51 protein-coding genes and 1 tRNA gene (2 of these 52 cut by a window edge) are annotated in these 57,671 nt (G+C 35.4%); 16 read left to right on the forward strand and 36 right to left on the reverse strand.

Annotated elements, in window-relative coordinates:
• Both H6W53_RS16295 and H6W53_RS16300 read right to left on the reverse strand, forming a co-directional pair.
• A protein-coding gene (locus tag H6W53_RS16295; protein WP_185208327.1) for an LIC_10190 family membrane protein crosses the window boundary here: on the reverse strand, positions 1–599 show its 5' portion. The gene continues 1,036 nt to the left of window position 1, outside the view; only the first 599 of its 1,635 coding nucleotides appear in the window; the start codon lies at positions 597–599; its stop codon lies beyond the left edge, outside the window.
• A gap of 56 nt (positions 600–655) precedes the next feature.
• The gene (locus H6W53_RS16300) at positions 656–1,195 is read right to left on the reverse strand and encodes a YMGG-like glycine zipper-containing protein (RefSeq protein ID WP_185208329.1); all 540 of its coding nucleotides are present in this window, start codon (positions 1,193–1,195) and stop codon (positions 656–658) included.
• A gap of 229 nt (positions 1,196–1,424) precedes the next feature.
• Here H6W53_RS16300 and H6W53_RS16305 point away from each other — a divergent pair, with 229 nt between their 5' ends.
• Positions 1,425–1,859: a hypothetical protein gene (locus tag H6W53_RS16305; RefSeq protein ID WP_185208331.1), complete on the forward strand. Its 435-nt coding sequence runs from the start codon at positions 1,425–1,427 to the stop codon at positions 1,857–1,859.
• A gap of 432 nt (positions 1,860–2,291) precedes the next feature.
• Positions 2,292–6,755, forward strand: a complete 4,464-nt coding sequence (locus H6W53_RS16310) for a fibronectin type III domain-containing protein (RefSeq protein WP_185208333.1) — start codon at positions 2,292–2,294, stop codon at positions 6,753–6,755.
• A 404-nt stretch (positions 6,756–7,159) separates the two neighbouring features.
• Here the strand turns inward: H6W53_RS16310 and H6W53_RS16315 are convergent, their stop codons facing one another.
• The 8 genes from H6W53_RS16315 to thrA form a co-directional block, all read right to left on the reverse strand.
• Positions 7,160–7,387, reverse strand: a complete 228-nt coding sequence (locus tag H6W53_RS16315; RefSeq protein WP_076390870.1) for a hypothetical protein — start codon at positions 7,385–7,387, stop codon at positions 7,160–7,162.
• A 488-nt stretch (positions 7,388–7,875) separates the two neighbouring features.
• Positions 7,876–7,946 (reverse strand) — tRNA-Cys (locus tag H6W53_RS16320).
• A gap of 56 nt (positions 7,947–8,002) precedes the next feature.
• The gene (locus H6W53_RS16325; RefSeq protein WP_076390873.1) at positions 8,003–8,512 is read right to left on the reverse strand and encodes an RDD family protein; all 510 of its coding nucleotides are present in this window, start codon (positions 8,510–8,512) and stop codon (positions 8,003–8,005) included.
• Between the two features lie 23 nt (positions 8,513–8,535).
• Positions 8,536–9,900 (reverse strand): DUF4403 family protein, encoded by a 1,365-nt coding sequence (locus tag H6W53_RS16330; protein ID WP_185208336.1) that lies wholly within the window; start codon positions 9,898–9,900, stop codon positions 8,536–8,538.
• 32 nt (positions 9,901–9,932) lie between these two features.
• Positions 9,933–10,295: a dihydroneopterin aldolase gene (gene folB / locus H6W53_RS16335; protein WP_076390875.1), complete on the reverse strand. Its 363-nt coding sequence runs from the start codon at positions 10,293–10,295 to the stop codon at positions 9,933–9,935.
• A gap of 5 nt (positions 10,296–10,300) precedes the next feature.
• Positions 10,301–11,602 carry a threonine synthase gene (gene thrC / locus H6W53_RS16340; protein WP_185208338.1) on the reverse strand — a complete coding sequence of 434 codons (1,302 nt, stop codon included), beginning with the start codon at positions 11,600–11,602 and terminating at the stop codon, positions 10,301–10,303.
• 12 nt (positions 11,603–11,614) lie between these two features.
• Complete coding sequence (locus H6W53_RS16345) at positions 11,615–12,538, reverse strand: homoserine kinase (RefSeq protein WP_185208340.1); 924 nt, start codon at positions 12,536–12,538, stop codon at positions 11,615–11,617.
• Positions 12,539–12,548: 10 nt separating this feature from the next.
• A complete protein-coding gene (gene thrA, locus H6W53_RS16350) occupies positions 12,549–14,993 on the reverse strand; it encodes a bifunctional aspartate kinase/homoserine dehydrogenase I (protein ID WP_185208342.1) in 2,445 nt (814 codons plus the stop codon).
• Positions 14,994–15,442: 449 nt separating this feature from the next.
• On the opposite strand from thrA, the gene H6W53_RS16355 reads away from it, so the two are divergent.
• Both H6W53_RS16355 and H6W53_RS16360 read left to right on the forward strand, forming a co-directional pair.
• Positions 15,443–15,640: a bacteriocin-like protein gene (locus tag H6W53_RS16355; protein WP_185208345.1), complete on the forward strand. Its 198-nt coding sequence runs from the start codon at positions 15,443–15,445 to the stop codon at positions 15,638–15,640.
• A gap of 19 nt (positions 15,641–15,659) precedes the next feature.
• A complete protein-coding gene (locus H6W53_RS16360) occupies positions 15,660–15,848 on the forward strand; it encodes a hypothetical protein (RefSeq protein ID WP_185208347.1) in 189 nt (62 codons plus the stop codon).
• 35 nt (positions 15,849–15,883) lie between these two features.
• Here the strand turns inward: H6W53_RS16360 and nadA are convergent, their stop codons facing one another.
• From nadA to H6W53_RS16375, 3 genes are all read right to left on the reverse strand, one after another.
• On the reverse strand, positions 15,884–16,903 hold the full coding sequence (nadA, locus tag H6W53_RS16365) for a quinolinate synthase NadA (protein WP_185208349.1): 1,020 nt from the start codon (positions 16,901–16,903) through the stop codon (positions 15,884–15,886).
• Positions 16,904–17,009: 106 nt separating this feature from the next.
• Positions 17,010–17,573 carry a guanylate kinase gene (gene gmk, locus H6W53_RS16370; RefSeq protein WP_185208351.1) on the reverse strand — a complete coding sequence of 188 codons (564 nt, stop codon included), beginning with the start codon at positions 17,571–17,573 and terminating at the stop codon, positions 17,010–17,012.
• 76 nt (positions 17,574–17,649) lie between these two features.
• On the reverse strand, positions 17,650–18,507 hold the full coding sequence (locus H6W53_RS16375; RefSeq protein WP_076390880.1) for a YicC family protein: 858 nt from the start codon (positions 18,505–18,507) through the stop codon (positions 17,650–17,652).
• 213 nt (positions 18,508–18,720) lie between these two features.
• On the opposite strand from H6W53_RS16375, the gene miaA reads away from it, so the two are divergent.
• Positions 18,721–19,641 (forward strand): tRNA (adenosine(37)-N6)-dimethylallyltransferase MiaA, encoded by a 921-nt coding sequence (gene miaA / locus H6W53_RS16380; RefSeq protein WP_185208353.1) that lies wholly within the window; start codon positions 18,721–18,723, stop codon positions 19,639–19,641.
• Between the two features lie 315 nt (positions 19,642–19,956).
• Here miaA and H6W53_RS16385 read toward each other — a convergent pair whose 3' ends face one another.
• From H6W53_RS16385 to H6W53_RS16400, 4 genes are all read right to left on the reverse strand, one after another.
• Positions 19,957–21,369, reverse strand: coding sequence for an efflux transporter outer membrane subunit (locus tag H6W53_RS16385; protein ID WP_185208355.1), 1,413 nt, complete (start codon positions 21,367–21,369; stop codon positions 19,957–19,959).
• A gap of 719 nt (positions 21,370–22,088) precedes the next feature.
• Positions 22,089–25,271, reverse strand: coding sequence for an efflux RND transporter permease subunit (locus H6W53_RS16390; protein WP_185208358.1), 3,183 nt, complete (start codon positions 25,269–25,271; stop codon positions 22,089–22,091).
• Between the two features lie 213 nt (positions 25,272–25,484).
• Complete coding sequence (locus tag H6W53_RS16395) at positions 25,485–26,645, reverse strand: efflux RND transporter periplasmic adaptor subunit (protein ID WP_185208360.1); 1,161 nt, start codon at positions 26,643–26,645, stop codon at positions 25,485–25,487.
• A gap of 359 nt (positions 26,646–27,004) precedes the next feature.
• Entirely contained in the window at positions 27,005–27,601 is a 597-nt protein-coding gene (locus tag H6W53_RS16400; protein ID WP_076390885.1) for a TetR/AcrR family transcriptional regulator, read from the reverse strand.
• 299 nt (positions 27,602–27,900) lie between these two features.
• Between H6W53_RS16400 and H6W53_RS16405 the strand changes: the two genes are divergently transcribed.
• Positions 27,901–28,455 carry a thioredoxin family protein gene (locus tag H6W53_RS16405; RefSeq protein WP_185208362.1) on the forward strand — a complete coding sequence of 185 codons (555 nt, stop codon included), beginning with the start codon at positions 27,901–27,903 and terminating at the stop codon, positions 28,453–28,455.
• A 175-nt stretch (positions 28,456–28,630) separates the two neighbouring features.
• On the opposite strand, the gene H6W53_RS16410 is transcribed toward H6W53_RS16405, so the two are convergent.
• Positions 28,631–29,536, reverse strand: a complete 906-nt coding sequence (locus tag H6W53_RS16410) for an AraC family transcriptional regulator (protein WP_185208364.1) — start codon at positions 29,534–29,536, stop codon at positions 28,631–28,633.
• A gap of 123 nt (positions 29,537–29,659) precedes the next feature.
• Here H6W53_RS16410 and H6W53_RS16415 point away from each other — a divergent pair, with 123 nt between their 5' ends.
• From H6W53_RS16415 to H6W53_RS16425, 3 genes are read left to right on the forward strand one after another with little or no spacing between them, the layout of a single operon-like run.
• Entirely contained in the window at positions 29,660–30,889 is a 1,230-nt protein-coding gene (locus H6W53_RS16415) for an MFS transporter (RefSeq protein ID WP_185208366.1), read from the forward strand.
• A gap of 1 nt (position 30,890) precedes the next feature.
• Complete coding sequence (locus H6W53_RS16420; RefSeq protein ID WP_185208368.1) at positions 30,891–32,369, forward strand: trehalase family glycosidase; 1,479 nt, start codon at positions 30,891–30,893, stop codon at positions 32,367–32,369.
• 28 nt (positions 32,370–32,397) lie between these two features.
• Complete coding sequence (locus tag H6W53_RS16425; protein ID WP_185208370.1) at positions 32,398–34,836, forward strand: TonB-dependent receptor; 2,439 nt, start codon at positions 32,398–32,400, stop codon at positions 34,834–34,836.
• A gap of 73 nt (positions 34,837–34,909) precedes the next feature.
• Here H6W53_RS16425 and H6W53_RS16430 read toward each other — a convergent pair whose 3' ends face one another.
• The 6 genes from H6W53_RS16430 to H6W53_RS16450 all read right to left on the reverse strand — a co-directional run bounded on the left by H6W53_RS16430 (position 34,910) and on the right by H6W53_RS16450 (position 38,689).
• Positions 34,910–35,473, reverse strand: coding sequence for a hypothetical protein (locus tag H6W53_RS16430; RefSeq protein ID WP_185208372.1), 564 nt, complete (start codon positions 35,471–35,473; stop codon positions 34,910–34,912).
• 17 nt (positions 35,474–35,490) lie between these two features.
• Complete coding sequence (locus H6W53_RS16435) at positions 35,491–36,078, reverse strand: leucine-rich repeat domain-containing protein (RefSeq protein WP_185208374.1); 588 nt, start codon at positions 36,076–36,078, stop codon at positions 35,491–35,493.
• A 24-nt stretch (positions 36,079–36,102) separates the two neighbouring features.
• On the reverse strand, positions 36,103–36,852 hold the full coding sequence (locus H6W53_RS16440) for a hypothetical protein (protein WP_185208376.1): 750 nt from the start codon (positions 36,850–36,852) through the stop codon (positions 36,103–36,105).
• Between the two features lie 60 nt (positions 36,853–36,912).
• The gene (locus tag H6W53_RS16445; protein ID WP_228457818.1) at positions 36,913–37,608 is read right to left on the reverse strand and encodes a phosphotransferase; all 696 of its coding nucleotides are present in this window, start codon (positions 37,606–37,608) and stop codon (positions 36,913–36,915) included.
• Positions 37,529–37,906: a hypothetical protein gene (locus H6W53_RS21560; RefSeq protein ID WP_228457819.1), complete on the reverse strand. Its 378-nt coding sequence runs from the start codon at positions 37,904–37,906 to the stop codon at positions 37,529–37,531. Before H6W53_RS21560 ends, H6W53_RS16445 begins: the two co-directional genes overlap by 80 nt.
• 144 nt (positions 37,907–38,050) lie before the next feature.
• On the reverse strand, positions 38,051–38,689 hold the full coding sequence (locus tag H6W53_RS16450; RefSeq protein ID WP_185208378.1) for an MBL fold metallo-hydrolase: 639 nt from the start codon (positions 38,687–38,689) through the stop codon (positions 38,051–38,053).
• Positions 38,690–38,819: 130 nt separating this feature from the next.
• Between H6W53_RS16450 and H6W53_RS16455 the strand changes: the two genes are divergently transcribed.
• Together H6W53_RS16455 and H6W53_RS16460 are read left to right on the forward strand one after the other, a co-directional pair.
• Complete coding sequence (locus H6W53_RS16455) at positions 38,820–40,031, forward strand: type IX secretion system plug protein domain-containing protein (protein WP_185208380.1); 1,212 nt, start codon at positions 38,820–38,822, stop codon at positions 40,029–40,031.
• Positions 40,032–40,039: 8 nt separating this feature from the next.
• Positions 40,040–41,083, forward strand: coding sequence for a hypothetical protein (locus H6W53_RS16460; protein WP_185208382.1), 1,044 nt, complete (start codon positions 40,040–40,042; stop codon positions 41,081–41,083).
• 72 nt (positions 41,084–41,155) lie between these two features.
• Here H6W53_RS16460 and H6W53_RS16465 read toward each other — a convergent pair whose 3' ends face one another.
• Both H6W53_RS16465 and H6W53_RS16470 read right to left on the reverse strand, forming a co-directional pair.
• A complete protein-coding gene (locus H6W53_RS16465; protein ID WP_185208384.1) occupies positions 41,156–41,407 on the reverse strand; it encodes a hypothetical protein in 252 nt (83 codons plus the stop codon).
• Position 41,408: 1 nt separating this feature from the next.
• Positions 41,409–41,639, reverse strand: coding sequence for a hypothetical protein (locus tag H6W53_RS16470; RefSeq protein ID WP_185208386.1), 231 nt, complete (start codon positions 41,637–41,639; stop codon positions 41,409–41,411).
• A 459-nt stretch (positions 41,640–42,098) separates the two neighbouring features.
• Between H6W53_RS16470 and H6W53_RS16475 the strand changes: the two genes are divergently transcribed.
• A complete protein-coding gene (locus H6W53_RS16475; RefSeq protein ID WP_185208388.1) occupies positions 42,099–44,045 on the forward strand; it encodes a M4 family metallopeptidase in 1,947 nt (648 codons plus the stop codon).
• 82 nt (positions 44,046–44,127) lie between these two features.
• On the opposite strand, the gene hemH is transcribed toward H6W53_RS16475, so the two are convergent.
• Entirely contained in the window at positions 44,128–45,150 is a 1,023-nt protein-coding gene (gene hemH, locus H6W53_RS16480) for a ferrochelatase (protein ID WP_185208391.1), read from the reverse strand.
• Between the two features lie 62 nt (positions 45,151–45,212).
• Positions 45,213–46,091: a NifU family protein gene (locus tag H6W53_RS16485; protein ID WP_185208393.1), complete on the reverse strand. Its 879-nt coding sequence runs from the start codon at positions 46,089–46,091 to the stop codon at positions 45,213–45,215.
• Positions 46,092–46,244: 153 nt separating this feature from the next.
• Here H6W53_RS16485 and H6W53_RS16490 point away from each other — a divergent pair, with 153 nt between their 5' ends.
• Entirely contained in the window at positions 46,245–46,781 is a 537-nt protein-coding gene (locus H6W53_RS16490) for a gamma carbonic anhydrase family protein (RefSeq protein ID WP_185208395.1), read from the forward strand.
• 150 nt (positions 46,782–46,931) lie between these two features.
• Here the strand turns inward: H6W53_RS16490 and H6W53_RS16495 are convergent, their stop codons facing one another.
• The gene (locus H6W53_RS16495) at positions 46,932–47,372 is read right to left on the reverse strand and encodes a hypothetical protein (RefSeq protein WP_185208398.1); all 441 of its coding nucleotides are present in this window, start codon (positions 47,370–47,372) and stop codon (positions 46,932–46,934) included.
• An 82-nt stretch (positions 47,373–47,454) separates the two neighbouring features.
• Between H6W53_RS16495 and H6W53_RS16500 the strand changes: the two genes are divergently transcribed.
• Positions 47,455–49,581 carry a helix-turn-helix domain-containing protein gene (locus H6W53_RS16500; protein ID WP_185208400.1) on the forward strand — a complete coding sequence of 709 codons (2,127 nt, stop codon included), beginning with the start codon at positions 47,455–47,457 and terminating at the stop codon, positions 49,579–49,581.
• Between the two features lie 131 nt (positions 49,582–49,712).
• On the forward strand, positions 49,713–50,081 hold the full coding sequence (locus tag H6W53_RS16505; RefSeq protein WP_185208402.1) for a hypothetical protein: 369 nt from the start codon (positions 49,713–49,715) through the stop codon (positions 50,079–50,081).
• A 2-nt stretch (positions 50,082–50,083) separates the two neighbouring features.
• Here the strand turns inward: H6W53_RS16505 and H6W53_RS16510 are convergent, their stop codons facing one another.
• The 7 genes from H6W53_RS16510 to H6W53_RS16540 all read right to left on the reverse strand — a co-directional run bounded on the left by H6W53_RS16510 (position 50,084) and on the right by H6W53_RS16540 (position 56,484).
• Complete coding sequence (locus tag H6W53_RS16510; protein WP_185208404.1) at positions 50,084–50,773, reverse strand: endonuclease/exonuclease/phosphatase family protein; 690 nt, start codon at positions 50,771–50,773, stop codon at positions 50,084–50,086.
• Positions 50,770–51,030 carry a hypothetical protein gene (locus tag H6W53_RS16515; protein ID WP_185208406.1) on the reverse strand — a complete coding sequence of 87 codons (261 nt, stop codon included), beginning with the start codon at positions 51,028–51,030 and terminating at the stop codon, positions 50,770–50,772. The genes H6W53_RS16510 and H6W53_RS16515 overlap by 4 nt, the downstream gene beginning before the upstream one ends.
• 135 nt (positions 51,031–51,165) lie before the next feature.
• Positions 51,166–53,808, reverse strand: coding sequence for a hypothetical protein (locus H6W53_RS16520; RefSeq protein ID WP_228457820.1), 2,643 nt, complete (start codon positions 53,806–53,808; stop codon positions 51,166–51,168).
• A complete protein-coding gene (locus tag H6W53_RS16525) occupies positions 53,795–54,571 on the reverse strand; it encodes a GLPGLI family protein (protein ID WP_185208410.1) in 777 nt (258 codons plus the stop codon). Before H6W53_RS16525 ends, H6W53_RS16520 begins: the two co-directional genes overlap by 14 nt.
• 53 nt (positions 54,572–54,624) lie before the next feature.
• The gene (locus tag H6W53_RS16530; protein ID WP_185208412.1) at positions 54,625–54,906 is read right to left on the reverse strand and encodes a hypothetical protein; all 282 of its coding nucleotides are present in this window, start codon (positions 54,904–54,906) and stop codon (positions 54,625–54,627) included.
• A 79-nt stretch (positions 54,907–54,985) separates the two neighbouring features.
• Positions 54,986–55,249, reverse strand: a complete 264-nt coding sequence (locus H6W53_RS16535; protein ID WP_185208414.1) for a hypothetical protein — start codon at positions 55,247–55,249, stop codon at positions 54,986–54,988.
• Between the two features lie 758 nt (positions 55,250–56,007).
• The gene (locus tag H6W53_RS16540) at positions 56,008–56,484 is read right to left on the reverse strand and encodes a hypothetical protein (protein ID WP_087712353.1); all 477 of its coding nucleotides are present in this window, start codon (positions 56,482–56,484) and stop codon (positions 56,008–56,010) included.
• A gap of 403 nt (positions 56,485–56,887) precedes the next feature.
• Here H6W53_RS16540 and H6W53_RS16545 point away from each other — a divergent pair, with 403 nt between their 5' ends.
• On the forward strand, positions 56,888–57,671 hold the 5' portion of the coding sequence (locus H6W53_RS16545) for an LLM class flavin-dependent oxidoreductase (RefSeq protein ID WP_185208416.1). 221 nt of this gene lie beyond the right edge of the window; 784 of the gene's 1,005 nt are visible here — the first part of the coding sequence; its start codon is at positions 56,888–56,890; its stop codon lies beyond the right edge, outside the window.

Genomic DNA, 57,671 nt, shown 5'->3' on the forward strand with positions numbered 1-57,671 from the left:
TCCGGACTTGGTGACTGGCAGAACAATAGTAAAACCGGAATAAAACAAAGCTGAATCCAGCTTTTCTTTTCTATTATATATAAGGTATAAATAATCAGTACAACTGAATTAATTCTTAAAAACGGATCAGAAAAATTGGAAAATCCGGCCTGAAAAATATGCCAAACCGACATTTGTCCCAATGTGAGATCGAGGTTGGATATTCCTTTTACCAAACCCAATTCTGTCAGCCATTTTATAGTGGGAACATAATATCCGAAATGGTCTAAAATATAGGGATAAAAAGATCCACTGAATAAAATAATTAATGAAACTAAGCAGACCAGCGAAAAATCTTTTTTTGAAAAGGCTGTAAAATCTTTATAAAGTTTATCCTTAAAAAAATAAATTAGTCCTATGGCAATTGTAGAAAATTCTACATAGCTGTTTAAAGGAATAAAAAATGTAAGAATTGTCCACGATAAGCTTATTCCAAGAATTCCTAAAAGAATTTTTCCTGATATTCCTTCAATTAATTTTCCTGAAAAATTTTCTACAATTTTCCCTGTTCCCATTAAAACAGGAATGAGTAAAAGTGTGGAAAGCAAAAGTAGAATCATAAAAAAAGATTGCCTAAAAATAAGCAATCTTTCTCTTTTATGATGAAAATATAATTTTATCTTGGCTGTACTCTACCGCTTTTTCTATCCTGCGCTCTACCCAAAGTATATCCTGTAGCACCACCGATTACCCCACCAATGGCTGCACCGGCTCCCGGACTTTTCTTGTTAACAATTGCACCTAAAGCCGCTCCACCTACAGCACCGATGATGGTACCTTTAGCCGCTTCACTCATCCCTTTTTTCTTAGCAGTAGTCTGGGAACTTCCGTTATTGGCATAGCTTCCGTTACTCGAACCTGAACTCTGGCTAGGTCTGTCTCTGTAAACAGTACGGGTTTCTCTTATCACCTGTGGTTTTGCATTGGCAGCAGCAGTTCTTGCTTTTTGTACTTCTAAAACACTGTCTGCTTTTTTCTGTGCTTCATAAGCCATTTTTTCTTTCTCAATGGCTAATTTTTGTTTTTCAATTTCCAACTGTCTCATCTGGAACTCCATTTTCTGCTGTTCCAAAGATTGCTGGGCTATCTGGTCGTCTTTTTTACAGGCAGTCAGTAAAAATATCGACATCAATCCTGTTAATACTATACTTTTCATAACTCAAATTTTTATAAGGATTTTAAGTCAATCCAACTTCGATGTTATACTGTTTTCAATTTTGAAGCCAAAATTCAGTTAAGCAATGTTAAAGTTTTTTAACAAATCTTAAATTTTTAATGTAAATCCTTTATCCATAATGGATTTTATGCTGTTAAAAATTGTTGATTTTTGCTTAAAATTTAATTAATATGAATTCTTTATCTTTGAAATACCAAATTACAGTATTATGAAAAAATCAATTGTAAAAATTATGCTTTTTGCAGGCGTAATTGCTGTCGTAAGTTCTTTTTCGGCATCTAATGGTGGTTCTGAAAAAAAATATTCACCATCTAAAAACATTTCTCAGACAGAAACGTATCAAATCCGTTTTGGATTACAGGGTCAGAATGGTTCTAAAACACTTTCGGGAAGCTATGATCTTGGAAATTTTGTAGCAACCAATACGGTAACCGGAGAAACTTTTGAAACGTATGGCGGAAGCGGAATGCAGTCTTTGCCACAGTATTTTGATGGTCTTCCTGCGGGAACGTATACCTTCAGTGCGACACAAGGACAGGGAGGATGGGTAGGTTATGGTTCTGTAACAGCAGAGGTTTCTGAAGCGCAAGTGGATGCGGATGGTTATGTTACCATTTATGTTCCTATTGCCTGGGAAGAGTAGTGCAGACTTATTTACAAATTAGCAAGTATTTTAAGCCTCCTGAGTAAGGGGGCTTTTTTTATTTATGACAATAAAGCATTGTTTTATATGTATTGAGTTTATGGTATTCAATCTGAATTTACAAATTAATAAACCACTTATACTAAAACAGAAAAGATAACGTTATTAAAAAACAAATTTGACTGTGTGAATGATTTAGATAGTTAAATTTTGATGCGTTTTCTGCAAAAAAGATTGTAATTTATACTATATATTATTAAAAAACGAATTAGATTTGCAGTACAACAATAAATTTTCTGCCTATGGTGAATTTTTTTACTTTTTTTCAATTTTATCACAAACTCAATTTCCCGGATAGTTCTTATCCGAAAGAAGATTTCTTAAGTAAAATTTATAACTTTCATATCCTAAGAGGATTTAATATGTATTAATATGAAAAAATATCTATTGTTTTTTTTCTTGGCACTTTCATATATACTGAGTGCACAGGTAAATTCTTATAGTTTTTCGCAATCTACGGGAACCTATACAGATTTGCCAAGTTCGGCAACGGTTTTGGCAACAGCAACAGGGAATACAGGTGCGGCATCATTAGACAATGTTGTTTATCCGGTTACTCTTCCTTTTCCTGTTTCCTTTAACGGAAGTAATTATTCTTCCATCAATGTTTCAACAAACGGATTTATTACTTTCGGAGCCACCGCTCCGGGAACCGCTACGTACAGCCCGATTTCCAGCACGGAGGCTTATGCAGGAGCTGTTTCTGCATGGGGTAGAGACTTAAATTCAGTTTTTAATATTGCTTCTAAAACAGGAAGCATCAGTTGGGCTGTTGTAGGAACAGCGCCTAACAGAGAGATTGTAGTACAATGGTCAGACTTCAGACCTTCTTATTCTACTTCTACAACGAGTGTTTATACTTTTTCTTTTCAGATCAGACTTAGAGAAACTACAAACACGATTGCAGTAGTATATAAAGGAGGAAGTTATCTTGCGGGTACTACTTCTGTAAGCGGAACGATTCAGGCGGGATTAAGAGGGGCTACGAATGCCGATTTTAATCACAGGCTGAATGCTACCACTGCTTTGTTTACGGCTTCTACTTTGGCAACAGCGAACAGCAGCACCCAATCTTTCAATACAACCGCTGCTACTCCGGGGATGCCTTCGGATGGACTTATCTATACATGGACTCCGCCATCTTGTTTCGGACCTTCTGGTTTTGCTTCTTCGGGAGTTACTACAAACAGTGCTATGGTTACTTGGGCGGCTGCTTCAACGCCTCCTGCAAATGGATATGAGATCTATTACAGTACGACAACAACGGCTCCTGCTACACCACAGATTACAGGTATTGCAGGAACAGCTACAAGTTATACTATACCGGGATTAGCTGCTAATACCACGTATTATGTATGGATTAAAGCAAAGTGCAGCTCGACAACTCAAAGTTCATTAATTGGACCTATTAGTGTTTATACGGGATATTGTACTCCTACAGGCGGTACTTCTTCCACTACATATTATTTAAATAATGTTACGACAACTGGTGGATGGACCAATCTTGCTTACACCGCTACTTCTTATCAGGCTTATGTAAATTCTCCAGGAGTAATATTGAGTTCTCCGGGAAATACGGTGACGGCTAATTTAGCTACATCAGGTGGAAGTACTTATTATTATTACGTATGGGTAGACTGGAATAATGATCTTGATTTTAATGATCCGGGAGAAACAATTCTTGCAACGACAAGTTACACTGCAACTGCAACTGCGAATATTGTTATTCCGGCGGGACAGGCTGTAGGAAATTACAGAGTTCGTACTTCATCATCATTTATCGGAGCTAATACTTCGTGCGGGCCTTCTCCGTATGGAAACTTCGTAGATTTTACTTTATCTATTGTAGCGCCTCCAACATGTTTACCTCCAACTGGTCTTGTTATCAGCAATGCGACAACTTCAAGTGCGACAATACAGTGGACGGTTCCGGCTACACCGCCGGCAAACGGATATGATGTTTATTACAATACAACCGGAGTTGCTCCTACAGCAGCAACTGTTCCTCAGTATACTGGTGTTACAGGACCTAGCCAGTTGATCACCGGTTTGGCAGCTAGTACAACGTATTATATTTGGGTGAGAGCAAGATGCAGCAGTTCGGATATTAGTTATTGGTCCGGACCTCGTACGGTTTACACAAACTATTGTGTTCCTACAGGAGGTTCTTCTTCTACTACTTATTATCTGAATAATATTACGACTACTGGTGGATGGACTAATTTAGCTTACACGGCATCGTCGTATCAGGCGTATGTAAATACTCCTAGTGTTGTTTTGAGTTCTCCAGGATTTACGGTAACAACAAATTTAGCGACATCTGGTGGAAGTACTTATTACTATTACGTATGGGTAGACTGGAATAATGATCTTGATTTTAATGATCCGGGAGAAACTATTCTGGCAACAACAACCTATACATCAACTGCTACAGCAAATATTGCCATCCCTGCAGGGCAGGCTTTAGGAAACTACAGAGTTCGTGCTTCTTCATCATTTATTGGTGCAAACAGTGCTTGCGGACCTGCTGCGTATGGAAATTATGTAGATTTTACATTATCTGTTGTAGCGCCTCCTACGTGTCTGCCTCCAACTGGTCTTGTGATTGCAAACGCAACAACATCAAGTGCAACAATACAGTGGACGGTTCCGGCTACGCCACTGGCAAATGGTTATGATGTTTATTACAACACTACAGGAGTTGCCCCTACCGCAGCAACTGTTCCTCAGTTCACAGGAGTTCCTGGGCCTAGTCAATTGGTAACAGGATTAGCTTCAAGCACAACATACTATTTCTGGGTAAGAGCAAGATGTAGTACTTCAGATATTAGTTATTGGTCCGGACCTCGTACGGTGTATACAAATTATTGTTTGCCAACGGGAGGTTCATCGTCAACAACAAATTATTTAAAAACAATTACTTCTACAAACGGATTTACAAATCTGAATTATACTGCTACAAGTTACAGTGCATATGTAAATAATTCGGCGACAAGTTTCTCTGTATTGCCTGGAGGAATTGCTAACGTTTCGATGAATGCAGGAACAAGCTCTTATTATTATTATATCTGGATCGACTGGAATAATGATTTGGTGTTTGATCCGGCTACTGAGCAGGTTTATTATTCAGGGGGTTATGTAAATTCTGTAACCAACGCTCCTGTAAGTTCGGTAGGTCGTCCTTCGGGGTCTTATCGTGCAAGATTTGCAGCATCTTATATTGGTACAATTACGCCTTGCGGACCGGCTCCTTATGGTAATTATGTAGATTTTACATTTATCATTAAGCCATGTTCTACAACAGCACCTACCAATGTATATGTGGATGCAATTGCTCATAATGCAGCAACTGTACACTGGACTCCTTCTCCTGATAACCTGGGTTATAAAGTATACTGGAGAAAGAACGGAACAACAGCATGGGTGAATTCCTCAGTTGTAATAGCACCACCGGCTACATCTTACACCATAACTACAGGTTTAGATCCGGCTACAAAATATGATGTAATGGTAGTTGCAGTTTGTAACAATACCGAAGGTACTGCTACTCCGGCTGTGTTTACTACGAGATGTGATCCTACACCTCCGAATGTAACCATAAGTAATATTACCACAAACTCTGCAATCGTAACTTGGGCTCCTATTGTGGCGAGTGCTACTTATGTAATCAGATATAGAATTGTAAGTACAGGAACATGGACTACTGTGAATATCACTGCACCTCCTTTAAATACATATCCACTTACCGGATTAACTCCGTACACTACATATGAAGTACAGGTGGCAAATATCTGTAACGGTGAAACGACTGTTAATACTTGGTCTAATCCTAAAGTATTTACAACGGAAAGAACGTGTCAGTTGCCCCCTCCGGGACTTACCATTACAGCGATTACTCCAACTACAGCTCAGGTAACATGGGATCCTTTCCCGGGAGCTACTTATATCTTAAGATACAGAAAAGTAGGAATTCCGAGTTGGACAATGGTTCCGTCTAATACCAATACGATTACCCTTACAGGTTTATTGGAGCTGACTAAATATGAAATGCAGGTAGCAAACGTTTGCAGCGGAACTCCGGGCACGTATACACTTCCTTATTTCTTCACAACGCCAACAATTGTTTATTGTCAGATGGCATCTACAGGAGCTATAACTTCAGAATATATTTCTAAAGTAACGGTAACGCCAAATGGCAAACCTCAGATGACAAATACTTCCGTAGGATCTAACTATACAGATTATACAGGAGTGACAACTAAATTTATTGAGCTGATTCAGGGATCTACGGATAACAAGATAGTGATCGATAAAAAATTAGCAGGAAACAATAAAGCAGGAGTTGCAGTATGGATCGATTTCAACAGAAACGGATATTTCGATATCAATGAAAGAATCCTTGCGGACGGACCAAACAGCAATCCTACAGCAAGTACAACCTTTACAGTGCCTGCAGATGCATTCATCAGTCTGGTAGACTACAAATATGTAGTGATGAGAGTGGCAATGGGCAAAGATATCATTCCGGTAAACTGTACCAACTTCCCAGATGGTGAAGTAGAAGATTACACGGTAAGAATTTCTAAGCTTCCGGTTCCTAACTCGATCAATCAGTCTGATATATTAATCTATCCGAATCCGGTTAGCACAATATTAAATGTTAAGAACATTAGTGCGAGAGGGAATTATAAGATTTATAATTCAGCCGGGCAGGTGGTATCAAGCGGTATTATCTTAAACAATAAGATCGACGTTCATAACCTGATAAACGGAGTGTATGTAATCGATATTGAGGATTCTAAAGGAACTGTACAAAAGAAGTTCATTAAAGAATAAAATAATTAATAATTTACACACGATAAGCCTTCAGAAATGAAGGCTTATTTTTTTTGGTTTGTTAATAAATGTTAAAACATGAATTATAGAATAAATTCGATGATTGTAGAATGGTTAATTTGTTATATGCCGGTAATTACAGCAATAAAAGAAAGTTAGGGTAGGTAAAAAAGAAAATATATCCTGTTATAATGAAATTAACAGTTTTTTAATCTTTAATAAAAATTGTTAATTGATGAAATTAATATTTCATATAGATGTATGTAAAACTAACATTTCATAAATTTGCAGTCACTCATGTTTAATTTGAGTTTTCATGGTTATTAGTTTTTATCCTCGTAGAAATACGGGGATTTTTTATTGGTTTAAAAAAGATAGCAAGAGAGAAAGAAGAATAGAAGCTTTTAGTTTTGGTTTTTGGCAAATAAGAACACTTTAAACCTGTCGTTACTGCTGTACCTTTTACAGCTTTCATCCATAAACAAATCGGGCGATTTTTTAAACTCTTCAATGTACTTAAGGCCTTCTTCGTCGATACTTGGAATAATAATGTAATCGTACAGTGTTTTTGTAAACTCGCTGGAATTTTTTAAAATGTTCTTCTTGTGTTTTAATGCTTCGTTAAATGTCATGATTTTAGTTTACGCAAATTTAATCATTATTAAGTGAAAAAAGAAGTGTCCTGACGAAGAAATTTTGTATGCAATATCTAATTTTTTTATAAATGTATTGTTTAATTGATTGTATTTCAATTTATTGATGATTTGTTTTTGTTTTTAAATTAGAATTATTTCTATGACCAGAGTCATATGATACAAGAATAGTAATAACTAAATTTAACAAATAACATTTAAATGTTTTAGTATCTCAGTAAGTTTGCCTCTCATTAGTGAGAGGTTTTTTTATTATGACTCAGATCATATCAGGAAAAATAGTTTTATTGTAGCTTTAAAACTTCAATTTCCATTCGTTTTAACAGTTTTAGAAACTTCTCAGTTTTTCTTGGGAAGTTTTTATTTTCAGGTGCGAAAATCTGTAAAATGAGAAGTTGTCGGGAAAAGGTCTGGAAATCATAAAAAAAATCCCTAAACGCTTAAACAGCAATTTAGGGATTTTAAAGAGGTACCTAGCGGATTCGAACCGCTGTAGATGGTGTTGCAGACCACTGCCTAGCCGCTCGGCCAAAGTACCATTTACCATTTTTGAGGTGTGCAAATATAGTAAAATTTATTTTCGAACAAAAATTTTTAAGCAATTTCTTTCGTGCCAATGCTCTCTATTTCGCTTTTTGCCTGTCTTTCAGTCTCATAATTTTTTGTATGAATTACCCTTGTATCGCTCCAGCTATCGTGCCATCCGTTTTCGCCAAGAAAAGAAAGTACATCAAAAGGAACAAGTCTTGAAATATTCCGTATAAAATAATCCTGTAAAGTAGGAGATGTGCCGTCTGTCATAATTACTTTCGTTCCTGTAATATATTTGCCTACTGTTTTTCCTTTTGTAAAATATTCCATAAGAAAAGTATAGAGAAAATATACAACCGAAGTAAGAATAATATCGGCAAGACGACCAATTCCGGAAAGTTTATAAATCATTGGAGTGAAATAATACATTCCAAAAACATTATCAATAAAAACCAAAGCAATACCGAGAAGGAAGAAGAACAGATTCATTACCAGTTTATCAATAAAAAGATTTGCAAATCTTTGCCATTTCGTTGCTCTGTGGATATCCACAATTTTAAGATACTTTCTCATGTGTATTAGTTTTTTTATAAATTTTAAATTCCTGTTAGCGTTAATTTTAAGGTAGCTTTAGTATCAATAACGGCAGTAATTCCGTAAGGATTGAGGAGAATTTTGCTGGGTTTGAGGCTGAATACTTTTCCGTTCATTTTTAAGCCCTTATAATATTCTTTATTGAATGCTTCTTCAATACTTTTCTTTGAACTGTTTTCCAGTTCCTGAGTAGGAATTCCGTATTCTTCCTCAATCATTTTTACGATTCTTCCTCTGAATAGAAGCGTTGCTGTCTTCTGTAAAATATTGGCTGTTTTCAGGTTGAATTTTGTATTGGACAATACAATTTTCTTTTTCGCTTCATCATACACAGGAATACCTGAAATAAACGCTTTTCCGTTTACATACCCTTCGGTTTCCGCTTCTATCATCACCTTATCATTAACGCCGTATACTTTAATATCTTTAATTTTTACAGATGAACCTCTTACATCATATTCCTTATTCAAAAACATATTTCTCGCAATATTGGTCGCTTCTGTAAACGGAATATTGGCGGTTGTCTGAAGCAGAAACTGATTTCCCAAAGTCGGAATAAATGTGAAACCCGGAGCCGACTTTATCGCAGGAGCAGAACCCGGCTGATTTCCCGTAAATGTTTCAGAAAATACATCAATTCCGATGTTGGTATCAATCTGGTTGGCGTAAAATTTTAGGGGAGTGATGTTCACTTTCACCGGAGAAACTTTCAGCCATGTTTTGTATTCTTCAGAAATATTAAAAGGCTGTGCAAAAACATTCCACGCCATTACGGCGTATTGCTGAAAGTTGAGCTGGGTTGCCATTTGGCTGTCGATGGTTTTACAGAATTTCTGCTGTTGTTCTACCAGACTCTTTTCCACCAGAGAAGTGATCGGGATTTTTATTCTTCCATAATCCAGAACCGGTTTGGTTACCCATCGGAAACCGTTAGGTTTTGTGTTGGTGGTGATCGTCCAGTTATTCTGAAAATTCAATGCTGCATTAAAAGACATTACCGTTTCAAAAGTGGTGTTCTGATACGTGTAAATTCCCAGCGTTCCGATGCCTTTTTCTGCCCAGACTTTTAAAGGAACTTCAATCAGTATATTTTGATTGGTTCCTCCTGCAAGACGAATAGGACCGGTTTTCCATACTTTTACTTTAAACTGGTCATTGTCATTATCCGTGTAAGAATCATCCTGATAAATCAAATCCTTTACCGATGCATTAATCAGATTGCTGATCTCCGAAAGCGGAATGGCAACCGGCATGGTAATACTCGACTTTACTTTCGGAAAATTATAGTTCGGAATTTCGGAACTCATCGTGGTCTGTGCGGAAACAGCCGTACAAAACAGAAGAAATATTATTTTTACAACTTTCAATTGTGTGATTTTTTATAAATGAATATCAGAATTTAAGGCTTAAAACTTTTTTCAAGCTCAATACTTGCTCCTGTCATTTCGCCTTTCATCGGTGGAGCTGTTTTCGTTATTTTTAATTTGATATAATCTACCTGCGGAAATGTCTCATGAATTTTAAAGATAATTCTTCCTGCGACGTGTTCCAGCAATTTAGACTTTATTTTCATCTCATCATGAATAATATCATTGATGTCTGCGTAACTGATAGTATCTTTCAGATCATCAGAAGCTGCTGCATTCCAGAGATCGGTATGAAGTTCTGCATTTACAATATAATAGGTACCAACAATATTTTCTTCCGGAAGAACACCGTGGTAAGCGTATATTTTTACATTTTCTAAATAAATCCTGCTCATAACTCTTAAATTTCTGTAAGCAAAAATCGTTTTAATTCTGCAAAATCGGGACTAATTTCAATACTTTTTTTCTCTTTTTTCATCAATAATTCTAAAGATTTGGGTAAATCTACTGGAGTCTGAATGGCTTTTTCCACTGCCTGAGGAAATTTTACGGGATGTGCGGTTCCCAGAATGAAGCCTTTTTTAGCATTATTTTTAAAATATTTCTCAATGGCTGTGTAGGCAACCGCGGCGTGAGGATCAAGTAGGTAATTGTATTTTTCATGCACATTTTTAATGGCAGCTAATGTTTTTTCATCATCCACAGAATATCCTGAAATCATATCCGCTAAATCCTGAAATTTATTTTCAAAAAGCGTTAAAATTCTCACGAAATTACTCGGATTTCCTACGTCCATTGCATTAGAAAGCGTAGCTACAGTTTCTTTTATCTGTAGTTTTTCTGTTTTTAAATAGTTGGGAATAAAATCATTTTCGTTACACGCAGCAATAAAATGTTCTACAGGAAGTCCTCGGAAATAAGCTAAAATTCCGGCACACAGATTGCCGAAATTTCCGCTTGGGACAGCAATTACAGGCTTATCTTTTTCTGTTTTTTTCCATTGCTTCAGCGCGAGCAGATAATAAATTTGCTGAGGAAGCCATCTTGCGACATTAATGGAATTGGCAGATGTTAAAAATAATTTTGAATTAATTTCTGCGTCCGAGAAAGCCTGTTTTACCAAATTCTGGCAATCATCAAAGCTGCCATCAACTTCTAAAGCAGAAATATTTTCGCCAAGTGCCGTTAACTGCTTTTCCTGAACTTCGCTTACCCGATTTTTTGGGTAGAGAATAACTACATTAATATTCTCAGTTTTATAGAATCCATTCGCAACGGCTCCTCCTGTATCTCCCGATGTAGCAACCAAAACCGTTACTTTTTTATTTTCACTTTTCAGAAAGTAGGAGAGGCAGCGGCTCATAAATCGGGCTCCCACATCTTTAAAGGCTAAAGTCGGGCCATGAAAAAGTTCTAAAGAACAGATATTTTCATTGATTTTTTTCAACGGAATTTCAAAGTTGATGGTTTCCGAAACGATTTCTTTTAAAATCTCCGAAGGAATTTCGTCGCCCACAAAATCTTTCATGCATCGGTAGGCAATTTCTTCATCGCTGTAAAGATCTAAATTTTCAATAAAATCTTTTTCAAATAATGGGATATACTCAGGGAAAAACAGTCCTTTTTCTTTTCCCTGTCCTTTTATGGTAGCTGTTTTGAAATCAACAACTTCTTCTTTATCTTTTAAATTATAATACTTCATAGGCTGATTTTTTTATTCTTCAATAATTTCTATTCCTTTAGGATTTACTTTAGAGACATAGGCGAAACTTTCAATGTTGATTGTACGGTAAACAGATTTCATCATTTCTGCTATTTCGTATGAAATTTTTTCACTCTCGGAAAGCATAAAAACGGAAGGTCCTGAACCTGAAATCCCTCCGCCTAAAGCGCCTAAATCGAGACTTTTTTCTTTAATTTCATCGAATTTAGGAATCAGAATACTTCTTACAGGCTCTACGATCACATCTTTTAAACTTCTTCCGATCAGTCCGAAATCATTATTCTGGATTCCGGCAACCAGACCTGCGATATTTCCCCATTGCTCTATGGCGTCCTTCAGAAGAATATTTTTCTTCAGGATTTGTCTTGCATCGGAAGTTTTTACTTCGACTTGCGGATGAATAGCCGTTACAAATAAGTCCGGTGCATTCAGTGGAATAATATCAATAGGATCTGAAGATTTGATTAAAGTAATTCCGCCGAAAATACACGGCGTAATATTGTCTGCATGTTTCACCCCTGAAGCTAATTCTTCACCGAACATGGCAAAATAAATCATTTCTTCTTTAGAGAGAATATTTCCCAGCAACCAGTTGGCTCCAAAAGCGGCTCCTGCTGCACTTGCCGCACTGGAACCCAATCCGCTTCCGGGTTTTATTTTTTTATGAATGATTACCTCGAAGCCGTTTTTAAGGTTTAATTCCTCCTGAATTTTCAATAAAACTTTTCCTACAACATTTTTTGACTTTTCTTCCGGCAGTCCGAAATCGTCTGTGTGTCTGATGATGATCTCAGAGGTTTCCAGCATTTTCAGTTCCATTATATCAAACGGTTCATGGATTGCCATTCCTAAAATATCGAATCCGCAAACCAGATTGGCAATGGTAGCCGGAACTTTTAATTTAACTTTTTTCATAACTCAATTTTTAAACAGAACGGAGAATATCTGCGAAAACACCACTTGCTGTAACTTCTGCACCTGCTCCCGCACCTTTTACAACAAGAGGCTGTTCATAATACCTCAAAGTTTTGAAAATTACGATATTATCTTTTCCATACAGGTGAAAAAGATCGCTTTCCGGAGCAATATGCTTCAGTCCTACTTTTGCTTTTCCCTCTTTAAATTCAGCAACATATTTTAAAATTTTGCCTTTACTTTTTGCTTCCTCCAAAAGATTCCTGAAATGATCTTCATATTTGGAAAGTGCATCATAAAAGTCGTTTACGCTTCCTTTCATGCATTCTGCAGGAAGAAAACTTTCATTTTCAATACTGTTAAATTCAATGGAATAACCTGCTTCTCTGGCAAGAATCAGAATTTTTCTGGCAACATCAGTTCCCGCCAAATCGAGTCGGGGGTCGGGTTCTGTATAACCTTCTTTTTGAGCCTGAGCTACAATTTCAGAAAATGTTCTGCTTCCGTCGTAATTGTTGAACACAAAATTTAAAGTCCCGCTGAGAACCGCCTGAATAGAAGTGATTTTATCGCCGCTTCGGATAAGATCATTAATTGTTCCGATAATCGGCAATCCTGCTCCCACATTGGTTTCAAATAGAAATTGACAACTATGGTTTCTGGCTGTATTTTTTAAATTTTTATAATTTTCAAAATCAGAAGAAGCGGCAATCTTATTACACGCAACAATATTTACACTTTTCTTCAGAAGTTGCTCATAGATACTTGGAACTTCGGAACTCGCTGTAACATCTACGAAGACAGAGTTTCTTAGATTTCTTGAAATAATTTCCTGTGCAAATTTTTCCGCAGAAGCTTCCTGACCATTTTGATCGAAGCCAGTAAATTCATCTTCTGAAATTCCTTTGTCTGAGAAAATCATTTTACGGCTGTTGGACAGTCCTGCAATTCTTAAATTAACTGAAAGGTGTTCTTTAAGATAGTCGTTCTGGCTATAGATCTGTTGAATTAACTTCATTCCCACATTTCCTGTTCCGCAGATGTAGAGATGTACCTGTTTAATTTCGGACTCAAAAAATTCTTCATGTAAAACATTAACCGCTTTTGTAATATCTTTTTCTGAAATAACAATACTGATGTTTTTTTCTGATGATCCCTGAGCAATTGCTCTGATATTGATGCCGTTATTTCCCAGACAACCGAACATTTTGGCGCTCACGCCGCTTCTGCTTTTCATGTTTTCTCCCACTAAAGCAACAATGGCAAGATCTGTTTCAATTTTTACGGGATCAATTCTTTTGAGTTTCAAATCATCTTCAAAAGCAGAATCAATGGAACTTTTTGCATTGAAAACATCTTTTTCGCTGATTGCAATTGTAATAGAGTGTTCTGAAGAGCTTTGGGTAATTAAAATGACATTAATTTTCTCCTGACTCAGGCATTGAAATAGTTTTGCGGAAACTCCGGGAATGCCTATCATCCCGCTTCCTTCTACAGTAAGCAGAGCAATGTGGCTCATATTGGATACACCGACAGCAATTTGTTCATTTTCTAGATGAGATTTTTTTATATGATGAGAAATTAATGTTCCCTGAGCTTCCGGATCGAAAGTATTTTTAATTCTCAGGTTGATATTTTTCACCATTACCGGCTGAATGGTTGGAGGATACAAAACTTTTGCCCCAAAATGAGAAAGTTCCATCGCTTCGGAATATGAAATTTCAGCAATAGGTTTTGCGTTGGAAACCAATCGCGGATCTGAAGTCATCATTCCGCTTACATCAGTCCAGATCTCAAGTTCATCTGCATGGATTATAGAGGCGATGATTGATGCCGTATAATCTGAACCGCCTCTGCCTAATGTTGTGGTATTTTCTTTTGCATCTTTAGCAATGAATCCGGGAGTAATAATGATCTGATTTTTATTTTCATTCAGAAATTGGTTGAGATTATCTTCTGTAGCTTCAAAATTTACTTTTGCATTGGTGAAATTACTGTCTGTAACGATGTGAGAATCCATCCATAATGCATCTGAACCATTTGATTTCAGTCTTGCTGTGATAATATTTGATGAAAGAAATTCGCCGTACGATGTAATTTTATCCTTGATTCTGTCTGTAAACTCTTTCAATATAAAAATGCTGTTGCAGATGTCCTCAATATCATTAAAATGCTTTTTCACGAAACTAAGCCATGAACTCTGTTCTGCAAAAGGAATAAGATCTTTAACAAGGTCTAAATGTTTTTCTTCGAGATTTTTAAGGATATGAAGATAATTTTCATTATTGTAAGAAGCGGTTTCTGCAGCTTTTATCAATTGATCTGTAACCCCGTGAAGTGCTGAAACGACAACGATAATTCTGTTGTTCTGAGATTCTTTTTTAATAATGTTTTCTACTAACATTATATTTTGTGAATGGGCAACCGAAGTGCCCCCGAATTTTAAAACTTTCATTATTTGTTTTTTAATTATGGAAAATTGAATTTTACTCTTTAGGAAAAAGAGTACGCAGGCTTATAATGATATGTGAAAATGCACCCCGTTATGGGGTAGTTGTAGTTGTTGTAGCAATAATAGAAACAAAAGATACTTCCGAAATAGAGAAAATCGGAGTGGAAATATCTGATATTTTTATTAATAAATTCATTACTGTACAAACAAATGTACAAATTTTTTTGAATAATTAACTTGTTTGTTTGAATTAGTTTCACAAATTGTAACTAATTTTTTTATTCAGTCAACATCCTGTAAAATACAAATTTTGTTATTAAGTTTCTGAATTTTAGATTTTTAATGATTTTTTATAAATGCTTTTTACTAAATAAGAATTAATTTATCAATAAAAGGTGATTTGTTGTGTTTTTTTATTAATTTTAGGCATTCACCAAAACAAATTAATTATTATGAAAAATCTAAAAAAACTGAACAGGCAGAATCTGCGTTCAATCAGCGGAGGTATTACAGACAATTGTGTGGTAGATTCGGATTGTGGTCCAAAAGGATGTGCGGTATGTACAGATCTGAGAGGTAGAAGAGTATGTCTTTATCTTAACAATTATGATCCGTCTAATCCCAATAGCTGCTTAATATTAGAAGGTTAAAAACTCAATTATAATTATTATGAAAAAACTATCAAGATCAAAATTAAAAGAAATTAAAGGAGCAACAAACTGTGGAGGATGTCCTGTTCAGAATAATTACGGGGACGGCCCGGAATATTCAGCTTCATGTTCAAGTTACTTCTCATTATCACAGAACTGCCAGATGTGCGTAGATGTAAGCGCAGACTGTTTTGAAAACTGGAACTAAAAACAAAAAAGCACTGCCAAAAACAGTGCTTTTATTTATTTTATACTTTTAGAAAGATCAAGCATCGCTTCGATAGGCTTTAAAGCTCTTAATCTTAAATCTTCATCAATGATGATTTCCGGAAGCTCATATTTCATACATAAATATAATTTTTCCATGGTATTACGCTTCATATAGAAACATTCTGAGCAGTTACAGCTTTCATCAAAAACCAGAGCAGGAATTAATTCTTTATGAGGAGCACGTTTTTTCATTTCGTGAAGAATTCCTTCTTCTGTAGCGATGATGAATTTCTGACAGTCGTCTTTTTCAACATAATTCAGAAGGGCAGAAGTGGAACCGATAAAATGAGCTAATTTTAAAACCGCTTCTTCACTTTCAGGGTGTGCAATTAATTTTGCATCAGGATTATCTGCCAATTGTTTTGCAATTCTTTCCATAGAAAATGCTTCGTGTACAATGCAGCTTCCGTCCCAAAGGATCATATCGCGTCCTGTTTTCTGAGATAAATATCTTCCTAAGTTTTTATCCGGTGCGAAAATTATCGGTCGGTCCTTTGGTAAAGCTTCAATTACTGTTTCAGCGTTTGAACTGGTAACAATAATATCACTTTCTGCTTTCGTTTCTGCGTTACAGTTGATGTAGGTTGCCACCAAAGCATTTGGATGCTGTTCGCGCATTTTTCTCAGACCTTCTCCTGAACATCCGTCTGCCAATGAACAGCCAGCCATTGTATCAGGAAGAACCACCTTTTTAGTCGGGTTGAGGATTTTAGCCGCTTCCGCCATGAAATGAACTCCGCAGAAAACAATCATGTCCGCATCCGTATCTTTTGCCTGTCTTGCCAGTTGCAGAGAATCTCCCAGAAAATCAGCAATATCCTGAATGTCTCCGGGTTGGTAATAATGCGCCAGAATAACGGCGTTTTTTTCTTTTTTCAATTTAAGAATTGCCTGTACAAGCTCTTCTCCTTGAGGAATTGCTATATCTTTTATATCCAGAAATCCTCTTACAGGGATCGCAGATTTAGCTTTTTCTAATGTTTCGGTACTCATATCAACCTCAATGTTTTAGAATCAGAAATTAAAAAATAGGAATTAAAAATTAGAATTTTGACGTTTTACAATAAACCTCAAGCTTCCCGTTTCCATCATCCGGTCTTTAACTTCCAATAAAATTTTTTATTAAACTTTCTATTTCTTTTTTTGCTTCGTTCAGATCGCTGTTGATGACGATTTTATCAAATTCCTTTGCGTAAGACATTTCTTCTTCTGCCTTTTCAACACGTGTTTTGATGGTTTCTGCGTCATCTGTGTTCCTTGAGATCAATCTTCGTTCCAGTTCTTCAATAGAAGGCGGTTCAATGAAAATCGACAAAGCCTGTTCTCCGAAATACTTCTTTAAGGAAATTCCGCCTTTTACATCAACATCAAAAATAACCACTTTTCCCTGATTCCAGATTTTTTCTACTTCAGATTTTAATGTTCCGTAATATTTGTCGGTATACACTTCTTCAAATTCTACAAAAGCATCTTCCGCAATCTTCTGTCTGAATTCATCGGGTGTTAAAAAATGATAATCCACTGCATGAACTTCACTGCCTCTCGGCTGTCTCGTTGTACACGAAATCGAAAACTGCAATTCATTGAAAACCTCCAGAGAATGCTTTACCAATGTTGTTTTTCCGCTTCCCGACGGCGCTGAAAATATGATAACTTTATTCATATAGTTGTTGGTTGATAGATTATAGTTGATAGCAGTAAAAAATCCAACAACCATCAACTAAAAACCATCAACTAATTTATAGTACGTTCAACGTTTGTTCTTTAATCTTCTCTAAATCATCCTTCATCATCACTACCAGTTTCTGAATTTCAGAATGATTGGCTTTAGAGCCTAATGTATTGATTTCACGACCAATTTCCTGAGAAATAAATCCAAGTTTCTTACCGTTGAAATCTTCATTGTCCATTACTTCTTTGTAATATTTCAAATGTTGGGAAAGTCTTACTTTTTCTTCTGAAATATCCAGTTTTTCTGTAAAATAAGCCATTTCCTGATAGAAACGCGTTTCATCTACATTCTCAAACTCTTTTAAAGTTTTCTGATAACGCTCCTTCACTGCAGAAATTCTTTCTTCTTCGAACGGAATTACTTCACCTAAGTATTTATCAATATTCTGAATATTTCTTTCCAGCTCTTCATGTAAAATTTTACCTTCCGTTCTTCTGAATTCTTCAAAACGGTCAACCGCAGCATTCACAATTTTTGCCAAAGCTTCCCATTCGCCTTCCGATAATTCGTCCGGTCTTGAAGTAATCGCATCCGGAAGCCTCACTGCCATTTTCAGATATTCGAAATCGGGTCCGTCTGAAGCGATGTTTTTCAGCTCCTTCATGTAAGAATCAATTAAACTTTTATTGATTTTCACATCATTGGACTCTTCAAGATTTTCTATATTGATGTAGCAGTCTACTTTTCCACGGATTATTCTGTCGTTCAGAATTTTTCTTACCTCAAATTCCTTCTCTTTATATCTTAAAGGAATTTTGATATTTAAATCAAAACTTTTACTGTTCAGTGATTTAATATCGATGGTAATTTTTTTACCTTCAAAAACGTCTTCGGCTCTACCAAAGCCGGTCATTGATAAAATCATAGTTTTTTATTGTCCTACAAAGATAAACAATTAAGTGTATAGTTTGGCTAATGTTGAAAGAGGCAGGCGGGGAGAAGGAAGAAGGAAGAGGGAAGAGGGAACAAGGGGACGGGAAGATTGTTGTGGATATTATTGAATACCGATTTTAACTTCCATCTTCGTTCTTCCGATCTTCCAGCCAATTAAATAAACTCATTTTCGTAAATTAGCGCGGTGAAAAAGAAAAAATTAATTTCTGTTGTAGGACCCACCGGAATTGGTAAAACAAGACTGGCAATTGATCTGGCAAAACATTTCAGTACAGAGATTGTTTCGTGTGATTCGAGACAGTTTTTCAGGGAAATGAAAATCGGAACGGCTTCACCGTCTGCTGAAGAACTTGCCGAAGCACCTCATCATTTTATCGGAAATCTTTCGGTGGAAGAATATTATTCGATCGGGCAATATGAGGAAGATGCTTTAAAAAAGCTCAATGAACTTTTTGAAAAATATGAAACCGTTATTTTGGTGGGCGGAAGCATGATGTATGAAAAAGCGGTGATTGAAGGGTTGAATGATTTGCCTGAAGCAGATGAAAACAATCAGAAAAAATTACAGGAAATTTTTGAAAAAGAAGGAATCGAAAAACTTCAGGAAATTCTGAAAGAGCTTGATCCCGAATATTTTGTGGTAGTCGATTTTCACAATCACAGAAGACTTTTGCGGGCTATCGACGTGATTTGGCAGACGAATAAAAAATATTCTGAACAAATAGCTGTTTCGCAGGATTCCAGAGATTTTAAAACCGTCCGGATCGGAATTGAAGCACCGAGAGAAGAGTTGTACGACCGGATTAACAGGAGAGTGGATATGATGATGGAAAAAGGTTTATTGGAAGAAGCAAAAAGTCTGGAGAAATTTAAACATCTCACCGCTTTGAATACGGTTGGCTATTCCGAATTATTCAAATATTTTGATGGAGAATGGGATCTGGATTTTGCCGTTTCCGAAATTAAAAAAAACAGCCGGAGATACGCAAAACGACAATTGACGTGGTATCGGAAAGCGGATGATATTCATTATTTACAGTTGGGATATTCGCAGGAGAATTTTGATGGTTTGATTGGTTATATTAATGAAGAATTTCAAAAATAAATCTTTTTGAACGATTAAGATTTTGATTAAGAGGTGAAGAATATTGAGTTGAGCTTCGCTTTTAGTATAATATGTTTATTAAATCTATTTTATTTTTCTTAATTAAACTTAACTCCTTAAATGTTCTTAATGGTTCAAATTTTTCGCAGATTGTCATTCTGACGAAGGAAGAATCTCCACGAAAATATTATAGATTCTTCACTCCACTTTGTTCCGTTCAGAATGACAGGATAGAAAGCTATTGGTTTGAAAATTTAATTCAAAAAAAATGCAGCCCCGAAAGACTGCATCCCATAACAATATAATTTTAATTTACTACTTCCAACCGCCACCTAAAGCCCGGTATAAATCTACAATACTGCTCAATCTCTGTCTTTTTACAGACGCCAGATTAAGTTCGGCCTGTAAAGAATTTCCCTGAGCTGTTATCACTTCTAAATAGTTTGCCATTCCGCCTTTGTACAGCATTTCGGCACTTTTGATTCCGTTTTTTAAGGTTGCCACCTGTTCCGTTGCTTTTTGTTCCTGAACTTTTAAACTCTCATTGGAAACCAAAGCATCAGAAACTTCTCCCACTGCATTCAAAACCGACTGACGGAACGCCAAAACATTTTTTTCTCTTTGAATTTTAGCCACATTTAAATCTGTTTTCAATTGTCTTTTCTGGAAAATCGGCTGAGTCAGACCTCCCAAAACAGAACCGAACAATGAAGCCGGAATCTGAAACCAGTTATCAATTTTAAATGAATTGACACCGCCATTTGCCGTAATTTTCAAGGAAGGATACATATTTGCCTGCGCAATTCCTACCATAGAATTGGATTCCAGTAAAACCAGTTCCTGCTGACGGACATCCGGACGACGGCTTACCATTGCTGCGGGAAGTCCTGCGGAAATATTCTGTGGTAAAGAAGTATCAGACATTTCAATCGTTCTGTCGATTTTATTTGGGTTTTCACCCACCAGAATACTCAGAGCATTTTCCTGAATCGCAATGTTTTGTTCCAGTTGCGTAATCAATAATTCAGTTGATTGTTTCTGAGCGGTTGCTTGCTGAACTCCCAAAGAAGTGGTGTCACCGCTTTGCCATAATTTTTCTGTAAGAGAAAGTGTCCGGTTGCTGAGTTCCAGATTAGATCGGGCGATCTGCAATTGTTTATCCAGCATCAACAGATTATAATATCCCTGTGCAATGGCTGCAACAACCTGCGTCTGAATAGCTTTTGTTGCTTCATAAGTCTGCAGATACTGCATTTTTGAAACTTCCTGCTGATTTTTAATTTTGCCCCAAATATCTGCTTCCCAAGATAAATTAAATGCTGCATTGTAATCTTCAACATAGCTTTTTCCTAAGAATAAATTTAAGCTCTGTCCGTTCATGCTGTTTTTGGAAGGTTTTGAGATCTGTGCGGAAACTCCGAAACCAACATCGGGATACTGAAGATATTTTGCCTGTTTTAATTTCTCCTGTGAAGAAGCAACCTGTTTTAAAGCAATCTGTAAATCGTAGTTGTTTTTAATTCCTTTTTCGATTAAGTTTTGCAGCATCGGATCGCTGAAAAATTGTTTCCATTCGAGATTTGCCACACTTGCGGTATCTGCTGTTGCTGTATATTTAAAGGTTTCGGGAAGCTCCAGTTCAGGCTCCTTGTATGCCAGTTTCGACACACAGGAGACTGAAACCAAAGCCAGTCCAAAAGTGATGATGATATTTTTTATTCTTTTCATAAAGGTTTAATTTTTAATGGATTACAAAACTTTGAGAAATTCCTTCAAAACAGTTTCTACTTTTTGTTTTGAAATTTTTTAACGCAAAGGAAAATTTTTGATGTAAAATATTTAAGTGAGCAAAGATTTAATCAATAAAATTGATTTTAAGAAGCGAACTTTTAATCATCCAGCTTCATCGGCGACTTGTCGCTTTCTTTGCTTCTTTAAAAATATTCGCAATTAATAATAAATCTTCGATTAAATTCTTGTTTGAAAATCTCAAAGTTTTTTTACTTTTTGTTTTGAAATTTTTTAATGCAAAGGAAAATTTTTGATATAAAATATTTAAGTGAGCAAAGATTTAATCAATAAAATTGATTTTAAGAAGCGAACTTTTAATCATGCAGTTTCATCAGCGATTTGTCGCTTTCTTTGCTCCTTTAAAAATATTCGCAATTAATAATAAATCTTTGCGTTTAAATTCCTGTTTGAAAATCTCAAAGTTTTTTTACTTTTTGTTTTGAAATTTTTTAACGCAAAGGAAAATTTTTGATATAAAATATTTAAGTGAGCAAAGATTTAATCAATGAAATTGATTTTAAGAAGCGAACTTTTAATCATGCAGCTTCATCAGCGGCTTGTCGCTTTCTTTGCTTCTTTAAAAATATTCGCAATTAATAATAAATCTTTGCGTTTAAATTCCTGTTTGAAATTCTCAAAGTTTTGTCAATCATATATTAATGAGCGGCAGCTAAAAGTTCTGCCTCCAGTTTCTGTCTTTGAAGTCTTTTCTTTTTTCTGCTCGGCATTTTTTCATGTAAATACTGGAAGATCACAAACATCACAGGAATAATGAATACTCCGAATACAACTCCTGTTAACATTCCGCCCACAGTACTCATCCCGATCGAGTGGTTACCTTTTGCAGAGGCTCCCTGAGTCCAAACTAACGGCAGCATCCCGATGATGAATGCAAACGAGGTCATTAAGATCGGTCTTAAACGTAATCTTGAAGCCTGAAGTGCAGATTCCAGCAATGATCTTCCTGCATTTCTTCGCTGTACGGCGAATTCCACAATAAGGATTGCATTTTTCGCCAGTAATCCGACCAGCATGATCAATCCGACCTGAACGTAAATGTTGTTATCAATTCCGGCCAGTCCTGTGAAAGCAAATACTCCGAAAATACCTGTAGGAATCGTTAAAATAACGGCAAACGGAAGAATGTAACTTTCGTATTGAGCTGCCAGTAAGAAATAGACAAACAAAATACTTAACATAAAGATAAAAGTAGTCTGTCCGCTTGTTTTAATCTCTTCACGGGTGATTCCTGTCCATTCGTACCCATAACCTCTCGGAAGTGATTTCTGGGCTACTTCTTCCACTGCTTTAATCGCATCTCCGGTGCTGTAACCCGGCTTCGGTGTTCCATTGATTGTTACCGCATTGAACAGGTTGTTTCTGGTCACCGTTTCAGGTCCGAAACTTCTTTTTAAAGTCACCAATGTTTTTACAGGAACCATTTCGCCGGATTTATTTTTAACATAAATTCCTTCCAGAGAATTCGCATCGGTACGGTAAGGAATATCTGCCTGAGCCATTACTCTGTAGTATTTTCCGAATCGGTTGAAATCTGAAACAAAGCTGCTTCCGTAATAGATCTGCATCGTCTGCATCAATTCTGTAATTGAAACGCCTAACTGATTGGCTTTATCATTATCAACTTCAATCGTGAATTGTGGATTTCCTGCTGCATACGTTGTAAAGGCGAAGGCAATTTCCGGACGTTTCATTAATTCTCCGATGAAAGCCTGAGTATTGGTTCCTAATTGTTCCAAAGAGCCGTTCGTTCTGTCCTGAAGCATAAATTCAAAACCGGAAACGTTACCAAATCCCTGAACGGTAGGGAAGTTGAAGAAGAATGCATTGGCATCTTTCACCTGCGAAACTTTCCCTGTTAATCCTGCTGCAATCTGATCGGGATCGCTGATTTCACCTCGCTGATCATGGTCTTTTAATTTAATGAAACCTGCGGAATACGGAGAAGCATTGGCGTTACTGATGAAGTTCAGACCGTCTGCAACCCAGAGATTTTTTTTCGCTTTTTCACCGTTGATAATTTTATCGATCTGTTCTGTTGCGTTATGTGTTCTATCCAATGAACTTCCCGGAGGAGTATTCACGGCATACAAAATGAAACCCTGATCTTCGGTAGGAATAAATCCTGACGGTGCTTTTTTAATTAAGAAAATACTTGCGGCAGTCAGCAAAACCAGTCCTCCAACGGCAACCCATTTGTTTTTAATTAAAAATTTAAGACTGTAAATATATTTCTTTGTTAAATTATTAAAGCTTGTATTGAAAGCATTGAAAAATCTCGCTCCGAAACCTGTTTTTTTTCCATGTTCACCGTGTTCTCCCTGAGGATCATTTAATAATAAAGCACAAAGAGCCGGACTTAATGTTAAGGCATTCACCGCAGAAATCATAATGGCAATTGCCAGTGTAAAGGCAAACTGTCTGTAGAAAACTCCTGCAGGTCCCTGCATGAAACCGACCGGAATAAATACGGCACACATCACCAGAGTAATGGAAATAATGGCTCCTGAAATTTCACTCATCGAACTTGTTGTAGCTTGTTCCACAGGCATTCCGGTATGTTCCATTTTGGAGTGAATGGCTTCTACTACCACAATTGCATCATCCACTACAATACCAATCGCGAGTACCAAGGCAAACAACGTCAGCATATTGATACTGAAACCAAATAACTGTAAGAAGAAGAAGGTGCCGATAATCGCAACAGGAACGGCAATCGCAGGAATTAAAGTAGATCTGAAATCCTGAAGGAAAATATACACTACAATAAATACCAGAATAAATGCAATCACTAAAGTTTCAACAACCTGATGAATAGACGCGTCTAAGAAATCTTTAGAATTGTACATGATGATTGGTTCCACTCCTTTTGGAAGCGTTGTTTTGAACTGGTCTACCTGTTTTTCAATTTCCGTTAAGATCTCGTTGGCGTTGGAACCGGCAGTCTGCATAATCGCAAATCCGGCTACCGGTTTCCCGTCCACTCTGTTAGCTGCTGTATACGTATAAGATCCGAATTCTACTCTTGCCACATCTTTTAATCTTAAAAATGAACCGTCTGTATTGGCTTTAATGGCTATGTTTTCGTAGTCTTCGTTCTTGTTTAATTTTCCTTTATACTTTAAAATATATTCATAAGTTTCCTTGCTTCCCTGTCCTAAACGACCGGGAGCGGCTTCTAAATTGTGATCTTTTACAGCGTTCAGAACTTCCTGAGGCGAAAGTCCGTTTGCGGCTAATCTGTCCGGTTTCAGCCAAAGTCTCATAGAATAATCTCTCGTTCCGAAAACCTGAGCCTGAGCAACTCCGGGAATACGCTGAATCTGCGGAATGATATTAATTTTCAGGTAATTCTGTAAAAAAAGTTCGTCATATTGTTTAGGATCGTTACTGGATAACCCCATGAACATGATCATACTGTTTTGTACTTTCTGCGTAGAAACTCCGGCCTGAACAACTTCCTGCGGAAGCTGGCTCATTGCTTTCGATACTCGGTTCTGTACGTTTACTGCTGCATTATCTGCATCAGAACCCTGCTTGAAGAAAACATTCAGCGTCATCGTACCGTCGTTACTGGAGTTGGAAGTCATGTACGTCATGTTTTCAACCCCGTTCACTGCTTCTTCGATAGGTGTCGCAACCGAACGCGCAACAACCTCCGAATTTGCGCCCGGATAAAATGCCGTTACCTGAACGCTCGGCGGAGCAATATCCGGAAAGAGGGCAATGGGTAAATTAAAGAGGGAGAGCGCCCCCAATAATAAAAGTATTATGGAGATCACGGTAGAGAGTACCGGTCTTTCTATAAATTGTTTTAACATAAGAAGTTTATTTTTTAATGTAGTTTAAACGATATTTTTACCGCAAAAGGAACAAAAGACAATGGTAATTTTTTAAGATTATTAAAAGTTTACAAAAAATGAAAATCAAAGATTTTCTGAAATTTATGTGTATTATAGTCAATGATCTAAACTTCATTTGACTAAAATGTTTAAAAACTTTTATGACTTTTGTGGTTAAAGAAGTTTAAACGGTTATAATGGTTTTGCTTTCAGTAAGCTGTCGGATGAAATCGCTTTTGGCTTAATCGAAGCACCATCTTTTAACATTCCGATTCCGGTGAATACGATTTTTTCTCCCGGCTGTATTCCTTCGGAAATAAAATAGTAGTTTTCAGTCTTTCCTGAGATTTTTACAGGTTTACCGGTTACTTTCTGGTCTTTGCCAACTACATAAACATAGGTTTTATCCTGAATTTCAAACGTAGATTCCTGAGGAATGACTACTGCATTCGATATCAATTGAGGCATACGAACTCTGCCTGTATTTCCTGTTCTTAACGTTCCGTTGGTATTGGGGAAAACCGCACGAACGCTGATTGCTCCTGTAGATTTGTCGAACTGTCCGTCTACGATGCTCATTTTTCCTTTTTGCGGATAAACACTGTTGTCGGCAATCACCAAATCCACCATCGGCATATTTTTCAGTTTCTCTTCTAAACTTGCGCCCTCATATTTATTCTGAAAAGCGATAAAATCTAATTCGCTTAAAGAAAAGTAGGCGTAAATCTCGCTGATGTCTGATAGTAAAGTCAGCGGATTCGCATCTGTTCTGGAGATCAGACTTCCTTTTTTGTGAGGAATTCTTCCGATGTATCCGCTTACCGGAGCCGTAATGGTTGTAAATCCGATATTGATTTTTGCTCCTCCAACGGAAGCTTTCGCCTGTGAAGCGGCGGCAACTGCGGCGGCGTAATTTGCTTTTGCCGTTCTCAATTGTACCTCAGAAACGACTTTTGCAGCAACAAGAGGTTCCAGCCTGTCAACTTCCACTTTAGCTTTCTGGATATTGGCATTGGCAACCTGTAAATTGGCATTTGCCATATTCATCTGCTCTCCGTAAGCTCTGGAATCTATTTTAAATAATGGCTGTCCGGCTCTTACGTATGCGCCTTCTTCCACATAGATTTTATCTAAATATCCGTCAACCTGAGATCTTATTTCCACGTTGTTTTTTCCTTCCAAAGCGGCAGGAAATTCCTGATAGGTTGTTGCGGGAGATGTAATGACGGTATAAACGGGCAGTTCCGGAGCGGGTGGAGCAGCGTTGGCTCCTTCTGCAGCCTTTGTACAGTTTTGTAAAAGGATAATTCCTGAGAGAAGTAAAATGAATCTTATTTTTCCAAATATTTTCATTTTGAGTTTAATTTTTAATGAAGTGTTAGATTAAGTAGTGATGTTTTTAATTTGAATTATGTTATTTTTTCTAACGGTGTTAATTTTTAGTCTAAAAAAAAAATTCAAAATTCTTAATGTAATTTTAGATCGTTGTTTCCATGAGAAGAACTTTTTAATGTTGGTTAAATATGACTTATATGAGTTGTGAAGTGTGTTACTTTTGCTAACGGTGTTAATTATTAAAGTAAAAAAGATCAATAATTAATTGTTTACATTCTGCATGATTGTTTTTTTTATTTTTAATTCGGTTTAAATGAATAATTTACATTAATGGATGTTAATATTCCTAACGGTGTTAATTTTTAGTTCAAAAAAATTTACAAAGACTTAATGAAAGCAGAAACTGTTTCATCTAAAGTCGTTTTGTTCATGGTAGAAGGAATATCGTCATTACGCATCATCATGATCGAAATCAAGCCATGAACTGCTGAAAATAAAGCGTGTGACATATGACAGGCGTTATCAGGATTTGATCCGTTTTTCTTAATAATCTCGTACGTACACTCGTAAAGCATATTCTGGAAAGAAGAAAATTCTTCCTTCATCATTCCTTTTCCGCTGCACTGCATTCCCAATCCGAACATTAGCTGATAATATTCTTTGTTTTTAAATGCGAACTTCCAGTAAGCATCCACAATAGCTTTAAGTTGTTCGTCCGGAGCTTCATATTCTCTCTGGGCTTTCAGTAATTCTATGTGTAAACAGTTGAAACCATTCAGCGAAATTTCGTACAAAATCGCTTCTTTGTTTTCAAAATAATCATAAACCACCGGTGCGCTGTATTCTATGGCATCAGCAATTTTTCTCATGGAAAGGGATGCCCATCCTTCGGTTTTAGCCAAAGAAAAAGCCGCATCCAGAATACTGGCGCGTATATTTTCTTTTTCTCGTTGCCGACGTTCGTGCAGACCCATGATTTTTAATTACTAACAGTGTTAGCAAAACTACAAACTTTTGAGGATATCTTCCAAACAAATTTTACGCTTTAACTTTTAAAGTAAGGCTTTGAAGATGGTTTTAATTTGGCTGGATGCTTGAAGGATGGGAGCTGGATGTATTTTAATGTGTTGATATTTTAATTATTGTAAAAATTAATAGAGTTTATAGTCCCATTCAATCGATGGTAATTTCTGAGACTTCCATCTTCTCGCATCCATCCTCCATACTATAATAATCAAGAAATTCTATATCTTTGTAACCAAATAAAAAAGTTATGAATACTCCCTCAAATATGATCGAACTGGGTACAAAAGCTCCTTTTTTTGAGCTTCCGAACCCGTCAAAAAGTAACGAAATTCAGTCTTTGGATGATCTGAAAGGCGAAAAAGGAACTTTGGTGATCTTTATTTGCAACCACTGTCCGTTTGTTCTTCATGTAATTGATAAATTAACCGAACTGTATGAAGATTACAACGAAAGAGGAATTGAATTTATCGCCATCAATTCGAATGATGTGGAAAAATATCCCGCAGATTCTCCTGAAAAGATGATTGAATTCCAGATTGAAAAAAAGTTTGATTTCCCTTATTTATACGACGAAAGTCAGGCGATCGCAAAAGCATATGATGCAGCCTGCACACCGGATTTCTTTTTCTTTGATGAAAAACTGGATCTGATCTACAGAGGACAGATGGACGATTCCAGACCGGGAAATCACAAAGAAGTAACAGGAGAAGATCTGATTATTGCTTTCGAAAATCTTTTGTTGGGGGAACCGCAGGAAGAAATTCAGAAACCGAGCATGGGATGCAATATCAAATGGAAGTAATTTTTGGTTGATAATAATAGCGGGCTGTCAGTTGATGGCTTTGCAATTCAAATATAAAAAGCTGTTCTTTTTGAACAGCTTTTTTGTTTTGTAATAATTTGAAAATGAGTCATTTAAGTTCATGAAAAAAAGTTATCCACAATTTTATCCACAGAGTTATCCACAATTTATTTTGCTAAAAACCGGCTTTCACATTTACTTTTTCTTCAACCTTTAAATTTACATTCACTCTGTTCTGTGGAAAATTTTTCATGAATTCGGAAGGCGTTTTTCCGGTATATTTTTTAAACATTCTGTTGAAATACGTTACGTTATTAAAGCCACAGCTATAACTGCATTCTGAAATACTTTTATCCTGTGCCATCAGTAAACAGGCTTTATTGATGCGGTACCGGTTCACAAATTCGGTGAAAGTGATCAGAGTTGCTTTTTTGAAAAAATTACAAAATGCGGGTAAAGTGAGATTGGCAAGTTTGGCAACATCTTCAATGTCAATTTCTTTATCATAATTATGTTCAACATACGTGAAAATATTTTCCAGTCTTGTTTTGTTTTTGGAAATAATCGTGTAAGGCATAATTTCCTTATTCAGAAGTTCGTAATCATCACATTTTGAAAGCTCAAAAAGAATTTCCAGCAATAAAAGATATCTTTTGTAGCCTTCAGATTTCAGCATCAGCTTTAGTTTCGGAAGCATATTGATGTGAACCTCATCATGAAAATGAATTCCGTATTTTGAAAGTTCCAGAAGATTTTTAATCGATCTTGCTTCAACTTCCTGCTCCGGAAACTGCAGGATTTCTTCTTTAAACTGCAAAACAATTTCTTCATGCGGATCGATAGAATTCAGTCCAAAACCGGAGTGGGGAATATTGGAACCAATTAACACCAGATCTCCGTTCGTATAATTGCTTTTGTGATAACCGACATGCCTTGTTCCGCTCCCGGAAACTATACAGACGAGCTCAATTTCGGGATGATAATGGTATTCCCATTTAAATTCCGAGATCGGTGAATTGTTGTGAATCGTGCGAAAAGAACTCTTTTCATCGGGGATTACGCGCTCAAAAGTGACTTTCATTTAGTTAATCATATTTTGAAGCCTAAAATAATAATTATATTAATATAGTTCAAATATTCATTTATGATGTTAAATTAATGTTAAGGCAAATGAATATATCTTAGCCCACAAGAAATTATATGAATGAAAAATTTCAATATTAAGGCAGTTTTATTTTTAAATTATTTTGTTTTCGCGATTCTTCTGAATTCCGTGGGAACAGTAATTTTACAGATGCAGCAGAATTTCGGGATCTCCAAATCTTCAGCAAGTGTTCTGGAGGGTTTTAAAGATCTGCCGATTGCGATCTGTTCATTCATTCTGGCTTCGTTCTTACCCAAAATAGGAATTAAAAGATCGATGCTGATCGCTTTGCTTTTGGTGAGCTGCATGTGTTTCGTAATGCCTTTTGCCAATGCGTTTTGGTTTTTCAAATTATTGTTTACGATTGTCGGGGTTTCTTTTGCGTTAATTAAGATTTCCGTTTTCACTTCTATCGGTTTGGTAACGGATTCAGATAAGGAGCATTCAAGTTTTATGGGTTATCTGGAAGGTTTTTTTATGATCGGCGTATTATTGGGAAATGTTTTATTCAGCTTATTCATAGACGACCACAATCCGAGATCGACCCATTGGCTGAATGTGTATTGGGTTTTAGGAGGACTTTCGGCTCTGTCTTTTCTGTTCCTGTTTTTTACCAGATTAAATGAAAACGAAGCGAAAAGTGAGAAAACAGATTTGTTGGGAGACCTGAAAAACAGTGTGAGTTTATTCAGCTATAAAAAAGTCCTGTTCTTTTTACTGTGTGCTTTCCTTTTTGTTTTGGTAGAGCAGAGTTTCCAGACCTGGACGCCGACTTTTTACAAGGAAATTTTAAAAGTTCCGACTTCCATGAGTATTCAGGCGGGAGCGGTTTTGGCGGGAGCTTTCGCACTGGGGAGATTTCTTTCGGGTTTTTTCTCTAAAAAATTCAGTTGGATTTACGTGGTTTCTTTCTGTGTGGTAGGTTTTGCCATAAGTATTTTATTGGTTCTGCCTTTAACTCACAATATTAGTATTGATGCGGGAACGACCTGGTTAAATGCTCCTTTGGTTGTTTACTTATTTCCTTTGATGGGCGGTTTATTGGCTCCGATTTATCCAAGCATCAACTCGGTGATTTTAGCATCCATTCCGAAATATTTACACAGCGCAATGTCGGGTTTAATTGTCGTGTTCTCGGCAATCGGAGGAACTATCGGATCGATTATTACAGGTTTTGTGTTTCAGGAATTCAGCGGACAGCAGGCATTTTACCTTTCATTAATACCGCTTTCACTGTTAATTGTTTCAGCAGTTATTATGAACAAATTAAAAATAAATCCTAAAAAATAAAATGAACAAGCAATTATATATACATGAAATTCAGGCTCTTTTTGATGATGTGCAGAGATCAGAGGTTTTTGAAGATCAGAAGATGATGACGGATGCGGTTCCTTTGTTTCCGGTCGAAGAAATTAATGCAAAATATGAAGCAGAAAAACAGTCAGAGAATTTTAATCTGAAAGAATTTGTCCTGTCAAATTTCGATTTTTTAGGAGCTAAAATTTCGATTCAGAGAGAGAATCATCTCCCGATTGAAGAACACATCGAAAAATTATGGGATGAACTGACAAGAACAGCCTATGAGGAAAAAGGAACGTTGCTGAAACTTCCAAAACCGTATGTGGTTCCGGGAGGTCGTTTTAACGAATTTTTCTATTGGGACAGTTATTACATCATGTTGGGGCTTCAGGTTTCAGGAAGGGTGGAAATGATGGAAAATATTATTGAAAACTGTTCGTATCTCATTCAGAATGTAGGATTTGTACCGAATGCAAGTCGCACTCATTTCTTAAGCCGTTCTCAGCCGCCCTATTTCTCGTTGATGCTGGATCTGCTTTTTGAAACAACGAAAGACGAAAATATCTACATCAGATACTATGACACTTTAGAAAAGGAATATGCTTTCTGGATGAACGGAACGGAAAAACTGGAAAATGCTTCGGCGGAAAACAGAGTAGTGAAAACAATTCACGGAGATGTATTGAACAGGTATTATGATGCTGAAAACATACCGCGTCCTGAAAGTTATTTAATTGATATTGAAGACAGTGAAAATGCGGGAGAAGAGTTTTACAGAAACATCAGAAGCGCCTGCGAATCGGGTTGGGATTTTTCCAGCAGATGGTTTGCAGACGGAGAACATATACAGACTATTGAAACGTTGAATCTTGCCGAAGTTGATCTGAACTGCCTTTTATGGCATTTGGAAAAAACACTCGCAAAATCCTCATCACTTCAAAAATTAAATGAAAAAGAAATTGATTATTCTGAAAGAGCAGCAAAGCGAAGACAAATAATAGATCAGTATTTCTGGGACGAAACTTCCGGCACGTACAAAGATTATCATATTCAAAAAAACACAAACACAGCGTCTGAACATATTGCTGCTCTTTATCCTTTATTCCTGAAAATCGCGAGTGAAGATCAGGCAAAGGCAGTTGCGAAAAATATTGAAGAAAAATTTCTGTATCAGGGAGGTTTGGTAACGACTACTAAAAACACAGGTCAGCAATGGGATTTTCCAAACGCCTGGGCGCCGTATCAGTGGTTGGGTTATCAGTCGATGAAAAACTACGGATTTGATGATTTGGCTGAAAAAATTAAAAACAACTGGTGCAGCAATGTGGAAAGAGTGTACAAAAACACCGGAAAACTGATGGAAAAATACAATGCTTTAGACATCGAAACCGTTGCAGGAGGCGGAGAATATCCTAATCAGGATGGTTTCGGATGGACAAACGGAGTGTATCTCAAATTAAAAAAGAATTAAAACTAACAAATAAAAATCAAATAAGGCTATGAAAAAAAGATCGATGTTTTTACTTGCCGGTATTGCAACCTTGTATTACAACAATGCATACGCTCAGGAAACTCCTAAAGATTCCACGAGATCGGCTTCCATCGAACAGGTGGTTATTACGGGTAACTCTAACCCGAAAAAGAAAATAGAATCGAGTACGGCGATTTCTACTTTTACAGCAAAAGAAATCCAGAAACAAAACCCGATCAGTGCGGCAGCTTTGCTACAGCGTGTTCCCGGTTTTGCGGTAGAAACTTCCGGTGGTGAAGTAGGAAACAACCTTTTTGCAAGAGGTATTCCTTCTGCGGGAGCGTATGAATTTGTGCAGGTTCAGGAAGATGGTCTTCCGGTGTTTGAAGACGGAGCATTACAGTTTGCCAATGCAGATAATTTCTTCCGTGTAGACAATTCGGTAAGCCGACTAGAAGCTTTGAGAGGAGGTTCAGGTTCTATTTTTGCGAACAATTCTCCGGGAGGTTTAATTAACTTTATTACCAAAGAAGGCGGAAACGATTTCCGAGGAACGGCAAAACTGGAAACCAGTACTTATGGATTAATGCGTACTGATGTAAATGTAGGAGGAGCTTTGGTTCAGGACAATTTATTCTTCAATGTAGGAGGTTTTTACAGAACAGATGACGGAATCAGAAAAACAGGTTTTAAAGCCAATCAGGGCGGACAGATCAGAATGAATCTGAAATATGTCTTCGATAAAGGCTATGCCAAAATCTATTATAAAAAACTGGATGACAGAAATACGTTCTTCCTTCCGATTCCTTTGGTGCAGAACGGAAATGATCTGAAAGAATTTTCCGGTTTTGATGCCAATTACGGAACGTACAGTTACAGAAACATCAGTCAGTTGAATATTCCACAAGTAGGCGGAGGATTTTTCAGCAGAAATTTAGAGGATGGAATTCATCCGAAAGTTGATGTTTTAGGAGCGGAATTCAAATATGATCTTGGTAGCAATTTCTCTGTTTTAAACAAGACAAGATATACCAATATCAATATGAATTATACGGGAATTTTCCCTGCAGGCGGACCTCAAAGTGCGGCTGATTTTGCTAAAGGAGCAGGAATTGCAGGAAATACATTCCAATATTCAATGGTAAGCAACGGAGCGGTGGTAAATCCGGGCTACGTTCAGAAATTAGGATTCTGGGCAATTGATAAGCAGATGAATAATTTTGTGAACGATTTGCAGTTCAGTTATAAGTTTGATAAAGGGAATGTAACGGCTGGCTTCTACAAATCTAACTGGAAATCCCATCAATACTGGAACTGGAGCAATATTTTAACCACAGCCTCAGATAAACCGGAACTTTTGAATTTGGTAGATACTTCATTAACGCCAAACAGTGTAGGTTATTCTAAAACGTACAATGGGGTTACCAATATGTCGTTCCTTTTGAGAGATTCTCAGATTCAGGGAAGTCTGAATGATCTTTACCTGAATTTGGATTACAACATTACCGATGATCTTAGTTTTAACGGAGGAATTCGTTACAGCCGAGATTTCTATAAAGGTTACGGGGTGAACACAACGAGCGGAAATCTTAACAATTCCGGATTGACTACTGACGGAACGCACAGTTTTGCAACAACCACTGCGGACGAAAATATGTCTGTTTTAGGCAATAAATACACGTACTGGAATTTTGATGTGAATAAAGTTTCTTTCACAACGGCGCTGAATTATAAAATCAATAAAGAAAATGCAGTGTATGCACGTTTCTCTAATGGTTTCAGATCTCCGAATGAGGAAGCGTACTACAACAATATGAATAATTTATCTGTTGTAAAGCCGGTAACAACCAATCAGTTGGAAGTGGGGTATAAATACTACTCAAGAACGTTTGATGTGGCGGTAATTCCGTTCTATTCTACATTGAAAAATCTTTCATTTACCGATGTGTATTCAGACGGAAGCTCAGAGAACAAATTTGCAAATACCACGAACTTAGGAGTTGAGCTGGAAGGATACGCAAGATTATTCAACAACGTGTTTGAAGTAACTTTCAACGGAACGATCCAAAGTCCGAAATACAAAGACTTCACGGGAAGAAATGCAGACGGATCCACATTCAATTATGACGGAAATACCGTGAGAAGAATGCCGAAATTCTACTTTAATATTTCTCCTGCGGTAAATCTTACCAAAGAATGGAGAGCATATGTAAGCATGAATTACTACGGAAAACGTTTTCAGGATGAGAAAAATGCGCAGACTCTGCCTTCTTTCTCAGAATTTGGAGCGGGAACTTCTTATCAGTTAGGCAAAATCCGTTTTGCGGTGGACGGAACCAATATCTTTAATACCATCGGAATTACAGAAGGTGATCCAAGAGCCGGATCTCCATCAGGAGACGGAATTATTATGGCAAGACCAATTATGGGTGCTGCGGTAAGAGCTTCCATTACGCTGGATTTCTAAAATTTATTTCTTCATATAATTGATAAAACCGTCAGGAATTTTTCTGACGGTTTTTATTTTCAAAAGCCTTCATTTAATGTTTCCATTTTCCTTCAAATTCACCATTGCAAAATGATCCGTTGCCTTTTGCTAAAATTTCACAATGCGGAAGCTCACAAGATATTTTTAAAAGACCATCAAATGTAAAATTATTGTTACAGACCTGAATTGTAATCATTTTCATATATTTTATTACCGTTAATTTTTTCAAACCAACTTCAGTAATTGATGTTTCCTGAATTTGCAGATTTAGTAAATTATTTATTTCTGTCAAATATGGAATACATTCATCTGTAAGTTGTGTATTGCCTTTTAAGCGAAGATATTGCAGAGATTCTAAATTCTTTAAATATTTTATGCCATCGTTCGTAATTTCAGTGTCCTGTAAATCTAAATTTTCAATTTTACTGCAATTTGAGACATGAGCTAATCCTTCATCATTGAGATTTGAACTGTAAAAATTGGCAGATATAAGATTAGGAAACTGTTTCAGATAAGATAATTCATTAAAATTAATTGGAGATTCTTCCCATTTCAATGAGAAATGTTCACTGTTTATATCATAATAATGATTACCTATTTTTATTGGATTTTCCATAATCATTATATACTTATTTATATCTTAGTTCTTTTCATTGTTCTTTTCAAATTTTCAAAATCATCATCTTTGTATCTTCTTGAGCCGGATAAATTTATTTCTTTTAAATTTTTTGGAAAAAGATCAGGATTTAAATCTGTAAGTTTTGTCTCGCACAAACCTAAATATTTTAAGTTTAACATTTGGTTGAGGGTTTTTGGTAATTTATTCAGTTCGCAGTTTTCAATACGTAATGTTTTTAATTGATCTAATTGCGATATTGTCTCAGGAACTGTATCAATATCATTTCCTCGAATCATTAAATACTGTAACGATTTTATTCGGGTGAGCCATTCAGGAAAAACTTTTAATGGAAGATTTAGGAGTGAAATTTTTTTTAATTTTTTCAATTCAGCAATTTCTTTCGGAAGTTCAAAATCATCCAAATTATAAATAAAAGGATGTGCCTGAATTTCTAAGGTTCTTAAGTTGATAAATTGCGAAAAAATGGCACCTTTGTCCTTTAGATTGTATTTTATAAACAGCAGACTTAGTTTTTTACAATTCTTTGGATTTTCAAGTGCTTCGCTTAATGATGAAAATTTATTTTTCCTAAAAGAATACATTACAAGATTATTACTATCTAAACTTTAAACATTTTGCCCTTTAGCCAGTTTTCTCAAATTTTTCAATTTCCCGGTAATCTGATCTGCTCCTTCTTTATTTTTTTCTTTTTTCAGGTTTTCTCTGGCTTTTTTGAAGGATTCAATATAATGATCAAATACTTTTTCTTTAATTAACGGGTCGTCTACAACTTCGTATAATCCGCTTAAGATCCATTCGAAAATGCCATATTGGCTTAAACTTTTATTTAAAAAATTCGTAAGACCAATTACCATTTCTTCGTTCCATGATTTGATATTCATAATAGCTCGGAATACATCGGTTGTTGCGGAATAGATTGTCAAGAACCATTCGCCGAGTTCTTGAAAATAGGCTGCTTCTTTATCCTTCCCCTGCTCTTTATAATATTCTGATATAGAATCGCAGGAGACTTTACTGCTCATATATCCATTACTAGCCCATAAAAATCCCGATACATCGAAAACTCCATTCATGAGTCCGTTAACAAAAACAGTAAGTCCCATTAAATCATACTTCTGGTCGGTTTGAAGTAAGTCTGAATGGTTGGGTAGCTCGCTTGTTATCTCGTCATATTTATCTTTCAAATCCTTATGGTTTGCCCAAAAAGGAAAAAGATTGACAAATAATGCACGTTCTATGATTTCCTGATTCAGTTCTCCACCATTTTTTGCATAATCCGGCAATTCGTTACATGCTTCTAAATATTCTTTAAATGATTCTCCTGCCAGTTTTCTTACCAGTTCTTCTTTGTTCATGTTTAATAATTTTAAATTTAGGTATTAGTTTATTTGTAAGATTTTTCTATAAATATATTTTTATTCAATTTCAATTTTGTGATAAGCCATCCATCGTTTTAAATTTCCAACCATTCTTTTCAGATGATCTTCATTCAGGAAGATATTTGTCCAGAATTCAAATCTGTCGCACTGCACACTGATGTAATACGTCATGACAGCTAAACAAGCGTAAGATAAGAACTTTTTTTCTTCGTTGCTGATTGCTATTACCGTTTCATAACCCTGTAAAAAACTTTCTGCTTTTACCCGATATTCTTCCTCGTTCAGGTTCGTTGCCAAAAGCTGAAACAGGAAGTAGGAAATATCAAAACATAAATAGCCGTTTCCGCAGAAATCAAAATCGAAAAAAGTAACTTCCTTTTCATTATCAATATGCAGATTATCAAACCAGACATCAAGATGTACACTTCCGTATCTCATTTGCTGTCTGTCGAAAGTTTCGAATTTAAGGCTTAAAAATTCAGATAATTTCTCCAAAAAAATAACTTCGGAATTGCCATCGTTAAAGAATTTTTTTATCTGTTCAACAGGGTTTATAAGCAGATTTTTCGCATCATAAGAAATCCTGTTCAGTTCAAAATGCTCTGCCGACTGATGAACTCTGGCTAAAGCCTGTCCGATCAGAAAACTTGTTTCAGGTGAAAATTTTGCCGTTTTTATGCCTTTCGCATAAGAAAATAAAACACCGAATCTTTTTTCCTTCCGAGGCTTCAATTTCCTGGATATATTCACTGAATTTGTCTGCAATCGGAAAAGCAATCTGCCGGTTTTCGTCTTTTAAATGAAGGAGAAGCTTTAGTTCTTCCTCAACTTCAGATTTTGTCCGCCAATGATGAGTATACACTCTGAAAACAAATTTCTTTTCCTCATCGTGAACCATATACAAATGATTCATGGCAAGCCGAAAGATGTGGCACTCGGTTTTAGCGCTCAGTCCGTATTTTTGTTGAATAAGATATCCGAGATGTCCGGGATCAAGCGTACTGTTTATAGCAGGGAATTTTTCTATCATTAATTTATATTTATATCCGTTTAATCGTGAGTGAACAGTACTTTATATGAAAGAATCTTGTTTGTAACCAAATGCAAATTAATTTAGATTAAAACAGAACGGTTCGTATCTAAACTCTTTTAGCTCACCCACACTCAAACACTCTTACTTAAAAAACGGATTATACTCTTTCTCAAAACCGATTTTCGTAGGATTTCCGTGTCCGGAGAAAACCTGAGTGTCATTATCCAAAATGAAAAGTTTGGTTTTGATTCCTTCAATTAGCTGCTCGTAGTTTCCTTTATAAAGATCGGTTCTTCCGATACTGCCTTCAAACAGAACATCCCCGGAAATAATGAATTTCTGGTTTTCGTTATGATAAACCACACTTCCCGGAGAATGCCCCGGAACATGATAGATTTTAAACTTTTCTCCGTCAAAATCCAGTTCGTCACCCTCATTAATATATTGGATTTCCACATTAATATGATTCAGCTCAAAACCAAACCTCATCCCGCTGATCTGGAACATATCCAACACTTCTTTATCTTCTCTGTGCATCAGAACAGGAACTTTATACGTGTCAAAAGCCCATTGTAAACCCAAAACATGATCAATATGAGCGTGCGTGAGAAGAATTTTTTCAATTTTCAGTTCATTTTCTGAAATGAAACTTTCGATCGCTTTGGTTTCCTGTCCGTTCATATTTCCGGGATCAAATAACCATGCTTTTTTATTTTCATTATAAAGGATATAAGTGTTTTCGCTTGCAAAATTGAATACGAAACCTTGAATCTGAAGCATATTCTGAATATTTTTTTATTAAAACAAAGGTAGCTACAAAAGTTTTTGTTTAAAAGTTTTAATAAATTTTTAATTGATAAAGATTCCCGGATTGTATGTTTAAAAACGATTTTTCGTTATCTTCGTCATAATGAAAACATTGCAGCTACTTTTACTTTCTTTGGGCGGACTGGTTTTTGGACAGAACATCCAGAGCATTCAACTGTTCAATCCACAGACGAATGACGAAACACCGGTTATTAATTTTAATCAGCAGTTGATTTTAAGTTTCGATGATCTTACCAACGCAAGCGAAATTTACAGATACACCATAAAGCATTACAACAGAAACTGGGAAGACGATAATCTGTTTTTTACCGAGTTTGCCAACGGAAGTTTAAATGGTTTGCTGGATAAATTTCAGTACTCTTTCAACACCCTGCAATCGTACACCCATTATACACTGAACTTTCCGAATGAAAAAATGCAGCCAAAAATTTCAGGAAATTTTGAACTGATCGTTTATAAAGATTCTGCCGATAAACCTCTTTTTAAAAGAAGATTTTATGTCGTGGAGGATGCGGCAACTTTAGCTTTGGGGATTTCAAGATTTGCTGATGCAAGAAAAATTGATGCCAACCAAAGGGTAGAAGTGAAAGCCGTTCCGAAAGGGGGAGATTTAGCATCAAATGTCAATTCCATGACACTGAATGTAATGCAGAACAATAATCCTAATGTTACAATAAATAATTTAAAACCAAGTGCCACATTGGGGAACCAGCTTCTTTTTCAGCAGTTGTCATTGGTGTTTCCCGGAAATAACGAGTTTTATTATTTTGACAATAAAAATATGAATATGGCGGCCGACATGGTTCGCGCAACCGAGCAGTTGGAAGGAGTCAACCAGACTTATCTTCATCCGGTATGGGCTTTTCCGCTGAATTACCAGTATCAGCCGGACGTAAACGGAGCTTGGTATTACCGAAGAAATGATCTGGGAAGAGAAAGAGATGCGACGAGGGAAGCAGATTATTCATGGGTGCATTTTTATCTGGATTCTGAACCTACAAACAAAGAAATTTTTGTTTTGGGAGGTTTTAATAATTTTAAGCCAAGTAAAGAAAACCAGATGCAGTATGATGAAGCTTCAAAAAAATATGTAGCAAAAATATATCTGAAGCAGGGTTTTTACAACTACATTCTGGCAACAAAAAATCCTGACGGAACGCTGAATTTCGGTGAAGTAAACGGGAATTTCTGGCAGACGGAAAATCTTTATCAGGCATTTTTATATTATGCTCCTTTCGGAAGAAATTATGACGGATTAATGGGGTATGGTGAATTCAGAACGCCGGTGAGATAATCTTCTCAATGAAAAGAATATTTCTGTCACTTTCCATTTGTGTTTTTTCTTTATCATGTAGAAAAGAATATGACGTTAATGATTTCAGTGGAAATTTAAAACCTTATCTTGAAAGGCTTTCTAAAGAGAAAGTAATCCCTGTTTCTGATACAGTTGCCAAAAATTTTCTGGAAAGAAATGCATCTAAAGAAGAATTGATAAAACTGATGGATGCGAAGAAACCGCTGTTAAGAGTGGTGGCTTACAGAGCCATTATCAACAGAAGTGAACCTGAATATTTTGATCTGCTGATCAACCATCTAAGTGATACCGCTAAAGTAGCATGGTGGTATTATGAAGATGCAGGAAGTTATTTTTCAGTTTCAGATTTAATGATAAGAAAAGCTTTTGATAAAAACGGATTATCTCCCATTCAGAAAAAAGTATTGACGGAAGAAGTATTGCTAAAACATCCTTATTTAGATGTCTCAAACTGGATGATTCAGGATATTGATCCTGATGAAAAATATTATCATTTGATTAAAGAACGGGCAAAAACTAAAAGTAAGGACTGTTGCAATCAGCTAACTTCATGCTATGCGTTGAGTAAATTTAGAAAGAAACAGGATGGTAAGCTTTTGCTCTCTGTTTTTGAACAAAATATTAATGGTTATTGTCTGGAGAATATTTTTAAAAGTATTGAGATATTTCCGGATGCTGTATTTTTTCCTTTATTAAAAAGTTATTTTCAGGATAATATTAAAGATAAACTCTCGGAAAATAAAAACGTAGACAATAATGTGCTTTATTTTGTAAAAGCTGTTGCTGCCTACAAAACTCCTGAAGCATTTGAGATGTTAAAATATATAGCAGAGAACAATACGTACATCAATAAAGGTTTTTGGCCTCCTTATAATAAAAGATATGTTCTGAAAGCTCTTAAAATTCATTATTTTCCTCTTTATGATGATTTAATAAAAGAAATCGAAAAAGAAATGAATCCTTGTGATTTACAATCGCTGATTTCTGAGATTGGTTTTGAAATACGAGGAGACGATCGGCAAAAATGGTAAATCTATAATTAAAAAACCTCACAGATAAATCCGTGAGATTTACATATAATAATAGTCTGGAAGTTTTGGTGATTATGTTTTGAATACGGCTGTAATCAGAATATTTTTTTCATCTTCAAAAAGATAATGAATGTTTACGGGATAGCCCTGCATTGTTTCAACAAGAGTTTCCTGACATCTTTTTTTCTCTTTTTCTGAAATTGCGTTTACACATTCTTTTAGTTCTTCTAAAAAATCAATGCCTTTATTTTGTTTTTCGGCATTAAAAACTCTCATAAGGAGTCTTATGTCGTTTTTGGCGATAGAAGAGAGCAATATATTCATTTTAAGCACAAAACTTTTTCAGCTCAGAAATGTTTTCATAGAAATCCAGTTTGGTTTTGGGATTTTCCTTATGAAACTGAATTCTGTATAGAATTTCATCCATGCAGAATTGTGGTATTTCTGCTGTTCTTTCTGTCTCAAAATTTTCTATCATTTGTGCAAAAGCTTCCAGCATTTCAGAATTTAAGTTCTCAATTTTACTTTTCAGAATTTCTACAGTTGCATTCATCATTTCTTTATTTAAGAGATTGAACTTTTTATTTGATAGGGTAAAGGTAATGAAAAATTATTTTATTTTAAAAATTTATTTAATTTTTAAGGGGGTATTTTATTTATTTACTATTTTTTTTATCATTTTGCATTTTTTTTATAGGGGGTATTTGTTTATTTTATCGATTATTTATTTTTGTAGAATAGTGAAGTTTTTGTATATAATTCAAATAACTTTGAATTATAATGCACTACATAGTGAAAAATTTTAATTCAAGAATGCATGATTTATATTAAATATTTTAACATAAAATCTGTTTTGAGATAAAATTTTACATTAATAATGTTAATTGTTATAAAATCGTAATTATGATTTTTTCTGTGATATATATTTTCTATTGAATAATTAATATTTATTTCGTTAATTTGGTAAAGAGTTTATGTTAATTAAATTTAAAACCATTAAATATTTATTATGAAAATGAAATTTATCCTAGTGTCAAGTGTTGCTGTATGCTCTTTTGTTTTCGGGCAAAATGTTCCTTCAAAATTAATTCCGGCGAAAGACGGATTGCATGCAGATTTTATGAGATTCGAAAAAGACAGACCTGCTTTTCAGGGCAGTCCCGTTTTGTTCGATGAAGCTTCACAAAGACTTTCTCAGGCTCAAGGTCGTAAGTTGGGATTTGAAAAAGATCAGTTGGGATTTGAAACACACAGATTCCAGCAGACCATTGATGGTATTCCTGTAGAATACGGAATGATGGCTGTACAGACAAAAGACGGCAAGATTGTAGGAGAGTCCGGAAAATGGATCGTTAAAACTCCTAAAAATTTAGAGAAAAGTGCAAAAATTTCAGAGAGCATTGCTTTACAGAATGCGATGGCATTTGTAGGAGCTGAATCTTACAAATGGCAGAATAAAGAAGAAGAAGAATTCATTAAAAAAGAATCTAATGATGCCAATGCTTCTTTTGCTCCTAAAGGTGAAGTAGTTTATTACTCTGATCCGTCAGATGAAAAAATGAACGACTTAAAATTAGCCTATAAATTTGATATCTATGCAGAGAAACCTTTAAGCAGACAATATGTTTTTGTGGATGCAAAAGACGGAAAAGTATTGGGGGTTGATGCAATCATTCATGAAGTAAACGCACCGGGAACGGCAGTTACAGGATACAGCGGTACGAGAAGCATCGTATCAGATTCTTACAACGGAAGCTACAGACTGAGAGAAACAGGAAGAAACGGCGGAACTGCTGTACAGACTTTCAACCTGAAAAAGGGAACCAGCTACGCTTCAGCAGTAGATTTTACAGATGCGGATAACACATGGAATAATGTTAATACAAACAAAGACGAGTATGCAACCGATGCACATTGGGGTGCCGAAATGACTTTGGATTATCTGTACACAAAATTCGGAAGAAAGAGTATTGATAACAATCATTTTGCAATAAAATCTTACGTGCATTATTCTACTAACTATTTTAATGCGTTCTGGGACGGAACGAGAATGACGTATGGTGATGGAAGTTCATCTACCAATGGAGGAAAACCTCTTACAGCGTTAGACGTTTGCGGACATGAGATTGCTCACGGAATGACTTCCAAAACAGCAAACCTTGCTTACCAGAGAGAATCCGGAGCATTAAATGAAGGTTTTTCCGATATCTTTGGAAATTCAATAGAACGTTGGGCAAGACCTACACAAAATAGTTGGAAATTAGGAGAAGATTTCAGCTACGTGATCAGAGATATGGCAAACCCGAATGCTTACGGACAGCCGGATACCTATCTTGGAACATACTGGAAAACTACAACGACAACAGGTTGTGTAACTCCTTCCCAAACCAATGACTATTGTGGGGTTCATACCAATTCGGGAGTTCTTAATTTCTGGTATTATTTATTGGTAACCGGAGGAAGCGGAACCAATGACAAAGGATTTGCTTACAACGTTACAGGAATCGGTCTGGATAAAGCAGCAGCAATTGCTTACAGAACGCTGACTACTTATTTGTCTTCTTCATCTACTTTCCTGAATGCAAGAACATATTCTCTTCAGGCAGCAGCAGATTTATATGGTGCAGGAAGTGCTGAAGTTACTCAGGTTACCAACGCATGGAATGCCGTAGGTGTAGGAGGCGGAACTTCTGCAGCAGGAAAAACAGCGGTTTCAGATGCATTGCTTTACACTATCAGTCCAAATCCGGCAACAGATAAATTTACCGTTTCATTTGAAGGTAAAGAAGGAAGCGGAGTAGTAGAACTGATGAGCTTAACAGGCAAAAGAGAAATTTCCGAGAAAGTGAAATTAACAGACGGAGCAAACAGAGTGGAAATTCAGCTTCCGGGTAATATGCTTCCGGGTATTTATGTAGTAACCGTAAACGGACAAAAAGCAGGAAACTTAATTAAAAAATAATAGTATACCATAATATTTTTAAAAGCAAGACCACAGAAATTTTTCTGTGGTCTTCTTTATTGTTCTTGAGATTTAAAAGGTACTATACCAGATAAAACTCATGAAGTTTTTCCTCGCAAAGTGTTTTTACTACTTCAATCCATCGGTCTTCATCATTAAGACACGGAATGTAATGGAAACTTTCTCCACCGCCGTGTAAAAACTGCTCTTTTCCTTCTACGGAAATCTCTTCCAGTGTTTCCAGACAGTCTGAAACGAAAGCCGGACAGACAATGGCTAGGTTTTTTACTCCTTTCTTAGGAATGGTTTCAAGTGTTTCATCGGTGTAAGGTTCGATCCATTTGTCTTTTCCTAATCTTGACTGGAAAGAAACAATGGTTTTTTCCTTCGGAAGATTCAGTTTTTCAATTACCAGATTGGTTGTTTTAAAACATTGGTGACGGTAGCAAAACGTATGACTCGGATTGCTTTCTCTGGAACAGCAGTCATTCAGATTACATGTTTTCGTAGGATCGGTTTTATAAATATGTCTTTCCGGAACACCGTGATAAGAAAACTGCAAAGCGTCGAAATTTTCAGGAAGTTTTTCTCTGATGCTTTCTGCTAAACAGTTGATGTAAATATCGCGATCGTAAAAAGGCTGAATATAATTGATCTTTACCTTCGGAAACTTCTGTTTTCTTACTTCTTCTGCTTTTTCCACCACCGTTTCTGTTGTACTCATTGCATACTGAGGATACAGCGGGAAAAGTACAATCTCGGAAACTCCCTGATCTACCAGTTTCTGAATTCCGACTTCAATACTCGGCTGCGCATATCTCATCCCGATTTCCACAGGAACATCCACCACTTTCTGAAGTTTCTTCTGAATTTTTTCTGTGATCACGATAAGCGGCGAACCTTCGTCCGTCCAAACCGTTTTATATGCTTCCGCAGATTTTTTCGGTCTTGTGTTCAGGATAATTCCCTGTACCAGAAGCGCACGGAAAAACCAGCGGTAATCGATCACTTTTTCATCCATCAGGAATTCGTCCAGATATTCTCTTACATCATTTACTGCCGTAGATTTCGGCGAACCAAGATTTACTAATAAAATTCCTTTCATAAAATATAAATAATGAGCAATGGGTAACGAATAATTAAAATATTACTGATTGCTTATGTTTTTTATCCGTTTACAGCTTCCACTTTTTCTACTAAATCCGGAACAAACTGTTTTAAAATATTTTCAATTCCGCCTTTTAGCGTAGCTGTTGAGCTTGGACATCCTGAACAGGCACCCTGTAAAAGCATTTTTGCGGTTTTGTTTTCTTTGTCATATTCCATTAAAGAAATTTTTCCGCCGTCGTTTTCTACTGCAGGAGCCACGTATTCATTTAGTATATCAGAAATTTTCTGTTCGTCGTCTGTATATTCTCTGTTGATGATTTTTTCAACCGGATTTTCATGCTTTTGAGCTTCAATATTTGAAATTTCGCCTCCGTTTTGCAGGTATTCTGCAATTAATGCACGAACCGTCATCATTACCTGATGCCATTCTACATAATTATCTCTCGTAACTGCCACAAAATTATCGGAAATAAAAACTTCCTTCGCAAAATCGAATTCATTGAAAATTGCCTGAGCTAAAGGAACGCCTTCTGCTTCATCTCTTGATTTTACCTCTACAAAACCTTCGAGCAGTAATTTGTTCGAAACAAATTTCATTACATTCGGGTTCGGAGTCATTTCCGCATAGATCTGGTACATTTCTTTCTTCTTCTGAAGATAAATTCTCGGATTTGCAAGCAATTCGTCTTCAATTACATTTTTAAGGCTTTCTGCCACGTGTTCCCATTCTACCGTATCCTGTTTTGCAACTGCTACAAAATTTGCCGTGATGAAAATTCTTTCCACAAACGGATAATTGAAAAGCTCCTGAGCAATCGGAATTTCTGAAATATCTGAATCTCTGTCCAACTCCAAAGATCCCGGAATGAGATTGTAATCTGCTACAAATTTCATCACTTTCGGGTTTTCGGTTGGCTCTATAAGTATCGTACGCATTTTTTCTTTAAATTTGAGATACAAAAATACGCAATTAGAACTAAGAAGCCGGAAGTTGGGAGTTAGATTTTTGCTATCACTGTAATTTACAATCTATGATTTCAATCGATCATTTTCAACTTGGCGCATTATAAAATTTTCAAAATAAAAAATATGGCACTTATAAAAGAACTTTTAGGGAAAGTCCCACAAATAGGAGAAAATACATTTTTAGCAGAAACAGCAACCATCATTGGAGATGTTACGATGGGAAAAGACTGCAGCATTTGGTATAACGCGGTGATTAGAGGAGATGTTCACTACATCAAAATGGGGAATAAAGTAAATGTTCAGGACAATGCAATGTTACACTGTACCTATCAGAAACATCCTCTGAATATCGGAAATAACGTATCTATTGGTCACAACGCAATTGTTCACGGATGTACCATTAAAGATAATGTGCTTATCGGAATGGGAGCAATTGTAATGGACGACTGTCTTGTGGAAGAAAACTCGATTATCGGTGCCGGTTCTGTGGTAACGCAGGGAACCCATGTGAAATCCGGAGAAGTTTGGGGCGGTGTTCCGGCAAGAAAAATCAAAGATATTAATTCGCAGCTTCTGGAAGGGGAAGTGAACAGAATTGCAGATAATTACGTAAAATATTCTTCATGGTATAAAGAAAACGTGAAGAATGTAGAAGGATAAGCTTTAATTCAATGATGAATGGTGAATTTGCTTCGCAGGTAAATTTTCACAATAAATTCAAATTCATGAAAATAAAAAAGCATTGCTGAAATTTTCAGTAATGCTTTTTTATCCTTAATGAAATTCCTGATAGAATTTTATCATAGTTTTTTAATAAATCAGTTCAGCTTTGCCTTTTATACATTTAATTGCTGTTGGAGGATTTACCATCATGCAGTCCGACATGATTCCGTATTTTTGGTTAAAAGCTTTTACTTTTTCAGTATAATCATCAATTCTGTTTAGAATACTTTCCTCCATTTTTTTAGGATAGGCAATGTACAGTTGAGGTCCGCCGCAGGATTTAGCACCCATCGGAGCGAAAGCCCATTCAGTTGCATCCGTACATTTTTCTTTCGTGACTTCAGATTCAATAGAAACCCGAATTCTGTCGAGCTGTGCCTGATCGTATTTCTGGCTGCTTTCATCGGCAGGTCTTTCTGCGATATCCTGAGGAAGATTGGCATTCGCTTCTTTTGCGGTTCCGCAGGAAACAAATACTACCGAAATACTGAATAATACAGCAGAAATATAAGAAAGAGGTTTTAGCATAATTACTTTTTTCTGTTTCAAAATTTTCAAAACTTATGCCAAGATAAGGATTTTAAGTTTCATTTCCGTAATTTTGACAGCGATGAACAATCATTTTTTTGACTTAATAGAACATACCAACCGAAGCGTATTTTTAACGGGAAAAGCAGGAACAGGAAAGACGACTTTCCTCAACGATTTTGTAAAGCGTACCAGAAAAAAACACATCGTTGTTGCTCCTACAGGAATTGCAGCCATTAATGCAGGTGGCGTAACCATTCATTCTATGTTTGGACTGCCGCTGAGAACGTTTTTACCGACCACGGAAAGAATCGATACCAGTCTGGCAAATAATATTGCAGACCTGATGCCTCATTTCAAATACAGAAAAGATAAGCTTAAACTTCTGCGTGAAGTAGAGGTGATTATTATTGATGAGGTTTCCATGCTTCGATCCGATGTCCTGGATATGATGGATTTTTCTCTGAGATTTATCCGTAGAAATAATCAGCGTTTTGGAGGGGTTCAGATGCTGTTCATCGGGGATTTGTATCAGCTTCCGCCGGTTGTGAGGGATGAGCATATTCTTAAAATGTACTACAATTCGCCTTTCTTTTTTGATAGTCATGCGATTAAGGAAATCCCATTAATTACCATAGAACTTACTAAAGTTTACCGTCAGTCGGATGAAGATTTTCTTGCCATTCTGAATGCGATCCGTGACGGAGATATTACGAATATAGATTTTGAAAGGCTAAATGAAAGATATGATCCGGATTTTAATTCCGGAGACGAACCTTATGTTTATCTCTGTTCACACAATAAAATGGCAGACGATATCAATCAGGAAAAACTCGACGAAATAAAAATAACTTCTAAAACCTACGAAGCGAAACTTTTCGGAGAATTTAAAGAAAATCAGTTCCCGAACGAACAGTTTTTAGACCTGAAAATCGGAGCGCAGATCATGTTTATCCGAAATGATATTTCCGGAGAAAAAAGATATTTCAACGGAAAGCTGGGCGAAATTTCTGCGTTGGACGAAAACGAGATTAAAGTAATTCTGGATGGAAGCGAAAGAGAGATTACCGTAAAGCGTGAAGTCTGGGAACAGAAAAAATATTTTCTGGATACCGATAAGAATATTAAGGAAGAAGTTTTGGGGAGTTTCGAACAGTTTCCGATAAAATTAGCATGGGCGGTTACCATTCATAAAAGTCAGGGTTTAACCTTTGACCGCGTGATTATTGATGCCGGAAAGAGTTTTACAGCAGGGCAGGTGTATGTTGCTTTATCGCGTTGCCGTACTTTGGAAGGGATTGTTCTGAAATCTAAAATTACGCCTGAAGTTATTTTCAAAGATAACAGAATCCTTCATTTTCATTCTGATACAGTTGCCAATGATCAGGTAGAAGGGATTTTAAATAACGAAAAATACGATTACAGCATCAGGAAAGTGCTTCGTGCGGTCGATTCTCAATGGCTTTTAAAGGAAATTGAAGACTGGAACAATCTTTCAATCGTTACGAAAAGTCTGGATCATCTTAAAACGAAGCAATTATATAATCAGTTAAAACCTGAAATCGTTAATCTCGGAAAGATTTTCGAAAAACTGGAAAGGGTTATTTCCCAAAAGGTGAACAATTTCATTGAGCAGAAAGAAGAATGGTCTGGAATTGAAAGCAAAACCAAAGGTGCGGTGAATTTCTTTTTTACCGCAATCAGAGATAAGGTTTTCAGTCCGCTGAAAGATTTTTATGCCGAAATTAAAGGAACAAAAGGTCTGAAACAGTATAACGAAGATTTCCGGGTTTGGCTGGAAGATATTGAAGAATATTTAAACAGTTTAAAGGAAATTCACTTGCTGGAAACCAAGCTTCTGGATGAGATCAACAACAAGGAAGTGACTATGAAAGTCGCAAAAGTTCCGTCTCAGGTTCTTACGTTCCAGTTGTTTGAGCAGGGAAAAACCATCGGGGAAATCGCTCTGGAAAGAGGTTTGGTGAAAGAAACCGTGATTGGTCATCTGGCGAAATTTGCCGAACAGGGATTGCTTGATATTTCAAGAGTGGTTACTTCAGATAAAATAAAAGCCTTTGAAGATATTTTCTACAAAGATCCCAAAGAAACTTTAACGGAGTGGAAAAATGTTCTCCCAAGTGATTTTGAATTTAATGAAATCAGGATTCTGATCAATCATTTTAATTACCTGAAGGAGAAGAATCAATAAATATTGCTGATCTGTCAGCCACAAACCTCACAGGTTTTTAAAACCTGTGAGGTTTTTTTATCATAATTTTTTTTTGGAAGAATAAATTCCTGATGAATTTTTGTATTTTTAGGTATTAAATCCTCATCACAATGAAATATCTATTTACTTTTTTGTTTGCATTTTTACTGAATGCAGATCACGATTCTAAATTCAATTACGATCTGCTCATTGGTTCATGGTCGCAGAAATCCATTGCGAACAGCAATTCTACCGGAATATTCACCTTTAAAAAAGACAGTACGGCAAGTCTTGAAATGATCGATCAGGCTTCCAACGGAATGATTGGCGGAATGACCGGTCCTTATAAAATTGAAAGAACCAAAGGAAATTTGAAAATTACGTTACTGGGAAAAGAAAAGACATTTGAAATTCAGGAACTGAGCAAAGATGTCTTGGTAATTCAGAATAAAAAAGAAGGTAAGGAAAAACAGATTTTTAAACGGTACATTGATAAATAGCTTTAATTTAAGATTGTCATAAAAACGCCTTTATGATCACTCACTACATTTTTATCCACAAAAATTCCGCATTCTGTATCGTCTGAAAAACCTACGGGAATAATAATGTGATCAATATTTTCTTCAATTTTTGAGGTAGAATTGATTAAGTTTAATTCTTTAAATAGACTTTTTAAAGTTTCCGTTGTGCTGGAACTGATTGAAAATCGTTCTTCACCTTTTCGGAAGGATGTATTAAAATCACCAACGATAAAAATATTTTTGTTCTCTGCATAAATTTTTCGACAGTCTTGAATGGTATTCTGCAATTCAATATCAACAAAAGGTTTTCGGTTAAACCAAGTTCCGATAATGGTACAATAGAAAACAATTTTTCCCAATTCTGTTTCAAATTCCAAAGCGAGATTGGTTTTATCATCCGTCACAGCATATTTTTTCGAATAGGGAATTTTAGAGTATAAAATTGTCCGGAAAGCTTTTTCTCCTTTTAAATATTCCGAATAATTGAGATTTTCATAAACGGTGTTCTCAGGAATCGGCGAACAGAGATATTGATACGGAAAATTTTGAAGATCAAGATCAATGGCTTCCGTGAGAATAAGAAAATCGAAATCAAACTGATTGAGAAATTCCGCGGTTCCTGAAGGTTTCTTTTTTCTCGCCCAATCGATGTTGAGGGTTGCGATTTTCAATATTCTCTGTTTAAAATTAATTTCCGTTGATTGTTTTCAAAATAACTTGCATGAAGACTTGTATCTTTGAAAGATATTTCTTCATTTTCTATTTCATTAAATCTTTGCTTATCGGTCTTTGCAAAATCAATCAGCGTAAATGTATTTTCGTCTAAAATGGTGAAATCAACAAGTTTTAAATATTCAGGAACAGATTTTCTGTCGATCATAATCTTTCCGTCGCCAAACTGATGTCTGTCCTGTCCATTTTTCTTCACTCCGGAAACCCAATATTCTTCGCCCGTTTCAATATCAAAATGATTTCCTGAAATACCGGGAATTTTAAGTTTTTTAAGAGCCTTATTATTACAATACTCAGGTTTTAAAATCTTTGAGATTTTCTTTGATTAGTTTTAAAAAGTATAGGAGGCATTTATCATAAAATATCTTTGAATCAAATTGCTTTGAAAAATAGTTGTAGAGAAATCTGATGTTTCAACTTGGGAAAACATCTTTTTATTTAAAATATTTTTCGCATAAAAACTAAAGTCTAAAATTTTGTTTGGAGTAAACCTAAGTGTAGCATCTAAAAATAAATAATTGCCTTTCTTTTCTAAATTTGGAATGTGGTAATCAGATGATAGTAAGATAAACCATTTCTTTTGAGGTTTTATTATAATTTTAAATGTGTTCTGAATCGAATTGTTTTGAAACTTTTCTGATTTATCACTGGTTGCAATATTTTGAAAAAATTTAAATTGATTTTCAAAATTAATTTTTATATCAAAAGCTGTTTTGAAGAAAAATTCAGATGTTAGATTTTTTAATTTATTATTTCTTAAATCAGAATTGTTTATAATGTTCTTATAATTTGAAATTGACCAATCAGAAGAAAGTCTTACTGAGCTTTCAATATTGGGGATGTATTTTTCAATGAAAAAATTGAAAGTCATATTTTCGTTTGATTTTGGAAGGTAGAAATAATTTACAGATGTTGAATTTTCTAAAATATTCAAATTTGAAAAATAACTTCCATTGTCTTTATTGTACAAGAAACCTAATCGAAATTGGAATTGCCGATACAAATTGTTAACAGAGTAAAACAGATTATATGATAATGTTTTTTTTATTTCTAAAGATGGATTGCTACTAATTATATTTCGAGGTGTCGTAAAAAGCTGTTTAATAAGAAAATACTCTTCAGAAAAAGACTTTTGCGTAAAATTAACTGAAGAAAATAAAGCAGATTTGTCATTTAGCTTATACTTTAGAGCTAATGAAGGTTCGATTAGAAAATCATTTCTTTGCTCAGAAATATTATCTAAACTTTGAGTAAAGTAATTTGCTGTAAATGAAGGTGAAATCTTAAAATCACCATATTGAATATGGTAAGCTCCTTTAAGCCAGATGTTGTTTTTATCGTACGAAAAATCATTAAGATAATTCACGTTAGAATTATTATTTACATAAGAAATAAAAGGATTCTTCTCTAAATCAATACCTGTGGAGAAGGCATAATTAGTTTTAGATGTACTTCCTAAAAATGTTCCCTGAGTTGAAAATATATTTTTCTTGAATCTACTAAACTGTGTGTTGAAATTGGTTAGTGAATCTATTTGTAATGATGGAGTAATAGATAAATCTTGAGGTGTTTTATTATAGCTTTGAAAAACTTGTATTTGAAGTGCTTTTTTCTCTGATAGTTTTTGAGTATAAGTTACATCTTGGCGTAGTAAGAATGATTCAGACTGCAACTTTGTATCAAAAGATGTCGTATTATTTTGTAAAACAGAAGAAAATGTATTTATATTTTCTTGGCTTAATTTTGCTTTGTATTCTAAAAGCGACTTTTTGGAAGTGTTAATTTTTAATTCAATGTCACCTCTGTATAAAACAGGCTTCTTTTTTGTTTCGTATAAGTCAGAGGTTGTAAAAGTATTGTCTGTAGTAACAATTTCATTTTGAGAAAATTGTGTTTGTAAAATTCTATCTTGGATATAGTATAAATTAGTTTTTAAACTTACTTTTTTTCCAATTTTAAAAATACTATTGTAATTTCCGAAAATGGAATTGTTGATATTTGCTCGGCTATCATCTAATGCACTTGTGAAAATAGATTCAGGAATAAGTTTTTTAGCCATAAAATTTCTTTCCGCAGCTTGTTCAGTATTAAAATTAAAACCGAAATAGTCAAAAGGAGTGTTGTTTACACCGACATTATTATACGAAAATGTTCCAAATGACTTGTAGTTTTTAGAAATCGCTAAAATGTTAGTCCCTACATTATAGGCTTGGTTGTTATCTGAGAAAAAACCACTGCCATAATCCATATTTCCTGAGAAATCCATTTTGCCTTTCTTTAGTTTTAAATTTAATGCAACTTTATCACCATTTTCGATACCTTTAAGCAATGGATTTGCAGAGTAATTTTCAATTGCTTGTACTTGTTCAACCATATCAACGTTGATATTCTTTGTTCCTAAAGAATAATTAGAGCCAAACAAATCGTCTCCTTCTAGTTGAACTGTTTCAATTGATTTTCCTTTATACTTTATCTCTCCTGATTTTTCATTAACCTGAATGCCTGGTAACTTCTTAATAATATCTTCTATTTTTCTTTCAGAGCCGTCACGATAAGCTGAAACATTATAATTTACTGTATCTTCTTTAATGATAAAAGGCTTTTTATTTGAAGTAATTACAACTTCTTTAATGTCTTTTACTTGCTCTTTAGTCAATTCAAAGTCTACATTATATGTTTTGTCTTTCTGAGGGTTTTCAATAGTATGTCTTTCTATATTATAGCCAAAAGCATTAACCTCAACAATTACTTTTTTATATTCTCCTGAAAGTTTTATTTTATAAGTGCCGTTTTTAGCAATAGCAAATTCGCTAATATCATCAGGTTTTTCTCCATTTTTAATGATGATATTAGCGAAAATATTTTCTTTAGATATTGACTCTTTTACGCTTCCTGTAATAATTTGTGTAAAAAAAAGATTGTAACTAAAAAAAAATAAAGAGAAATAAATGTATTTAAGATTAATTATTTTCATCTTTTTTACTAACATATTCCATGTTTTCAAACTTCAAATCGAGTTCAATCTCTGCTCCTTGTTGACTTGCTATTGATTTGTAAAATTTTACTTGCTTTCCAAAATCCTTTTCAACAGTTTGCACATATCCGTCCCAATTAACTTTAGAATATTTAGTATCAGGTTTAAATGAGATATTAGCATTTTCTGCATTTAAAACTAATTTAGTAGCTTCAATTTTTATTTGTGAACTATCGTCAGTAATTTCTAAAATCAATCCTGGAAGTCCTTGAAATTTCCAAGGTCCATCTGAAACAGGAATTTTACTTGTAAACCAAGCTATATAATTTCTTCCTCTGAAAGAAGTTGTTGCTTTTTTACAGCTATAACCTAAAATCTCTTTTGTGTTGTTTTCAATTTTCCAATTGAAAGAAGGTAGTTGCTCGTCAACTACAAAAAAATTATTAGGATTAAAACCGTTGATAACCGACATTAGGTTATTTTTTTTAAAGTCTTTAAAAACTACTCGATTTTCTCTTCTCTTCTCTTGTATTGTGTAGACAGGATTTCCACTATTATCATAACTTGTTCCTTTAGAGTCTTCTGTACCTTGTTTATCATTGATTTCAAAAAGAGAGTTGTTGCCATCATTTTTTAATGACGATTGTAAATGTAATCCTAAATTATAAGATTCATAGAAATCATAATTGACAATAACCGCTTTATTTTGACCAAATATTGTTAGACTACAAAAAAGAAGTAAGAATAATATTTTTTCTCTCATTTTAAATTTGATTTAAAACAAGTTGCTCTATCATAGACAGAGCAAACTTGAATTTACAATTTATCTTCTAAAAGCATCATAGTAATAGTTGCCATCGCTTGAGAACAAGTACTCGCCGTAACTGTTATTGTACCAGATGTTGTACCATTATTGTATGTTGCTTTCACTGTACATTTACCGCCATCATAAACAACAGAATCAATAGTTGCTCCTTTTACATTAAGCAATTTTGTCAACTCTGTTTTGTTAATTTTATTGATTGTTTTGCTTGCTGTATTAGCAAACCCGAATGTAGTTCCTGTTAGAAGGAACATACCGAAAATTACTTTTTTCATGTGTGTGTAGTTTTATTATAAATGAAAATTGAACAAAGTTTATACACATTAATCTACATTTGGTGTTTAATAAATTCCGTTATTCTCCTTGTGCTAACATGGTTGTTATTATCATAGCAGCTTTTGCACATGTTGAAGCGGTTACTGTAATTGTACCGTAGTTACCATTGCCATTATTGTAACTTGCTGTTACTGTACATTTTTGACCGTCTTCTGAGTATTTAATTGATGTGATTTTACACTCTTTGCCTTTAACATCTAAAATGTTAATGCTTTCTGTGCTGTTAGCGAATCCGAATGTAGTTCCTGCTAAAAGGAACATACCGAAAATTACTTTTTTCATGTTGTGTATTGTTTATTTTAAACATTGAATCAAAGTTTATACACATTAGATCCTTAATCGGTGTTGCTTGCAAGCATATTTAATCATCTTTCCTTTGCATTACGTACTACAAAATACTCAATGTTTAAATCGATTTACTGATTATTTATTTAGTTTTTAATCATTAACGTATCAAAACTAAAAATATTTTCCATAATTATACTACCAGTGATAATTTTTTATGAAACTTTATGATTTAAAAAAAGAAAGCGTGGTACTGTACACTATCTGTTGGTTAGGTATCGACAAACACCCACATACAAGATAGGACAGTCCACGCCATATAACGTGAACCGAAACCTATAATGACCCTGTATGTTTGTAAATTTGTCGATTTTAACCAACCGGGTATTATAAATAACGCTTCTTTATTTTCTTTCGCAAATATAAAATAAAAAATTAATTTGCAATACTCATTTTCTATTCATTAGGTGTATTTACTTTTAAATGCTCTTTTCTTCAAATATTTTAAGTATTTACAACAATAAAAAAATCAGGACAGTTAATAAAACTACCTGATTTTATTTTTTCTAAATTTTTGATGAAAATAGCTAAAATTTTCAACAAATTATCTAAAGATTTGCCTGAAAGACTTAAAACTTTAGTTAAAAAACCTAAACGGAATGTAATAAGACTTAAACAGAACGTAGAAAGGCTTAATCAGGTCTTTTGTTCACCTTAACGTTTAGGTTTTGAGTTTTTACTTATACTATATTACTTTATTTTTCGCCTTCAGGCATATTATTTTTTGCTGTTCTTGGGAAAAACTGTTTCAGGTCTGCTACTTTTTCTGCAAAGCCAATTACTTCTCTTCCTTTTTTGTATTGAGAGTATGCATAATCGTCTAATGCATCATTATAATTATCGTAATCGTGTAAAATCTTGGTACTTTCCATTTGATATACCAAACTGGCTAATCTTTCTTTTCTAGTTTCTAAGAAAGTTCTTGCCTGATAATCGCTTTCAAATTCATCCCAGTCTACATCATCTGCACTCAACTGAGGTTGGTTCATTTTATAATCTCTCACTTTGTTCACAAAAAGTTTGTTCTGCTCATTTATGGTTCCGTAAAGTTTTCTTTGTTCGGCATTTAAAGCAGCCAGTTTTCCCTGAAATAAGGCTTCTAATTCAACAATTTTGGCATCTATTTGTGTTTTTAAATCGTTGGTAAGTTGTGTCTGAATAACGTTTTTCATAATTTATAAATTTTTGTTCAAATGTATTAAAAATCAATTAATTTTTAACAAAATCATTATAATTTTAAAAAATAACAGTTTTTATTAATTTTTTATTGTGAAATAATTAAATTTTAAATATTTTAAACTTAATATTGATATGAATAGAAAATTATACTCACTTGCTGTAATTTTATAATACGCTTTCATGGATCTGAAGTTTTCGGGAGCAGATTGTGTTTCTAAAACAATTGCAAAAAGTAAATTTCCCCCATAGTTTTTCCCTGAACCTCACCATTAATCTTATCGATTACAAAAAGTAACTAATGCAGTTTATTAGTCTTATCTTTGTTGTGTAAAAATTTAAAATAATGAATCGACAAAAGTTTTATGAAATGCTTTTGTCTAAACAGAATATCCCGATATGAAAAATTTTGAAATATCAGTATTGGATCTTGCCCCTGTAAAGCAGGGAAAAACTGTTCATGATACTTTTCAGGACAGTTTATCATTAGCCAGTCATGCTGAACATTTAGATTATAAAAGATTCTGGCTTGCCGAACATCACAATATGGAAAGCATTGCCAGTTCTGCAACCTCCGTTCTGATTGGTTTTATCGCCAACGGAACAAAAAAAATAAGAGTCGGTTCCGGAGGAATTATGCTTCCGAACCACAGTTCATTAGTCATTGCCGAACAGTTCGGAACCTTAGAATCTCTTTTTCCCGGCAGAATTGATCTTGGTTTGGGAAGAGCTCCGGGAACGGATGGTTTAACCGCTCAGGCTTTGGGAAGAAATCCTGCAATGATCAATCAGCAGTTTCCAAGACAGATTTTAGAATTACAGAAATATTTTTCCGAAGAAAACCGTGATGCTTTGGTTCGTGCCATTCCGGGAGAGGGACTGGATATTCCGATGTATATTTTAGGTTCCAGTACAGACAGTGCTTTTTTGGCAGCAGAATTGGGACTTCCGTATGCTTTTGCGGGGCATTTTGCGCCGGAGCAGATGGAAATGGCTTTCAATATTTACAGAGAACATTTTGAACCGTCAAAATATTTAGATAAACCTTACATCATTGCCTGTGTCAACGGAATTGCAGCAGAAACTTCGGAAGAAGCTCATAAAATGTCCACAACATTGTTTCAGGCTTTTATTAATATTATCCGAAACGACAGAAAGCCTTTTGCACCGCCGGTTGATGATA

The sequence above is a fragment of the Chryseobacterium sp. C3 genome (assembly GCF_014218905.1).
Classification (GTDB): Bacteria; Bacteroidota; Bacteroidia; order Flavobacteriales; family Weeksellaceae; genus Chryseobacterium; species Chryseobacterium mucoviscidosis.

What these genes read in the sequence shown, in the direction of transcription:
- H6W53_RS16300 (WP_185208329.1), bottom strand. Translation starts at nt 1,195, where the DNA reads ATGAAAAGTATAGTATTAACAGGATTGATGTCGATATTTTTACTGACT.
- H6W53_RS16305 (WP_185208331.1), top strand. Translation starts at nt 1,425, where the DNA reads ATGAAAAAATCAATTGTAAAAATTATGCTTTTTGCAGGCGTAATTGCT.
- H6W53_RS16310 (WP_185208333.1), top strand. Translation starts at nt 2,292, where the DNA reads ATGAAAAAATATCTATTGTTTTTTTTCTTGGCACTTTCATATATACTG.
- H6W53_RS16315 (WP_076390870.1), bottom strand. Translation starts at nt 7,387, where the DNA reads ATGACATTTAACGAAGCATTAAAACACAAGAAGAACATTTTAAAAAAT.
- H6W53_RS16325 (WP_076390873.1), bottom strand. Translation starts at nt 8,512, where the DNA reads ATGAGAAAGTATCTTAAAATTGTGGATATCCACAGAGCAACGAAATGG.
- folB (WP_076390875.1), bottom strand. Translation starts at nt 10,295, where the DNA reads ATGAGCAGGATTTATTTAGAAAATGTAAAAATATACGCTTACCACGGT.
- thrC (WP_185208338.1), bottom strand. Translation starts at nt 11,602, where the DNA reads ATGAAGTATTATAATTTAAAAGATAAAGAAGAAGTTGTTGATTTCAAA.
- H6W53_RS16345 (WP_185208340.1), bottom strand. Translation starts at nt 12,538, where the DNA reads ATGAAAAAAGTTAAATTAAAAGTTCCGGCTACCATTGCCAATCTGGTT.
- thrA (WP_185208342.1), bottom strand. Translation starts at nt 14,993, where the DNA reads ATGAAAGTTTTAAAATTCGGGGGCACTTCGGTTGCCCATTCACAAAAT.
- H6W53_RS16355 (WP_185208345.1), top strand. Translation starts at nt 15,443, where the DNA reads ATGAAAAATCTAAAAAAACTGAACAGGCAGAATCTGCGTTCAATCAGC.
- H6W53_RS16360 (WP_185208347.1), top strand. Translation starts at nt 15,660, where the DNA reads ATGAAAAAACTATCAAGATCAAAATTAAAAGAAATTAAAGGAGCAACA.
- nadA (WP_185208349.1), bottom strand. Translation starts at nt 16,903, where the DNA reads ATGAGTACCGAAACATTAGAAAAAGCTAAATCTGCGATCCCTGTAAGA.
- gmk (WP_185208351.1), bottom strand. Translation starts at nt 17,573, where the DNA reads ATGAATAAAGTTATCATATTTTCAGCGCCGTCGGGAAGCGGAAAAACA.
- H6W53_RS16375 (WP_076390880.1), bottom strand. Translation starts at nt 18,507, where the DNA reads ATGATTTTATCAATGACCGGCTTTGGTAGAGCCGAAGACGTTTTTGAA.
- H6W53_RS16385 (WP_185208355.1), bottom strand. Translation starts at nt 21,369, where the DNA reads ATGAAAAGAATAAAAAATATCATCATCACTTTTGGACTGGCTTTGGTT.
- H6W53_RS16390 (WP_185208358.1), bottom strand. Translation starts at nt 25,271, where the DNA reads ATGTTAAAACAATTTATAGAAAGACCGGTACTCTCTACCGTGATCTCC.
- H6W53_RS16395 (WP_185208360.1), bottom strand. Translation starts at nt 26,645, where the DNA reads ATGAAAATATTTGGAAAAATAAGATTCATTTTACTTCTCTCAGGAATT.
- H6W53_RS16400 (WP_076390885.1), bottom strand. Translation starts at nt 27,601, where the DNA reads ATGGGTCTGCACGAACGTCGGCAACGAGAAAAAGAAAATATACGCGCC.
- H6W53_RS16405 (WP_185208362.1), top strand. Translation starts at nt 27,901, where the DNA reads ATGAATACTCCCTCAAATATGATCGAACTGGGTACAAAAGCTCCTTTT.
- H6W53_RS16410 (WP_185208364.1), bottom strand. Translation starts at nt 29,536, where the DNA reads ATGAAAGTCACTTTTGAGCGCGTAATCCCCGATGAAAAGAGTTCTTTT.
- H6W53_RS16415 (WP_185208366.1), top strand. Translation starts at nt 29,660, where the DNA reads ATGAAAAATTTCAATATTAAGGCAGTTTTATTTTTAAATTATTTTGTT.
- H6W53_RS16420 (WP_185208368.1), top strand. Translation starts at nt 30,891, where the DNA reads ATGAACAAGCAATTATATATACATGAAATTCAGGCTCTTTTTGATGAT.
- H6W53_RS16425 (WP_185208370.1), top strand. Translation starts at nt 32,398, where the DNA reads ATGAAAAAAAGATCGATGTTTTTACTTGCCGGTATTGCAACCTTGTAT.
- H6W53_RS16430 (WP_185208372.1), bottom strand. Translation starts at nt 35,473, where the DNA reads ATGGAAAATCCAATAAAAATAGGTAATCATTATTATGATATAAACAGT.
- H6W53_RS16435 (WP_185208374.1), bottom strand. Translation starts at nt 36,078, where the DNA reads ATGTATTCTTTTAGGAAAAATAAATTTTCATCATTAAGCGAAGCACTT.
- H6W53_RS16440 (WP_185208376.1), bottom strand. Translation starts at nt 36,852, where the DNA reads ATGAACAAAGAAGAACTGGTAAGAAAACTGGCAGGAGAATCATTTAAA.
- H6W53_RS21560 (WP_228457819.1), bottom strand. Translation starts at nt 37,906, where the DNA reads ATGATAGAAAAATTCCCTGCTATAAACAGTACGCTTGATCCCGGACAT.
- H6W53_RS16450 (WP_185208378.1), bottom strand. Translation starts at nt 38,689, where the DNA reads ATGCTTCAGATTCAAGGTTTCGTATTCAATTTTGCAAGCGAAAACACT.
- H6W53_RS16455 (WP_185208380.1), top strand. Translation starts at nt 38,820, where the DNA reads ATGAAAACATTGCAGCTACTTTTACTTTCTTTGGGCGGACTGGTTTTT.
- H6W53_RS16460 (WP_185208382.1), top strand. Translation starts at nt 40,040, where the DNA reads ATGAAAAGAATATTTCTGTCACTTTCCATTTGTGTTTTTTCTTTATCA.
- H6W53_RS16465 (WP_185208384.1), bottom strand. Translation starts at nt 41,407, where the DNA reads ATGAATATATTGCTCTCTTCTATCGCCAAAAACGACATAAGACTCCTT.
- H6W53_RS16470 (WP_185208386.1), bottom strand. Translation starts at nt 41,639, where the DNA reads ATGATGAATGCAACTGTAGAAATTCTGAAAAGTAAAATTGAGAACTTA.
- H6W53_RS16475 (WP_185208388.1), top strand. Translation starts at nt 42,099, where the DNA reads ATGAAATTTATCCTAGTGTCAAGTGTTGCTGTATGCTCTTTTGTTTTC.
- hemH (WP_185208391.1), bottom strand. Translation starts at nt 45,150, where the DNA reads ATGAAAGGAATTTTATTAGTAAATCTTGGTTCGCCGAAATCTACGGCA.
- H6W53_RS16485 (WP_185208393.1), bottom strand. Translation starts at nt 46,091, where the DNA reads ATGCGTACGATACTTATAGAGCCAACCGAAAACCCGAAAGTGATGAAA.
- H6W53_RS16490 (WP_185208395.1), top strand. Translation starts at nt 46,245, where the DNA reads ATGGCACTTATAAAAGAACTTTTAGGGAAAGTCCCACAAATAGGAGAA.
- H6W53_RS16495 (WP_185208398.1), bottom strand. Translation starts at nt 47,372, where the DNA reads ATGCTAAAACCTCTTTCTTATATTTCTGCTGTATTATTCAGTATTTCG.
- H6W53_RS16500 (WP_185208400.1), top strand. Translation starts at nt 47,455, where the DNA reads ATGAACAATCATTTTTTTGACTTAATAGAACATACCAACCGAAGCGTA.
- H6W53_RS16505 (WP_185208402.1), top strand. Translation starts at nt 49,713, where the DNA reads ATGAAATATCTATTTACTTTTTTGTTTGCATTTTTACTGAATGCAGAT.
- H6W53_RS16520 (WP_228457820.1), bottom strand. Translation starts at nt 53,808, where the DNA reads ATGAAAATAATTAATCTTAAATACATTTATTTCTCTTTATTTTTTTTT.
- H6W53_RS16525 (WP_185208410.1), bottom strand. Translation starts at nt 54,571, where the DNA reads ATGAGAGAAAAAATATTATTCTTACTTCTTTTTTGTAGTCTAACAATA.
- H6W53_RS16530 (WP_185208412.1), bottom strand. Translation starts at nt 54,906, where the DNA reads ATGAAAAAAGTAATTTTCGGTATGTTCCTTCTAACAGGAACTACATTC.
- H6W53_RS16535 (WP_185208414.1), bottom strand. Translation starts at nt 55,249, where the DNA reads ATGAAAAAAGTAATTTTCGGTATGTTCCTTTTAGCAGGAACTACATTC.
- H6W53_RS16540 (WP_087712353.1), bottom strand. Translation starts at nt 56,484, where the DNA reads ATGAAAAACGTTATTCAGACACAACTTACCAACGATTTAAAAACACAA.